52 protein-coding genes (2 of these 52 running past the window's edge) are annotated in these 55536 nt (G+C 68.2%); 19 read left to right on the plus strand and 33 right to left on the minus strand.

What is annotated here, in order from left to right; all coding sequences use genetic code 11:
• Both ACVCL9_RS02060 and ACVCL9_RS02065 read left to right on the plus strand, forming a co-directional pair.
• Nucleotides 1-3148, plus strand: the 3' end of a protein-coding gene (locus ACVCL9_RS02060; RefSeq protein ID WP_447099476.1) for a filamentous hemagglutinin N-terminal domain-containing protein. It extends 7661 nt beyond the left edge of the window; 3148 of the gene's 10809 nt are visible here — the last part of the coding sequence; its start codon lies beyond the left edge, outside the window; the stop codon is at nucleotides 3146-3148.
• On the plus strand, nucleotides 3127-4272 hold the full coding sequence (locus ACVCL9_RS02065) for a hypothetical protein (RefSeq protein WP_447099317.1): 1146 nt from the start codon (nucleotides 3127-3129) through the stop codon (nucleotides 4270-4272). The genes ACVCL9_RS02060 and ACVCL9_RS02065 overlap by 22 nt, the downstream gene beginning before the upstream one ends.
• 39 nt (nucleotides 4273-4311) lie before the next feature.
• Here ACVCL9_RS02065 and tssA read toward each other — a convergent pair whose 3' ends face one another.
• Both tssA and ACVCL9_RS02075 read right to left on the minus strand, forming a co-directional pair.
• Entirely contained in the window at nucleotides 4312-5346 is a 1035-nt protein-coding gene (gene tssA / locus ACVCL9_RS02070; protein WP_395117330.1) for a type VI secretion system protein TssA, read from the minus strand.
• A gap of 89 nt (nucleotides 5347-5435) precedes the next feature.
• The gene (locus ACVCL9_RS02075; RefSeq protein ID WP_395117332.1) at nucleotides 5436-5990 is read right to left on the minus strand and encodes an NADPH-dependent FMN reductase; all 555 of its coding nucleotides are present in this window, start codon (nucleotides 5988-5990) and stop codon (nucleotides 5436-5438) included.
• Nucleotides 5991-6018: 28 nt separating this feature from the next.
• On the opposite strand from ACVCL9_RS02075, the gene dapD reads away from it, so the two are divergent.
• From dapD to dapE, 5 genes are all read left to right on the plus strand, one after another.
• Nucleotides 6019-6975: a 2,3,4,5-tetrahydropyridine-2,6-dicarboxylate N-succinyltransferase gene (gene dapD / locus ACVCL9_RS02080; protein ID WP_395117334.1), complete on the plus strand. Its 957-nt coding sequence runs from the start codon at nucleotides 6019-6021 to the stop codon at nucleotides 6973-6975.
• 101 nt (nucleotides 6976-7076) lie between these two features.
• Nucleotides 7077-7430 carry a Spx/MgsR family RNA polymerase-binding regulatory protein gene (locus tag ACVCL9_RS02085; RefSeq protein WP_447099316.1) on the plus strand — a complete coding sequence of 118 codons (354 nt, stop codon included), beginning with the start codon at nucleotides 7077-7079 and terminating at the stop codon, nucleotides 7428-7430.
• A gap of 7 nt (nucleotides 7431-7437) precedes the next feature.
• Nucleotides 7438-7929 carry a DUF2165 family protein gene (locus ACVCL9_RS02090; protein ID WP_447099475.1) on the plus strand — a complete coding sequence of 164 codons (492 nt, stop codon included), beginning with the start codon at nucleotides 7438-7440 and terminating at the stop codon, nucleotides 7927-7929.
• A gap of 2 nt (nucleotides 7930-7931) precedes the next feature.
• Complete coding sequence (locus tag ACVCL9_RS02095) at nucleotides 7932-8993, plus strand: VIT1/CCC1 transporter family protein (protein WP_395117339.1); 1062 nt, start codon at nucleotides 7932-7934, stop codon at nucleotides 8991-8993.
• A 42-nt stretch (nucleotides 8994-9035) separates the two neighbouring features.
• The gene (gene dapE, locus ACVCL9_RS02100) at nucleotides 9036-10175 is read left to right on the plus strand and encodes a succinyl-diaminopimelate desuccinylase (protein ID WP_447099315.1); all 1140 of its coding nucleotides are present in this window, start codon (nucleotides 9036-9038) and stop codon (nucleotides 10173-10175) included.
• An 84-nt stretch (nucleotides 10176-10259) separates the two neighbouring features.
• On the opposite strand, the gene ACVCL9_RS02105 is transcribed toward dapE, so the two are convergent.
• From ACVCL9_RS02105 to ACVCL9_RS02180, 16 genes are all read right to left on the minus strand, one after another.
• Nucleotides 10260-10463: a Sec-independent protein translocase subunit TatA gene (locus ACVCL9_RS02105; protein WP_447099314.1), complete on the minus strand. Its 204-nt coding sequence runs from the start codon at nucleotides 10461-10463 to the stop codon at nucleotides 10260-10262.
• A gap of 14 nt (nucleotides 10464-10477) precedes the next feature.
• A complete protein-coding gene (locus ACVCL9_RS02110; protein WP_447099313.1) occupies nucleotides 10478-11119 on the minus strand; it encodes a nitrous oxide reductase accessory protein NosL in 642 nt (213 codons plus the stop codon).
• 12 nt (nucleotides 11120-11131) lie between these two features.
• On the minus strand, nucleotides 11132-11965 hold the full coding sequence (locus ACVCL9_RS02115) for an ABC transporter permease (RefSeq protein WP_447099312.1): 834 nt from the start codon (nucleotides 11963-11965) through the stop codon (nucleotides 11132-11134).
• Nucleotides 11962-12891: an ABC transporter ATP-binding protein gene (locus ACVCL9_RS02120; protein ID WP_447099311.1), complete on the minus strand. Its 930-nt coding sequence runs from the start codon at nucleotides 12889-12891 to the stop codon at nucleotides 11962-11964. Before ACVCL9_RS02120 ends, ACVCL9_RS02115 begins: the two co-directional genes overlap by 4 nt.
• Nucleotides 12888-14153: a nitrous oxide reductase family maturation protein NosD gene (locus ACVCL9_RS02125; protein WP_447099310.1), complete on the minus strand. Its 1266-nt coding sequence runs from the start codon at nucleotides 14151-14153 to the stop codon at nucleotides 12888-12890. Before ACVCL9_RS02125 ends, ACVCL9_RS02120 begins: the two co-directional genes overlap by 4 nt.
• Before the next feature lie 53 nt (nucleotides 14154-14206).
• A complete protein-coding gene (nosZ, locus tag ACVCL9_RS02130) occupies nucleotides 14207-16153 on the minus strand; it encodes a TAT-dependent nitrous-oxide reductase (protein WP_447099309.1) in 1947 nt (648 codons plus the stop codon).
• Nucleotides 16154-16186: 33 nt separating this feature from the next.
• Entirely contained in the window at nucleotides 16187-18376 is a 2190-nt protein-coding gene (locus tag ACVCL9_RS02135; protein ID WP_447099308.1) for a 4Fe-4S binding protein, read from the minus strand.
• Nucleotides 18376-19443: an FAD:protein FMN transferase gene (locus ACVCL9_RS02140; RefSeq protein ID WP_447099307.1), complete on the minus strand. Its 1068-nt coding sequence runs from the start codon at nucleotides 19441-19443 to the stop codon at nucleotides 18376-18378. Before ACVCL9_RS02140 ends, ACVCL9_RS02135 begins: the two co-directional genes overlap by 1 nt.
• A gap of 47 nt (nucleotides 19444-19490) precedes the next feature.
• Nucleotides 19491-20567, minus strand: coding sequence for an NAD(P)/FAD-dependent oxidoreductase (locus ACVCL9_RS02145; protein ID WP_447099306.1), 1077 nt, complete (start codon nucleotides 20565-20567; stop codon nucleotides 19491-19493).
• A 194-nt stretch (nucleotides 20568-20761) separates the two neighbouring features.
• Entirely contained in the window at nucleotides 20762-21670 is a 909-nt protein-coding gene (locus ACVCL9_RS02150; RefSeq protein WP_447099305.1) for a cyclase family protein, read from the minus strand.
• A 20-nt stretch (nucleotides 21671-21690) separates the two neighbouring features.
• Nucleotides 21691-23424 (minus strand): hypothetical protein, encoded by a 1734-nt coding sequence (locus ACVCL9_RS02155; RefSeq protein ID WP_447099304.1) that lies wholly within the window; start codon nucleotides 23422-23424, stop codon nucleotides 21691-21693.
• A 19-nt stretch (nucleotides 23425-23443) separates the two neighbouring features.
• Nucleotides 23444-23599 (minus strand): hypothetical protein, encoded by a 156-nt coding sequence (locus tag ACVCL9_RS02160; protein WP_168709697.1) that lies wholly within the window; start codon nucleotides 23597-23599, stop codon nucleotides 23444-23446.
• A 104-nt stretch (nucleotides 23600-23703) separates the two neighbouring features.
• Entirely contained in the window at nucleotides 23704-24093 is a 390-nt protein-coding gene (locus ACVCL9_RS02165; RefSeq protein WP_136259908.1) for a hypothetical protein, read from the minus strand.
• A gap of 57 nt (nucleotides 24094-24150) precedes the next feature.
• Nucleotides 24151-26409, minus strand: a complete 2259-nt coding sequence (locus tag ACVCL9_RS02170; RefSeq protein ID WP_447099303.1) for a toll/interleukin-1 receptor domain-containing protein — start codon at nucleotides 26407-26409, stop codon at nucleotides 24151-24153.
• 251 nt (nucleotides 26410-26660) lie between these two features.
• Nucleotides 26661-29078: a penicillin acylase family protein gene (locus ACVCL9_RS02175; protein WP_447099302.1), complete on the minus strand. Its 2418-nt coding sequence runs from the start codon at nucleotides 29076-29078 to the stop codon at nucleotides 26661-26663.
• 26 nt (nucleotides 29079-29104) lie between these two features.
• Nucleotides 29105-29872: a phosphodiester glycosidase family protein gene (locus tag ACVCL9_RS02180; RefSeq protein ID WP_447099474.1), complete on the minus strand. Its 768-nt coding sequence runs from the start codon at nucleotides 29870-29872 to the stop codon at nucleotides 29105-29107.
• A gap of 169 nt (nucleotides 29873-30041) precedes the next feature.
• On the opposite strand from ACVCL9_RS02180, the gene ACVCL9_RS02185 reads away from it, so the two are divergent.
• Nucleotides 30042-30530 carry an NUDIX hydrolase gene (locus tag ACVCL9_RS02185; protein ID WP_447099301.1) on the plus strand — a complete coding sequence of 163 codons (489 nt, stop codon included), beginning with the start codon at nucleotides 30042-30044 and terminating at the stop codon, nucleotides 30528-30530.
• 51 nt (nucleotides 30531-30581) lie between these two features.
• Here the strand turns inward: ACVCL9_RS02185 and ACVCL9_RS02190 are convergent, their stop codons facing one another.
• The 5 genes from ACVCL9_RS02190 to ACVCL9_RS02210 form a co-directional block, all read right to left on the minus strand.
• Complete coding sequence (locus ACVCL9_RS02190; RefSeq protein WP_447099300.1) at nucleotides 30582-31358, minus strand: lipoate--protein ligase family protein; 777 nt, start codon at nucleotides 31356-31358, stop codon at nucleotides 30582-30584.
• Nucleotides 31355-31642, minus strand: a complete 288-nt coding sequence (locus tag ACVCL9_RS02195) for a biotin--protein ligase (RefSeq protein ID WP_395117375.1) — start codon at nucleotides 31640-31642, stop codon at nucleotides 31355-31357. Before ACVCL9_RS02195 ends, ACVCL9_RS02190 begins: the two co-directional genes overlap by 4 nt.
• A gap of 98 nt (nucleotides 31643-31740) precedes the next feature.
• Nucleotides 31741-31905, minus strand: coding sequence for a hypothetical protein (locus ACVCL9_RS02200; protein ID WP_447099299.1), 165 nt, complete (start codon nucleotides 31903-31905; stop codon nucleotides 31741-31743).
• An 83-nt stretch (nucleotides 31906-31988) separates the two neighbouring features.
• Nucleotides 31989-32876 (minus strand): NAD(P)/FAD-dependent oxidoreductase, encoded by an 888-nt coding sequence (locus ACVCL9_RS02205; RefSeq protein WP_447099298.1) that lies wholly within the window; start codon nucleotides 32874-32876, stop codon nucleotides 31989-31991.
• Entirely contained in the window at nucleotides 32866-33318 is a 453-nt protein-coding gene (locus tag ACVCL9_RS02210) for an Rrf2 family transcriptional regulator (RefSeq protein ID WP_447099297.1), read from the minus strand. Before ACVCL9_RS02210 ends, ACVCL9_RS02205 begins: the two co-directional genes overlap by 11 nt.
• 51 nt (nucleotides 33319-33369) lie before the next feature.
• On the opposite strand from ACVCL9_RS02210, the gene ACVCL9_RS02215 reads away from it, so the two are divergent.
• The gene (locus ACVCL9_RS02215; RefSeq protein WP_447099473.1) at nucleotides 33370-34047 is read left to right on the plus strand and encodes a class I SAM-dependent methyltransferase; all 678 of its coding nucleotides are present in this window, start codon (nucleotides 33370-33372) and stop codon (nucleotides 34045-34047) included.
• A 144-nt stretch (nucleotides 34048-34191) separates the two neighbouring features.
• Here the strand turns inward: ACVCL9_RS02215 and ACVCL9_RS02220 are convergent, their stop codons facing one another.
• The 3 genes from ACVCL9_RS02220 to ACVCL9_RS02230 all read right to left on the minus strand — a co-directional run bounded on the left by ACVCL9_RS02220 (nucleotide 34192) and on the right by ACVCL9_RS02230 (nucleotide 36569).
• The gene (locus tag ACVCL9_RS02220; protein ID WP_447099296.1) at nucleotides 34192-34947 is read right to left on the minus strand and encodes an oxidoreductase; all 756 of its coding nucleotides are present in this window, start codon (nucleotides 34945-34947) and stop codon (nucleotides 34192-34194) included.
• A gap of 198 nt (nucleotides 34948-35145) precedes the next feature.
• Nucleotides 35146-35880, minus strand: coding sequence for an SDR family NAD(P)-dependent oxidoreductase (locus ACVCL9_RS02225; RefSeq protein ID WP_447099295.1), 735 nt, complete (start codon nucleotides 35878-35880; stop codon nucleotides 35146-35148).
• An 89-nt stretch (nucleotides 35881-35969) separates the two neighbouring features.
• The gene (locus ACVCL9_RS02230; protein WP_447099294.1) at nucleotides 35970-36569 is read right to left on the minus strand and encodes an NADPH-dependent F420 reductase; all 600 of its coding nucleotides are present in this window, start codon (nucleotides 36567-36569) and stop codon (nucleotides 35970-35972) included.
• Between the two features lie 128 nt (nucleotides 36570-36697).
• Between ACVCL9_RS02230 and ACVCL9_RS02235 the strand changes: the two genes are divergently transcribed.
• Nucleotides 36698-37603 carry a LysR family transcriptional regulator gene (locus tag ACVCL9_RS02235; protein ID WP_447099293.1) on the plus strand — a complete coding sequence of 302 codons (906 nt, stop codon included), beginning with the start codon at nucleotides 36698-36700 and terminating at the stop codon, nucleotides 37601-37603.
• A 474-nt stretch (nucleotides 37604-38077) separates the two neighbouring features.
• Here the strand turns inward: ACVCL9_RS02235 and ACVCL9_RS02240 are convergent, their stop codons facing one another.
• Nucleotides 38078-38983, minus strand: coding sequence for an AraC family transcriptional regulator (locus ACVCL9_RS02240; RefSeq protein ID WP_447099292.1), 906 nt, complete (start codon nucleotides 38981-38983; stop codon nucleotides 38078-38080).
• A 135-nt stretch (nucleotides 38984-39118) separates the two neighbouring features.
• Here ACVCL9_RS02240 and ACVCL9_RS02245 point away from each other — a divergent pair, with 135 nt between their 5' ends.
• Both ACVCL9_RS02245 and ACVCL9_RS02250 read left to right on the plus strand, forming a co-directional pair.
• Nucleotides 39119-39907 (plus strand): hypothetical protein, encoded by a 789-nt coding sequence (locus ACVCL9_RS02245; protein WP_447099291.1) that lies wholly within the window; start codon nucleotides 39119-39121, stop codon nucleotides 39905-39907.
• Nucleotides 39908-40134: 227 nt separating this feature from the next.
• Nucleotides 40135-40641, plus strand: a complete 507-nt coding sequence (locus ACVCL9_RS02250; RefSeq protein WP_447099290.1) for a methylated-DNA--[protein]-cysteine S-methyltransferase — start codon at nucleotides 40135-40137, stop codon at nucleotides 40639-40641.
• Nucleotides 40642-40799: 158 nt separating this feature from the next.
• On the opposite strand, the gene ACVCL9_RS02255 is transcribed toward ACVCL9_RS02250, so the two are convergent.
• Entirely contained in the window at nucleotides 40800-41294 is a 495-nt protein-coding gene (locus ACVCL9_RS02255) for a hypothetical protein (protein WP_447099289.1), read from the minus strand.
• Nucleotides 41295-41621: 327 nt separating this feature from the next.
• Nucleotides 41622-42053, minus strand: a complete 432-nt coding sequence (locus tag ACVCL9_RS02260; protein ID WP_395117402.1) for a hypothetical protein — start codon at nucleotides 42051-42053, stop codon at nucleotides 41622-41624.
• 23 nt (nucleotides 42054-42076) lie between these two features.
• Here ACVCL9_RS02260 and ACVCL9_RS02265 point away from each other — a divergent pair, with 23 nt between their 5' ends.
• From ACVCL9_RS02265 to ACVCL9_RS02280, 4 genes are all read left to right on the plus strand, one after another.
• A complete protein-coding gene (locus ACVCL9_RS02265; RefSeq protein WP_447099288.1) occupies nucleotides 42077-42280 on the plus strand; it encodes a hypothetical protein in 204 nt (67 codons plus the stop codon).
• 129 nt (nucleotides 42281-42409) lie between these two features.
• Entirely contained in the window at nucleotides 42410-42961 is a 552-nt protein-coding gene (locus ACVCL9_RS02270) for a LemA family protein (RefSeq protein ID WP_395117404.1), read from the plus strand.
• 80 nt (nucleotides 42962-43041) lie between these two features.
• Nucleotides 43042-44706: a hypothetical protein gene (locus ACVCL9_RS02275; RefSeq protein ID WP_447099287.1), complete on the plus strand. Its 1665-nt coding sequence runs from the start codon at nucleotides 43042-43044 to the stop codon at nucleotides 44704-44706.
• A gap of 268 nt (nucleotides 44707-44974) precedes the next feature.
• Nucleotides 44975-45544 (plus strand): peroxiredoxin family protein, encoded by a 570-nt coding sequence (locus tag ACVCL9_RS02280; protein WP_447099286.1) that lies wholly within the window; start codon nucleotides 44975-44977, stop codon nucleotides 45542-45544.
• Between the two features lie 40 nt (nucleotides 45545-45584).
• On the opposite strand, the gene ACVCL9_RS02285 is transcribed toward ACVCL9_RS02280, so the two are convergent.
• Both ACVCL9_RS02285 and ACVCL9_RS02290 read right to left on the minus strand, forming a co-directional pair.
• The gene (locus ACVCL9_RS02285) at nucleotides 45585-46814 is read right to left on the minus strand and encodes an MFS transporter (protein ID WP_447099285.1); all 1230 of its coding nucleotides are present in this window, start codon (nucleotides 46812-46814) and stop codon (nucleotides 45585-45587) included.
• 315 nt (nucleotides 46815-47129) lie between these two features.
• A complete protein-coding gene (locus tag ACVCL9_RS02290; RefSeq protein ID WP_447099284.1) occupies nucleotides 47130-48800 on the minus strand; it encodes a tetratricopeptide repeat protein in 1671 nt (556 codons plus the stop codon).
• Between the two features lie 453 nt (nucleotides 48801-49253).
• Between ACVCL9_RS02290 and ACVCL9_RS02295 the strand changes: the two genes are divergently transcribed.
• Both ACVCL9_RS02295 and ACVCL9_RS02300 read left to right on the plus strand, forming a co-directional pair.
• The gene (locus ACVCL9_RS02295) at nucleotides 49254-50057 is read left to right on the plus strand and encodes a hypothetical protein (RefSeq protein ID WP_447099283.1); all 804 of its coding nucleotides are present in this window, start codon (nucleotides 49254-49256) and stop codon (nucleotides 50055-50057) included.
• 112 nt (nucleotides 50058-50169) lie between these two features.
• On the plus strand, nucleotides 50170-50811 hold the full coding sequence (locus tag ACVCL9_RS02300) for an NAD-dependent dehydratase (RefSeq protein WP_447099282.1): 642 nt from the start codon (nucleotides 50170-50172) through the stop codon (nucleotides 50809-50811).
• A 16-nt stretch (nucleotides 50812-50827) separates the two neighbouring features.
• Here the strand turns inward: ACVCL9_RS02300 and ACVCL9_RS02305 are convergent, their stop codons facing one another.
• Nucleotides 50828-51583: a M90 family metallopeptidase gene (locus tag ACVCL9_RS02305; protein ID WP_395117418.1), complete on the minus strand. Its 756-nt coding sequence runs from the start codon at nucleotides 51581-51583 to the stop codon at nucleotides 50828-50830.
• A 94-nt stretch (nucleotides 51584-51677) separates the two neighbouring features.
• The gene (locus ACVCL9_RS02310; RefSeq protein ID WP_447099281.1) at nucleotides 51678-54905 is read right to left on the minus strand and encodes an EAL domain-containing protein; all 3228 of its coding nucleotides are present in this window, start codon (nucleotides 54903-54905) and stop codon (nucleotides 51678-51680) included.
• Nucleotides 54906-55428: 523 nt separating this feature from the next.
• Between ACVCL9_RS02310 and ACVCL9_RS02315 the strand changes: the two genes are divergently transcribed.
• Nucleotides 55429-55536 carry the beginning of a cupin domain-containing protein gene (locus ACVCL9_RS02315; protein WP_447099280.1) on the plus strand. It continues 387 nt past the right edge of the window, so the window shows 108 of its 495 coding nt (coding positions 1-108); the start codon lies at nucleotides 55429-55431; its stop codon lies beyond the right edge, outside the window.

Here is a 55536-nt window from a genome sequence, read left to right on the forward strand (position 1 = left end):
GGCAGGCGCCTTCTCCGGCATCGGCAATCTGATCGACACCGGCACCGGCCACTTCCTCATGCACTCGGGCGCTGACGGGGACATCTCCGGCGGCCTCGACGCCGGCATCGACGGAAGCCTGGACTATTCGGGCTACACCACCGCGGTCAACGTGAACCTTGCCGGTGCGGGCTCGACAGGCGTAGGCGGTACAAACTCCGGAATTTCAGCGGTAACGGCGAGTTCGAACCTCGGCATCAGCGGCAATGCGAGCAACGGGCTGACGATCACCACGACGGGCGCCGGAACCACCACAACCCTGGGCGCGACCACGGTCGGAGGCGATCTGAACATCACCGCCAGTGGGGCGGTCTTGCAGACAGGCGGTGCGCTGAGCGTTATCGGCACGAGCACCATCCATGGCGGTTCGAACGCGATCACCCTGACAGGTGGCAGCAACGACTTCGGCGGCACGGTGAATCTCACCGGCGGTGCCACCCAGATCAATGACCTCAACGCACTGACCCTTGGCACGGTGAACACCGGGGCGCTGACGGTGAGTGCGGGCGATCTCACCCTGGCTGGTGCGGTCAATGGCACGGCGGTCAGCCTGACCTCTTCCGGCGCGATCAGCGAAGGCGCAGGCGGCAGCCTCACGGCCACTTCGCTGACCGGTCATTCGGCCGGTACGACGACCCTTGCCGGGACCAATCACATCGGCTCGCTGGGCAGCTTCAGTGCGGCGGGCTTCGCGTTGATCAACGCCCAAGCCTTGACGGTGAATGGCCCGGTAAGTGGCGGTGCGGGTACCGCGCTGACCACGACCGCCGGCAACCTGACGATCAATGGTGCAGTGAGCGGCACCACGACAACGCTGAATTCCGCCGGTGGGATCAGCGAAGGCGGCAGTGGCAGCATCACGGCAGGCACCTTGAGGGGTCAATCCATCGGTGCGACTGCGCTCAACGGCGCAAACCACATCGGCACCTTGGGCAGCTTCAGTGCGGCGGGCTTCGCGTTGACCAACGCGCAGACCCTGGTCGTGGGCGGCACCGTCGACGGGGGGGCCAGCACGGCGTTGACCACGACGAGCGGCGACCTGGCGATCAACGGTCTGGTGAAGGGCGCCACCACCACGCTGGTCTCGGCGGGCGCGATCACCGAAGGCGCCGGCGGCAGCATCACGGCGAACCTGTTGACCGGTCATTCGATCGGAAACACCACACTCGATGGCAACAACCACATCAACATACTGGGCGGCTTCAGCGCAGACTTCAGCCTGACCAACGGTCAGACGCTGACCGTCGAAGGCCCGCTCGATGGTGGCCCGGTCGTGGCGCTGACCACGACGGCCGGCGACCTGATCATCAATGGCACGGTGACCGGCGCCACCACCACGCTGACCTCGGCCGGTGCGATCATCGAAGGCACCCATGGCGTCATCACCGCCGATAACTTGACCGGCAGCTCCGCTGGCAGCACCAGCCTGCTCGGCGCCAACCAGGTGGCAGCCCTGGGCGCATTCGTCAGCGGTGGCGACTTCGCCTTCAACACCATCCGGACCTTGACGGTGAATGATGCACCGTCGGCCAATGGTGGTGCCGGCGACCTTACGCTGACGGCCAGCGGGGCGAACTCGGACCTGATCCTGGCCAGCACCCTGACCGGCAACACGGTTACCTTGGGTGCAGGCCGCAATATCAACCAGACGGCTGGTGCGATCCATGCGAACACGTTGACTGGCAGTTCGGTCGGCAGTACCGCGCTCGGTGGCGCCAACCACATCGGCACGCTGGGCAACTTCACGGCGGCGAACTTCGCGCTGACCAACGCGCAGGCGCTGGCGGTGACGGGCTCCGTGGACGGCGGCGCGAGTACTACGCTTAAGACCACCAGCGGCAATCTGGCGATCAACGGCACGGTGAAGGGCACGACCACGACGCTGGCCTCTGCTGGCGCAATCACCGAAGGCGCCGGCGGCAGCATTGTCGCCGGCATGTTGACCGGCAGCTCCGCCGGTGCCACCACGCTCAACGGCGCCAACCGCATCGGCACCCTGGGAGGCTTCACGGCCGCCAGCTTCGCCTTGACCAACGCACAGACATTGGCCGTCAGCGGCACGCTGGATGGCGGCGCCAGCACCTCGCTGAAGACCACCAGCGGCGATCTGGCGATCAATGGTCCGGTGAAGGGAACGGCCACCTCGCTCACCTCGGCCGGCGCGATCAGCGAAGGCGCGGCGGGCGTCATCACGGCCGGCACCCTGACCGGCAGTTCGGTCGGCGCGACCACGCTCAACGGCGCCAACCAGATCGGCACGCTGGGCAGCTTCACGGCAGCCAATTTCGCCCTGACCAGTGCGCAGGCGCTCACTGTCGACGGTCCGCTGGATGGCGGCGCCAGCACTTCGCTGAAGACCACCAGCGGCGATCTGGCGATCAACGGTTCGGTGAAGGGAACGGCCACCTCGCTCACCTCGGCCGGCGCGATCAGCGAAGGCGCCAGCGGCATCATCACGGCCGGCACGCTGAGCGGCAGCGCGGTGGGTCCGACCGTGCTGGGCAGCGCGAGTTCGCCCAACAAGAACATGGTCGACACGCTGGGCAACTTCACTTCGCTGGCCGGCTTCAGCATGACCAACGACAAGACTCTGACACTGGCGTCGGTGGCCGGCAGCGCCTTCACGGTGAACGCGGGCACCTCGCCGTTCTACCTGTCGGTGACCCATGGCGACCTGTTCCAGCTCGGCACGACACCGCTGTATGACGGCATAGGCGTATGGGGTTCCACCGGGCGCCTGGGTTCCAGCTCCCAGCCGATCTACGTGGTGGGCACGGGCCTGCAGAACATCGCCAACGTCGGCCTGCCGCCCGCTTACTTCTATGCGGTGGACAGCTCCGGCAACCTGCTGCCGCTGGGCGGTGGTTTCGCCATCAACGTGCCGACCGCCTCCGGTGCGGGCAGCGCGCAGAACGGCAACCACGGCGACTCCTACATCGACCCGAGCGTGATCACCGCCAACTACCGCTCGTACGGCATCGTGCCTTCCGGCGTGCGCCTGCCGCCCGACCAGCAGAGCGGTTGCGATCCGGATCAGCCGGACCAGGCCGCCTGCCAGGACCCGGACGCACTGGGCATGGTCATGCCATGGCCGAAAGCGCCGCAGTGACCGGCATCGGCAAACTCGGCGCAGGCATCGCGGTGGCGATGCTTGCGCTGGGCCTGACCGGCCCCGCCGCGGTCCAGGCAGCGCCGCAGATCGCGCCGCGGCTGACCGGGGAACTGATCATCACGCAGCTGGACACGGCGCAACACGACCTCGCCGCACGTGCGACCGGGTCGCCTGGCTCCAGTCTCGCGGCAACCAGCCAGAAGCTGGCCGACCTGGGCCGGGACTTGCGCAAGGCGCTGGGCAAGGATCTGGCCAAGCCGATCGACATGCTGGGCAACGAAGAGAAGGCGCAGGCCTACCGCGCCGAAGCCGCCGTGCAGCGCACGCAGGCGTTCCTGGAGGCCAGCAAGGGCTGCCTGGGCCAGGATGTCGCCGCGATGGCGGCTGCACTGGCCCGCACCGTGGCGTTGAAGGCGGCTGCCTCCGGCGGGTCGAAATTGCCGCCGGTGATCAATGGCGTGGAGACGCTGGATCGACGCCCGCTGTTCGTCCTGCATGGCGACGGCGCCGGGGCAGCGTTCGCACTGACCGGGGAAAACCTGCTTGACGCACAGTGCGCCAGCCCGGTGGTCAGCGCGACCGACGCACAGGGCAAGCCGCAGGCGGTGCAGCCGGTGGTGACCGGCGTGTTGCCCAATCGCATCGAATTGAAATTGCCTGCCGGTGCGCTGCCATCGGGCAGCTACGTGCTCAACGTGGTGGCGCAGCGCAAGGTGTTCCTGATGGGCTGCACGGCGCAGCCGCCCACCTCGGCCGTGCTGGAGGTGGCGCCCGCGCCGAAGGTCTCGGTGAGCTACGCGCTGACCCAGACCTGCCCGGCGCCCGGCGGCGGACAGGGCCGCGCCATGCCGGCGGTCACCGGCAGCATGCCCGAGGGTGTAGGGCGGGGCACGGTGGCCAAGTACGTCACGGTCGACGGTTGCGCCGATCCGCTCAGCTACGCGATCAGTGCGACGGTGACGTTCGGCGACGGACACGGCAGCACGGTGGGGCCGATCAGCCAGATCGCCTCGGCCGGCATCACGGCCGGGCTTCCGGGCGGCCTGTCGCTGAGCTGGGACCCTTCGGTGCACCAGCTCGTGGTTCGCCCCGCAGCCAGCAGTTGCAAGGGCGTTTACTGACGAGGTGCCGCGCCCGCCGGACTTGTTCCCGGCGGCGGGCTATTCGTCTTCCGGCGTACCCGACACCACGCGCAGCTCGGAAATGCCGCCCGGCGCGAGATCCCTGAGCAGGTCCATGAAATCCATGCCGACCAGCCGCTGTGCGCGCCGCAACAGCAGCGGTACCGGGCTGGAGGGTTCGCAGCGCGTGTAGTAGTCGCAGATCTCGTCGAGCCGGCGCATCACGTCCTGCGGCCCGGCGATCGGACCCGAGGCCCGCGCCGCGTTCGGTGCACCACCCTCCGCGCCACCTTCGCCAGCCCCTTCGCCTTGCACTTCGGCCGGCAGTCGACGCGCCAGCTGCGGGTCGAGGAATTTCTTCAGCTCGTAGATGTCGCTGAGCAGGTTCTTGAAGTCCGGACCCATCGTGCCGACGTGGTCGTTGAACAGGGCGTCGATGGCCTTGGCATGCTCCAGTGACTCGCTGATCGCGGCGGTGGTCTGGACCAGCTCCTCCTCCGCGCAATCCATGCAGCACGCTTCCATCTCGGTGATGCTCGGCTCGGGGCCGTCGCCGGGCGTGGTGACCTTCAGCGTGCCGTTGGCGATGCGCAGGTCGCGCAGGCTGAAACGGCCCATGCGCGGCGACTGCACGAACGGCGTGGTGCGGAAATAACCGAGCACACCCTGCAGGTCGTTCAGCGGCACCACCGCGTTGACGCGCATGGTCGGGTCGTTGTCGTCCTCCGCGTCCAGCTGCGGATGCACGGTGTCCCAGAATTGTTCCAGCAGGCCACGGATCAGCCCCAGCCCGGCGCTCCAGCCGGGCATGCCGGAGCTGCGCATCCAGGCCGTGGTCAGGTGCACCGCCGGGCGCAAATCCTTGGAGCGTTGCAGGATCGCCTCGGACAGCTCGACGACTTTCTCCCAGTCCGGCTCCTCGGCAGCCTTGACCGCATCGCCCACGGCGCGCTCGGCCTTGGGCGCGGCGGCGCGCTCCAGGGCGAGAAACTCCGGGTCGTACTCGAGATCCGGTCCGGCCGGCGATTCGTCGGATACCGGGGCCAGCAACGGCTCCAGATTGTATCGCGCCATGGATCTCCCCCCGTGGTCGAATGGTCCCCCATTATCGCCCATCGGCGGCGCAAAACCAGTCGCAGGCGTGGTGGCCGGCGACGCCGGGATCAACGTGCAAAGCGGCGAATCCAGGCCACGTAATCATCGACGAAACCTTGCAGGAACTTGCGCGTGGAGTCGTTGGCGACGCTGCCGTCATCGGCGATCAAGTCCTCCTTGAAGTGGATGAATACCTCCGGCTGGGCCAGCGTGGGCACGTCCAGGTAGGCCAGCACGTTGCGCAGGTGCTGCTGCGCCATCGCGGTGCCGGTCGAGCCGATCGAGGTGCCGATCACCGCCGCCGGTTTGCCGGCGAACGAGTTGGTGCCCCAGGGGCGCGAGGCGATGTCGATCGCGTTCTTCAGCACGCCCGGGATCGACCGGTTGTACTCGGGCGTGACGAACAGCAGCCCGTCCGCCCCTTCGATATCCTTCTTCAGCCGCGTGGCGGTGGCCGGGTAGGCGGCGTCGAAATCCTGCGAGTACAGCGGCAGGTCGTTGATCTGGATGTGGCGGAACGCAAGGTCGCCCGGTGCCAGTTTCTCCACTGCGCGGGCCAGTCGGCGGTTGAACGAATCTGCGCGCAGGCTGCCTACCAGCACGGCAATCTTGATCTGGCTCATGTTCGGCTCCTCGTGGGGATGTGGAAGAATGGACGTCCAGCCAATGTACTGCGCCGTCGGGTTAAAAGCGCATGAACCCGGCCGCACCCGCGCTGGCAGCCTGTACTCTTTGCCGTTCGCCGCAGCGGCCGCCTTTCATCGACCGAATCGAATCGCCATGCAATCCATCGAAACCCTGATCGACGACGCCTTCGAGCGTCGCCACGCACTCACCCCATCCGAGATCGAAAGCCATCTGCGGCCGGCCGTGGGGCAGGTGCTCGACCTGCTCGAATCCGGCGAGCGCCGCGTCGCCGAGCCGGACGGCCACGGCGGCTGGACGGTGAACCAGTGGCTCAAGAAGGCCGTGCTGCTGTACTTCCGCATCAACGACAACCGCGTGGTCGACGGCGGCCCGGCGCAGGCGTTCGACAAGGTGCCGCTGCGCTTCGCCCACGGCAATGACGCCGAACTGCAGCAGCTCGGTGCGCGCGTGGTGCCCGGCGCACTGGTGCGTCGCGGCGCGCACATCGCGAAGGATGCGGTGCTGATGCCCAGCTACGTCAACATCGGCGCCTGCGTCGGCGCCGGCACCATGGTCGACACCTGGGCCACGGTGGGTTCCTGCGCGCAGATCGGCGCGGGCGTGCACCTGTCCGGCGGCGTCGGCATCGGCGGCGTGCTGGAGCCGTTGCAGGCCAACCCCACCATCATCGAGGACGGCTGCTTCATCGGCGCGCGCTCCGAGGTGGTCGAGGGCGTGGTGGTGGAGAAGGGCAGCGTGATCGGCATGGGGGTTTTCCTGGGCCAGTCCACCCGCATCTACAACCGCGCGACCGGCGAGGTGAGCTACGGCCGCGTACCGGCCGGCAGCGTGGTGGTGGCCGGCAGCCTGCCGGCGAAAGACGGCTCGCACAGCCTGTACGCCGCCATCATCGTCAAGCAGGTGGATGAAAAAACCCGCAGCAAGACCAGCATCAACGACCTCCTGCGAGCTGCCACATAGGAGCCCGCTCGCGGTCGATGCCCTGGCGGGCATCGGGATTCGGGATTCGCAGAAGCAAGAGCATCGCCCGCGAGCGGGCTCCTACAGGAAGGAAGATCGGGATGACGACTGTTTATGGATTGCCCACTTGCGACACCTGCCGCAAGGCGCGCAACTGGCTGGTCCGCTTCGAGGTGCCGCATGATTTCGTCGACTACCGCGCCAACCCGCTGCCGGCGTCGACGCTGAAGGACTGGGCGGCGCAGCTCGGCGGCTGGGAGAAGCTGGTCAACAAGTCTTCCACCACCTGGCGCAACCTGCTGCCGCAGCGCAAGAACCCCGGCAGCGACCCGGAGTGGACACTGCTGCTGAAGGAATATCCCGCGCTGATCCGCCGTCCGGTGGTGGTGGGGGACGACGGCACGGTGAGCGTGGGCTTCACCGACAACGGCTTCAAGAAGCTGTTCGGGCGCTGACGTGTCGATGCGGCTTTCGAAGATCGGGTTGGTGGCGACGATCGCACTGTGGCTGGCGCTGGTCGCGTTCGGCAACCTCACCGACTACGGCAGCAACCTGGTCTTCGTGCAGCATGTGCTGGCGATGGATTCGATCTTCCCCGACGCCGCCATCCACTACCGCGCGATCCATGCACCGCTGCTGCAGCATGCCGCCTACGTTCTGATCATCGCCGCCGAAGCACTGGCCGCCGTCCTGTGCGGCGCCGGCGCCTGGCGCATGTGGCGCGCGCGCCGTGCGCCTGCGACGGCGTTCCGGTGCGCCGGTCAGCTCGCCGTGGCCGGCCTGGGCGTCGGCGTGCTGTTGTGGCTGGGCGGCTTCATGGCGATCGGCGGCGAATGGTTCGGCATGTGGATGTCCACGCAGTGGAACGGGCTGGGCAGCGCATTCCGCTTCGTCGTCGTGTTGCTGCTGGCGCTGGTCTGGCTCGGCCAGCGCGACGACGAGCTCGGTGATTGACGATGACCCACGGCCGCACCCGCCGCTTCCGCAACAACCTGCGCATCGAGCGCGACAACGCCGCGCTGTACGCGCGGCTGGCCGAGCTGGCCGACGACCCGCAACTTCAGCACGCCTACCGGCGCATCGCCGCGGGCGAGCGCGGCAATGCGCAATTCTGGGAGGCGCGCCTGCGCGAACTGGGCGAGGCCGTGCCGCGGCAGCGGATCGGCCTGCGCGTGCGCGCGCTCAGCTGGTTTGCGCGACGCTTTGGCACCGAGTTCGTGATGCCGACCGTGGTGCGGTTGGCGCACGCGGATCATGAGGCCACGCCGGTCGACCGCAGCGGCCACCGCGACCACTTTCCGTTGCCGCGTCCGGCCGGTCCGCACGGGTTGCGCCATCGCGCGCAGAGCGGCAACACCTTGCGCGCCGCCGTGCTCGGCGCCAACGACGGGCTGGTGTCCAACGTCAGCCTGGTGATGGGCATGGCCGGCGCCGCCACCGGCGATCGCGCCGTGCTGCTGGCCGGCCTGGCCGGCCTGGTCGCAGGCGCGTGCTCGATGGCCCTGGGCGAGTGGCTGTCGGTCAACAGCTCGCGCGAGTTCTACCAGGCGCAGATCACCGAGCGCGCCGAACGCCTGGCGGTGGCCCCGGAAGATGGCCGCGAACACATCGCCGGCATCTATCGCGACAAGGGGCTGGAACCGGCGGCGGCCGAGCACCTCGCCGAACACGTGACCGAAACGCCGCGCGCGGCGCTGGACATGCTGGTGCGCGAGGATCTCGGCGTCGACCCGGCCGAGCTGGGCGGCTCGGCCTACGGCGCGGCGATCTCCTCGTTCTGCCTGTTCGCCTGCGGCGCGCTGTTTCCGGTGGCGCCGTATTTCTTTCTGGGCGGACAAGCGGCATTGCTGGCCAGCGTGGCTTCCACTGCTGGCGGATTGGCGCTGATCGGCATCGGCACCTCGCTGTTCACCGGGCGCAGCATGCTGTTCTCGATCGCCCGGCAATTCGTCATCACCAGTGTCGCGGCCGCGATCACTTTTGGCGTGGGGCATTTGCTGGGCGTGGTGCTGAGCTAGCTTGGTATGCTGCGGCATCCCCCGGCACTGCGCAGGAACCCCATGTCCGACGTGCTCGAACTTGCCCGCGACCTCATCCGCCGTCGTTCGGTGACGCCGGAAGACGCCGGTTGCCTGCCCTTGATCGGCGAGCGCCTGGAACGCGTCGGCTTCCGCGTCGAGCACCTGCGCTACGGCGAGGTCGACAACCTGTGGGTCACCCATGGCGCCGCCGGTCCGACACTGGTCTTTCTCGGCCACACCGACGTGGTGCCCAGCGGTCCGGAAGCCGCCTGGCAAAGCCCGCCGTTCGAACCGACCATCCGCGATGGCCGTCTATACGGCCGTGGCGCCGCCGACATGAAAGGCTCGGTGGCAGCGATGGTGGTCGCACTGGAGCAGTTCGTGGCGGCGCATGCGGAACACCGCGGCCGCGTCGGCCTGCTGCTGACCAGCGACGAGGAAGGCCCGACCAATCTCGACGGCGTGCGCCGCGTGGTCGAACATTTCCGCGAGCGCGGCGAGCGCATCGACTGGTGCGTGGTGGGCGAGCCCTCCTCCAAGGAACGGCTCGGCGACCTGATCCGCGTCGGCCGCCGCGGTTCGCTCTCCGGCACGCTCCAGGTGCGCGGCGTGCAAGGCCATGTGGCGTATCCCGAGAAGGCGCTCAACCCGATCCACGCCTTCGCTCCCGCCCTGGCCGAACTCGCCGCCGAGCGCTGGGACGAGGGCAACGCGGATTTCCCGCCCACCTCGTTCCAGGTCTCCAACCTCAACGCCGGCACCGGCGCGAACAACGTGATCCCCGGTGAACTCGTCGCGCTGATCAATTTCCGCTACTGCACCGCCAGTCGCGCCGACGACCTGCGCGCGCGCACCGAGGCGATCCTGCATCGCCATGGACTCGACTTCGCACTCGACTGGAATCTCTCCGGCGAACCCTTCCTCACCCCGCCCGGCGGCGTGTTGCGCGAAACCGTGGTGGCAGTCTGCCGCGAGCTGTGCGGCATCGATCCCGAACAGAGCACCGGCGGCGGCACCTCGGACGGCCGCTTCATTGCCCCGATGGGTGCCGAAGTTGTCGAGCTCGGCCCGGTCAACGCCACCATCCACAAGGTGGACGAGTGCGTGGACGTGGCGGAGCTGGAGAAACTGCCGGCGGTGTATCGGGCGTTGTGCGAGCGGTTGCTGGCCGGGGCCTGACCTGACGATGACGCTTCAACAGGCGAGTCTCGACCGCTGTGGCGGTGCCTGCATCAGGCAAGTCAACGCATCCGGATCAGCGCCTCAGGGTCGTGGTTCGCCATCCGCATCCCGCCGCACCGTCGGCGGCGTGGCCTCGTGCGGCTGGCCGCCCTTGAGCCCCTGGCGGAAATCGGCGATGGCGCTGCCGAGGTCGCGGCCGACGTTGCGCAGCTTGCCGGTGCCGAAGATCAGCACTGCCAGTACGAGCAGCACGATCCAGTGCGAGAAACTCTCCAGTCCGGGCATGTTGCGGGTTCCTGTCATGGGTGGGGGCGTGGATGCGCCGGCGAAAGCGCGGCTTGCGGATGGCTCGACAGGCCGAGCGACGGCGTGGGCGCAGCGAGGCATTGCAGCGTGCCGTGAGCGCCGCTGGCCCGGGCGGGGCAGCGGTAGTCCAGCGTGGCCACCAGTGCGGGCGTGATCTCGGCGAAGTCGACCACGGCGCCGCCATGCTCGCGTGCGAATGTTTCCGCGACAGCGCGGCTGGTGAACGGCGCCAGGGTCGGTCCCATCGAGCCGGCCAGCGGCTGCCAGGCCACGTAGACTGCGGTGCGCGCGTCGATGAAGCTGGCGGCGGCGTGGTCGGGTTGCTGCCAGTCGATGCGCGCGCTGTCCTGCACGAACAGTTCCTGCAGCGCGGACTGGTTTTCCGGTTGCAGCACGTAGGCGAAAAAGTCGCGGGTGGAATCGAACACCAGCGGCTTGGCGCGGCCGCTGATCCAGGCCTCGGCGCGCGGGCCGGGCGAGCCGTCCAGGTACATGCCGCACACCGCGCAGGCATCGTCCGGGTGGGTGTCGACGGCGTGGCGTGCGGGTGCGGGATTGCCGCCGCAACCGGTCAGCAGGGCCAGCGCCAGCACGAAGACAGCGCGGCGCAGGTTGGTCATCGGCAAGCAGGGCATGTGCGAACTCCTTCAGATTTCCTTGCGCCGGAACGCGAGCATCGCCCAGGCGAACGGCGCCACCGCCCAGCCCAGCAGCAGCGCGTAGAGCAGGGCTGGCGGATAGACGTGGTGGGCGGTCATGCCGGTCAGCAGGTCGTTGCCGGCGCCGTCGCCCAGCGCGGTGAGGTTGACCAGGCGGAACACGTCGACCGGGTTGAACAGCAGCAGGTACGGATACACCGCGCGCTCGACCGGGTTGCCGCCGCTGACCACCAGCAGCGCCAGCAGCGCAAGGTCGAACAGCACCACGCTCACCAGCCAGCCGACCAGTGCCAGTCCGGCGGCGCGCGACTTGTCGGTGGTCTGTACGCTGATCAGGCAGGCCAGCCCGACGAAGCAGGCGCCGAGCAGGGATGCGCTGAGGATGAAACGGCCGATCTGCAGCCACGCCTGCATCGTCTGCTCCGGCGGCTGCATCCACTGCATGATCGCGACCGCGAACCCGAAGCCGGCCAGCGTGGCGGCGGCCAGCGCACTGCAGTGGCCGAGGAACTTGCCGGCCACCAGTTGCCCGCGCGAGAGCGGATAGCTGAGCATCAGCAGCAGGGTGCCGTCGTCGCGCTCGCCGACGATGCTGCCATAGGCAATCAGCAGGCCGATCAGCGGGATCACGAACGCGCCCAGCGTGGTCAGGCTGGCCAGCGTGGCGTCGAACGAGGTGAAGCCCACGCGTCCGGCTGCCGCACTGCCGAACCAGGCGATGCCCAGCGCCAGCAGCGCGAACAGGATGGTCAGCGCGATGGTCCAGCGGTTGCGGAAGTCGTCGCGGAATTCCTTGGCGGCGACGGTGAGGATCGGGTTCATGCGGCCACCTCCGCGGTGGATGGCGGGCCGGCGCCGAGCCAGTCGTAGAGTTGTGCCAGCGTCGGCTCGCGCACGTCGAGATCGACGATCGCCGGGTCGGCCAGCAGCTCGCGCAGCATGCGCAACTTGCTGGCGCGCGGCACCTGCAGTTCCAGCCGGCCATCGGGGCGCGGCTGCGCCGACAGGCCGCCGGTTTCAAGGCGCGCGAGCAATTCGGGCATCGCCTGCTCACGCGTGCGCAACAGCACCTGCGCCGGCAGCGCGGCCTGCTCGCCCAGCGCGTGCAGGCTGCCGGCGGCAAGCAACTTGCCCTGGCGCAGGATCAGTGCGCCGTCGATGTGCGGTTCCAGTTCGGCCAGCAGGTGCGAGGAGACCAGCACGGAGCGGCCATCCGCGCGCAGCTCGCCGACGATGCGGTACAGCTCGCGGGTGGCCTGCGGGTCGAGGCCGGTGGTCGGCTCGTCCAGCAGCACCAGATCGGGCGAACCCAGCAGCGCCTGCGCGAGGCCAAGGCGCTGGCGCATGCCCTTCGAATATGTGCCGATGCGCCGGTCGGCGGCGTGGGCCAGGCCGACGCGGTCGAGCAGCGTGGCAATTTGTGCGCGTGGTGCCTGCTTCAGTCGCGCCAGGTAGTCGAGCAGTTCGCGACCGGTGAGGTTGCCGTAGAAGGTGGCGCTCTCGGGCAGGTAGCCGATGCGCCGGCGCAGCGCGTGTGCGCGCCACGGCGACTGGCCAAGCACCTCCAGCCGGCCGCCGCTGGGTGCTATCAGGCCAAGAATGAGTTTGATCAGCGTGGACTTGCCCGCGCCGTTGTGGCCGAGCAGGCCGATCACCTGGCCGCGCGGCACGACGGCGCTGATGCCGTCGAGTGCGGCGAGGTCGCCGTAACGCTTGGCCAGTGCGTGGCATTCGATCGGGTGGTTCATGGCGTGGCCGGGGAAGTTTTCATCAGCGGGTGGCTGTCCTGCACCGAGGGCGGCGTGAACACGGGGAACGCGCGCTGCACGTAGCGCATCAGCAGCACCGCGGGGCTGGACATCAGGTTGCGCGCGGAGGGGTATTTCCACAGCAGCACGTCGACGCCGTCGTTGGGGCGGAACGGCACGTCGCCGACGCCGTCGGCATCCAGGTCCCAGCCGAGGTAGTCGCTCCAGAAATTGCCGCGGCCGTGCGCCGACCACTCCTGGGCGAGGTTCTGCACGTACTTCACCTGGATGCGGTTGTCCTGGAAATGGTTGCCCCACAACCGGTTGTTCTCCGAGCCGGCGGTGACGTGGATGCCGATCTGCGAGTCGGCGACGAGGTTGTCGTGGAGGGTGTTGAACTGCGACAGGTAGACGAACAACCCCTTGCCTTCGGTGCCGTCGATCAGCCCGCCCTGGGTGTCGCGCTGGCCGTTGATCCGTCGTATCAGGTTGCCGGCGATCTCGCTGTGCGAGATGTAGTTGAGCAGGAAGCCGTAGGATTCGTCGTCCTCGGCGGTGTTGCCGATCACCTTGAGGTGATCGGACGACATCAGCGCATACCCGGCCAGGTTGCTGCGGCTGACGTTGTCCCGCAGCAGGTTGTGCTGGGAGTACATGTAGTGGATGCCGTAGCGCACCTCGTGCACCACGTTGCGCGCGATGGTGTTGTGAGGGCTGACGTAGACGTAGATGCCGTCGCGCGAGTCGGCCACGTCGTTGTCCTCGATGGTGCAGCCGGTGTCGTTCCACAGGTGGATGCCGTCGCCGCGGTCGGCCACGCGCAGCGAGCGCATGCCGCGGATCACGTTGTGCGCGACGCGCACGTTGGCCGCGCCGTCGAGGTAGACGCCGAACAGGCTCTCCTCGATGCGGTTGCCCTCGAGCGTGACGTCGCGCGCCTGGCGCTCGACGAAGATGCCGGCGTTCATCGCGGTGAGATCGGTGCCGCTATGGCGGATGGTCAATCCACGCACGGCGACCTGCGCGGCGCCGATGCGCACCACGTCGCCTTCGCCGCCGCCGTCGAGAACGGCGCCGGGTTCGCCGACGAGGGTGACCGGCTTGTCCAGCCGCAGGTGCACCACGTGCACGCCGGTCGGCACGCTGATGGTGGTACCCGGCGGCGCCGCGGCCACGATCTGCTCCAGCGACTCGCGCGCATGCACCGGCGCCGCCGGCGGCCATGCCAGCATCAGGAACGCGAGGAAACGAAGTGCATGCATGGGAACGGCGATCCGCTCGTGCCGCCGCGCACTGCGCGGCGGCACGACGCGGCTCAGGCCTCGACCAGCATCCGCCCGCTCATCTCCATGTGCATCGCATGGCAGAAGAACGTGCAGTAGTACCAGAACACCCCCGCCTTGTCGGCGGTGAAGGTGGCCGAGGCGGTGGCGCCGGGGCTGATCTCCATGTTGATGCCGTAGTTGACGATGCAGAAGCCGTGGCTGACGTCCTCCACCGCGTCGATGTTGGTCACCACCACGGTCACCTCGTCGCCCTTCTTCACCTTGAAGCTGCCCATGCTGAAGATCGGCGCGGCCGAGGTCATGTACACGAACACCTTGCGGCCTTCGCGGATGACCTTGCTGTCGGACAGCACGTTGACGCCGTGCTTCTTCGCCATCGCCACCGTCTCGGCGAAGAACGGGTCGTCGCGGTCCCAGCTCTTCTTCACCTTGTCGATCAGCTGCCGGCGGTGCAGCAGGATCACGTCGTGCGGTTCGGCGTAGACCGGGCCGTCGGCGACCAGCTTCATGGTCTCGCCGGAGATGTCGATCAGCTGGTCATTGTCCGGATGCAGCGGGCCGGTGGGCAGGAAGCGGTCCTTGGAGAACTTGTTCAGCGACACCAGCCACTTGCCGTCGGCGTCGCGCGTCTCGCCCATCGAGGTATGGCAGTGCCCGGGCTGGTAGGCCACGTCGATCTTCTGGCGCAGGTAGGCGACCTTCTTGCCGTCGTGGGCGGCGATCGCGTCGGCGATGTTCCACTTGGCGATCTGGCTGTCGATGAACAGCGTGGTGTAGGCGTTGCCGCGACCATCATAGGCGGTGTGCAACGGACCCAGGCCCAGTTCGGGCTCGGCCACCACCGTATCGCGCGGGTCCTTGAGCTTGCCGGCGAAGCAGTCGTCGATGCGGCTCCACTCCATCACGGTGACGGTGGGCGAGAGCTTGCCGTTGGCCACCACGTACTTGCCGTCGGGGCTGGCGTTGATGCCGTGCGGGTTCTTCGGGATCGGGATGTACAGGGTGAACGAGGAGCCGTGGCGGCCGTCGAGCACCGGCACCTTGGAGCTGCCGATGGTCTTGAACTCGCCCTTCTTCACCGCTGCCTCGATGCGCGCGATGTTGAACACCACCGCCCAGTCGCGCTCGGCCTGCATCGTGCCGGGCAGGTCCATGCCGCCCTCGCTGTTGTAGCAGGTGGAGATGGCGTACTTGCCGGCGTAGTCGGCCTCGGTGTTGTCCAGGTTGCCGTCCACCAGCACCTGCCAGGCGACCTCCATGGTGTCGCCGTCGAGCGCGCTGAACATGGTCTGGTACTTTTTCGGATCGTCCAGGTCGCGCCCGTCGTTCGGCGCCGGGACCAGGAACTCGCCGTTGGCGAACACGTAGCCGGTGCGCGGCGCGCGCTGCACGCGCAGGCCGTGGATCGCCTGCACGTTGGGCACATTGGTGATGCGGTCGCAACGCATCACGTCGCAGCGGATGCGCGCGACGCGGGTGTGCGCCTTGTCGTTGATGAAGATGTAGCGGCCGTCGTAGTGGCCGTCGGTCTGGCTCATGTGCGGGTGGTGGCAGTCGCCGCCGGGCGGGAAGTTCGGGCCGAGCACGCGCTTGCTCTCGTTGGTGACGCCCCAGCCGATGGTGAAGTCGGGGTTGAACACCGGGATGCGCATCAGCTCGCGCATCGAGGGCACGCCGACCAGACGCACCTCGCCGGACTGGCCGCCGCTCCAGAAGCCGTAGTACTCGTCGAGCTGGCCGGGCGGCACGTGGTCGGAAGCGGCTTCGTGCTCGCCGTGCTCGCGCTGGCGTTCGCCATCGTGTCCGGCGGCGGCACCTTCCGCGCCACCGTGGTCCCCCTTGCGACCGCAGCCCGCCAGTGCCAGTCCCGCCGCGCCGGCCAGGCCGGCCAGCGCGCTGGTCCTGATGAAGTTGCGACGCGCGGGGTCGGCGCCTTCCTCGATTGCTTCGGGTTTGATTTTCGATTCGTCGTGCATGGCTTCCATCCGCAGAGGCAGGTGAGGTGGGGATCAGTCGGCGACGGGCGCCGGCTCTCGGGTTTCCGGCGCGTTCGCCGGGGTAATCAGCGTGATCGGCGTGGGCAACGGTCGTGCGGCGCGTTCGCGCTTCTTGCGTTGCTGTACCACCGGTGGGCACTTGTGGTCGTTGACGCGGGTGACCTGGCAATCCAGGCAGTAGTGGCATTCGTTGAAGTCGATGCGGCCATCCGCATGGATCGCCTTGACCTCGCACTCGTTGGCGCAGACCTGGCAGGGGCTGCCGCACTCGGGGCGTCGGCGCAGCCATTCGAACAATCGCCAGCGTCCGGACACGGCCAGTCCGGCACCCAGCGGGCAGACATAGCGGCAATAGAACTTGTGGTTGAACGCGGATACGCCGATCAGCAGCACCGCGTAGAGCACGTAGCTCCACGAGCGCGCGAAGTGCAGGGTGAACGTGGTCTTGAACGGCTCGATCTCGGCGTAGTGCTCGGCCGTGTTGAGCGACTGAAGCGACATGCCGAACAGCACCAGCAGGATGACGTACTTCAGCGCCCACAGCCGCTCGTGCACCGCCCGCGGGAACTCGAACTGCGGCACGTGCAATCGCTTGGCCGCGTTGTTCACCAGCACCTGCAGCGCACCGAACGGGCACAGCCATCCGCAGTAAACGCCGCGCCCGAGCAGCAGCAGGGTGGCGGCGACGAATACCCACAGGATGAAGATCAGCGGGTCCATCAGGAAGGTTTCCCAATGGAAGCCGTGCAGCACCGACTGGATGAAGGTGAAGATGTTCACCACCGACAGCTGCGCCAGCCCGTGCCAGCCGATGAACACCAGCGTGTAGATCAGGAAACCGGTGCGCACGCGTTCGAGCAGCACGGGCCGCGTCACCAGCCAGTCCTGGAACAGCAGGACCAGCGTCAGCACGGTCAGCCCCGCCAGCAGCACGGCGATGTCGATGCGGCGGCCGTACCAGATCTTCTGCCACAGTGCGGCGTCGGCCGGCAGTGCATCGGACTGCGAGTCGGTGCTGCTCTCCGGCCGCGTGGTGTAGACCGCCGGCATGCGGTAGTCGCGGGTGAAGGTGTGGTAGATGCTCTGCAGCGGGCCGACCTGGCGGTTCACCATCAGTTGCAGCGTCCACGGCCGGGTCGCGTCGAAGCCGCTGCCGCTGTTGCGCACGATGAAGATCGCCTGCTCGACGAAGTCGGGCTTGCCACGCAACGGGGTGTCGTTCAACTGAACCAGGTCGGTGTCCTTGAACAGCACCAGCTTGCCGTCCTGCAGCACGTGCACGCGGTCGAAGATGCCGCCGCGCACATAACCCACGCCCTTGAACGAATAGATGCCGTTGGCCATCACCGCGATCGCCGAGTCGCCGGGCTTGAGCTGCCTCATCAGGTCGGCGTGGGCGGTCGGGCCGAGCAGGTTGCGGCCCACCGTGGGCGGGGTGACGTCGGCGAAGTACAGGTCGATGAAGACATCGCCCTCGTGGCCGGGCGCCGGCGCGGTGGGATCATCGACCAGGCCGCTCTCCGGCTGGCCCTTGAAGGCGTCGGTGATCGCCTGGCGCTTGAGCTGCAGGTGGCTGATCGCGCCGTTGCCGGTCAGCGTGTCCCAGTCGGCCGGCTGGTAGTAGTCGGCGCGCACGGCGGCGACTTTGGCGTCGGTGTCGGCCGCGCCGGCGATCAGCTTGCGCGAGGCGGCCACCTTAAGCGCCGAGTTCATGATCGTCTCGTTGACCACCATCGAGGTCACCGTGGCGCTGCTGATCGCGTCGATGCGCACGCTGCCGCTGGCGCCGCCGCCGACCACGATCTGGTCGTCCACGCGATGGCCGATGTAGCGCGCCACGAAGTCGTACAGCTTCTGCACCGGAATGCCGACCAGCAGGATCGGCTCGTGCTGCTCCAGCACGCGGGCGTCGCGGATGCTGCCGTCGGTGCCGATCGACACCAGCAGGTTGATCGGCGCGCCCGAGTACGCCGGCACCGGCGCCACCATCACCGTCTCGAACACGTAGCCGATGATCTTGTCGCCCTGGTACACCGCGGCCGCCGGCGGCGTGCCCTCGATGTCGCCGTAGCGGGTGGCCTGCGGAAACACCTCGTGCAGCTGCGGGTGCTTCGCGTCGATGCCGGCCAGCGCGGCGGGTGCCGGCAACAACAGGCACAGCGCCAGCAGCAGGCGGGTGACGAGCGGGCGTGACAAGCGCATCACACGCGCTCCGCCGTACCGGCGATCAGCGGCAGGTCGCGCGAGCGCCAACGCTGCCCGCCCGTGCGCGAGAACGCCAGCCACTGCTGGTCCTGCGCGTCCATCAGTGCAGACAGGCGCGGCAGCTCCAGCGAGAACGCCGCCGTGCTCATGCCGTCGGCCAGCACCGAACGCTGCGCGATCACGGTGACGCTGGAATAGCTTTGCGGCGACCAGCCGGTGCGCGGGTTGACGATGTGGAACAACCGCCGGTCGGCGGAGAAGAACACGCGGTAATTGCCCGACGTGGACAGCGCCGCGTTGCGCAGCTGCAGTACCGCCGCCACGCGGCTGACGTCGCGCGGATCGACGATGCCGACGTTCCAGTGCCGCTCGGGGTCGTTGCCGCAGATCGCGTGGATGTCGCCACCGGCGTCGATCAGGCCGTACTCGATGCCGGCGCCGCGCAGCGCGGCGATGCCCTGGTCGACCACGTGGCCCTTGGCGATGCCGTCCAGGGTGATCGCCATGCCCGGGCGCAGCAGCCGCGCGCCGCGCGCATCGAGTGCGAGGTCGCGGTAGCCGACCAGCGCGTCGCGGCTTTCGGCCACGCGTTGCTCGTGCGCGTCGGCGGCCGCCGTGCCGCGCAGCGTTTCGAAGTAGCGCAGCACCGGCAGCACGGTCGGGTCGAACGCGCCGTCGGTCAGTCGCGACAGCGACAGCGCCTGGCGCAGCACCGCATCCAGTTGCGCCGGCACCTGCGCCAGCTGGCCATCGCGGTTGAGCCGCGCCAGCGGGCTGGCGGGATCGAAGCGAGTCAGCTGCGCGGCGGTCGCGGCCATGCGTGCGAACGCCGCCTCGATCGCCACGCCGGCGGCTTGCACGTCATCGGCCAGGCAGGTCACCGCCACCGAGGTCTGCATCAGCGTGCGCTCGCGGCGCACCTGCCACAGGTTCTGCTTGCGCTTGAGCACCGCCCAGCCGCCGCCGGCCAGCAGGCCGCCGGCGATGGCGAGCTGGCCGGCCTGCTTCAGCCAGCGCCGGCGTTCGGGCGAACGCAGGTCGTCGAAAGCGGAGGGACGGTGCATGGGATGTCTCCCGGGATGAGTGATTGAACGCGTGCGGGCGGGCGAGGTCAGGCCGTGGCCGCCACGCGTGGCGGCGGCTCGGCGACGACCTCATCGCGCTCGGCATCGCGCACGCCCAGGCGCCGCTGCAAGGCCGGGCTGGTGGTCGTGTACTGCAGGTTCACCTTGTCTCCGGGGTGCAGGTGCGCGTGCACGGCGAACGCGCACAGCGCGCTTTCATGGAAGCCCGACAGGATCAGCTTCTTCTTGCCCGGGTAGGTGTTGATGTCGCCCACCGCGAAGATGCCGGGCACCGAGGTCCGGAAGGTCGCCGGGTCCACCACCAGTTGCTGGCGTTCCAGCGCCAGTCCCCATTCGGCGATCGGCCCCAGCGCCGGATGCAGGCCCCAGAACACCAGCAGGTGCGAGGCCTCTATGCGCTGGACCATGCCGCTGCGCGTGCGTACGCGCACCTGCGCCAGTGCGTCGTTCGCCGTTTCCAGGCCGACGATGTCGCCTTCGCAGAACTGCATGCGCCCCTCGTCGCACAAGGCCTGCATGCGTGCCACGCTGGCCGGCGCCGCGCGGAAGGTCGACGAGCGATGCACCAGCACCACGCTGCGCGCGCGCTCGACCAGCTCCAGCGCCCAGTCCAGTGCCGCGTCGCCGCCGCCGGCGATCACGATGTCCTGGTCGTCGAACAGCGCCGGCCGGGTCACCTTGTAGTGCAGCGTGCGGCCCACCAGCGGCGCGGCTTCCGGCAGGTTCAGCGTGCGCGGTGCGAACGCGCCCAGGCCACCGGCGATGATCACCGCGCTTGCGTCGAACGCCAGCCCGCCGCTGGTCTGCAGGCGGAAGCGACCGTCCTGCATGCGTTCCAGCGAGGTGACGGTGTGGCCCAGGTGGAACTGCGGCGCGAACGGCCGGATCTGCTGCTGCAGCCGCGCGATCAGCTCGCGCCCGCTGCACACCGGCACCGCCGGGATGTCGTAGATCGGCTTGTCCGGATACAGCTCGATGCATTGCCCGCCGGCATGCGGCACGGCATCGACCACGTGCGCATCCAGCCCGAGCAGGCCCAGCTCGAAAACCTGGAACAGGCCGACCGGGCCTGCGCCGATGATGACGGTGTCGCAGCTGATCATGGATCGCGCCCGCTTGTGGACAGGGCGGATCATGCGCGTGCGCCACGCGCTCACGCTTGACTGTGGTCAACTTGGCCCGGGTGGCCCATGCGGTCGAATGTCGCGCCGGCATTGACGCACGCCGCGCGACGGGGTGCCTCCGCGATCAGTCGAGTTCCGGCGGCGCACAGCGCTGCCGCATGCCGCCGGTTACCTCAACCCAGGCGTGCCCACGCCCGCACCGGGAACGTGCCCATGCCTGCCATGCGCATCGGCACGGCGGAGAAGTGCAGCTTCTCGGCGGGCAGCATGGCGAGTGAGGCGAGGTTCTCGACGATCGGGATGCCGGCGGCCAGCAGGATCGAGTGGGCGGGGCGTTGCGGGTCGTCGGTGTCGTCGATGTTGAGCGCGTCGATGCCGACCAGCACCGCGCCGTGATCGCGCAGGTACTCGGCGCCGTCGCGGCTGAGGAAAGGTTGCGCCTGCAGGTAGGCACTGGTGCCCCAACGGGCGGCCCAGCCGGTATCGAGCAGTACGGCGCGCCCGCGCACGTCCAGTGCCGCGAGCGCGGCGCGGTCGATGCTTCGACCGCGCATGCCCTGCAGGTGGATGACCACGGCATCCACGTCGGCGATGTCGCCGAGCGGCAGCTGGGCGACGTCGGCGGCGCCGGGGTAGCGGTGGGAGGGTGCGTCGATCGCGGTACCGCAGTTGGCCACCATGTCGATGCGCGCAATCTGGAACGTCACGCCCTCGGCGTAGCGGCCGATGCTGGCCTGGTGGCTGAGATGGTCCGACACGCGGGGCGCGGGCAGACCGGGGTAGACCTCCTCGCCGCTGTGCACGACGTGGGCGAGGTCGATCAGGTCCGGCCGGACGGCGTTGCCCGGCGCGGCTTGCGGCTGGCGCTTGTGACGTTCGCGGATGATCGACTTGTTGAGGATGCGCACGGCGCCGACCATCAGCAACCGCATGTCGCGCACGATGTAGTCGGCCAGCGCCGCGTCGTCGATGTCGTCGCCGTCGATGTCGAGCCGGAATCCCTGGCCCTGGATGCCGCCGCCGTTGGAGAAGTCGACTTCGAAGTCGAAACAGGCGCGGCATTCTTCGGTGGATCGACTCATGTGGTTTGCTCCGGTCTCGCCTACATTCTCCCGTGTTCCAGCGGTCGCTGGCGATGCATCAGGGCCCATTCGGCGTGTTCGGCCAGGGCGGCCTCGCCCAGCGCGTGGAGGATGGCGCGTTGCTCGGTGGCGTTGCTGGTCAGTGCCAGCGCCTTGCGCGCCTCGTCGAAGATGCGTTGCATGAAGCGGTATTGCTTGATGAGTTCCTTGTCGGCCTTCTTGAACGCATAAGCCTCGCGCACGGCGGCGAGGATCGACAGTACGCCCATGATGACCACCAGCGTGTTCTTGGTATCGGCGGCCAGGCGGTGTGCGAGCGCCGCCAGCACGATGCTGATGCCGATGCCGGCAAGCAGGCTGGAGAAGCCCAGCATTTCGGTAAAGCGATGCTGGCGCGTGCGCTGCGCGGCCTTGCTGCGGAAGTAGTCCACCTGGCCACCATGCGCGTCGTCGCCGACCCATTCGCTGATGACCTCGCGCAACTCGCTCTCCGGGTTGCCGCTGTCTGGCACGCGGTAGAGTGCGGCGCTGCGCATCACGTTGCGCGTCCAGCCAAGCTCGATGTCCTGTTTCTGCATGAAGCTGTCCTGCGCAAACTCGGGATCGCCGGTGAGCGAGATCCCGGCGCGGCGCCAGTAGCCTTGCACGCGCAGACCTTCCGCCAATGCCCGGTAATCCAGGTATTTGCGATGCCAGCCGCGGCGCCTGGCGAGCGTGGCCACCCATACGCCGCCGGCGAACAGCAGCAGGAATACGTAGATGAAGTCGTCCTGGTCGGGCAGGTTGTCGTAGATCGTGAAGGCGATGGCCATGATTGCTGCCAGCGTGTAGAGGGTCCGCATCGCCAGCAGCACGCGCTGGCGGAAGTGCACCGCCAGCCAGTCCGCTGCGCGAAACAGGGCCGCCTCCGGTCGCGCCAGCGTCGCGGTGTCGCTCGATGCCTTATCGGTAGCGGCGCTGCAGTGGATCTCGCTGCGGTATTTCAGGCAATCTGCGTCGAACTCGGCCATGCGCGCGAAAGTCTGGTGGAACATCGCAGGCATCGGCACGTCGGGCAATGAAACTTCGGTCTGCGTGCGCCACAGCAGCTGCCCTGGCTGCAGTGGCGGGAGCGGCGCGCCGTCGTCGGTATCGCGCGAGCAGACGATCTGGCAGACCAGCCGCTCGTCGCCGCTGCCCAGCAGGTGATGACGGCTGCCGCGGCGGCGCTCGGTCAGGCCCGGCATCACGCCGCTGAGAAAGAACTCCGCCACCTGGGCGGTACCGCCGAGCCGGGTCGACGCTTTGCCGTCCCAGATCGCCAGCAACAGATGGCAGTGCCGCGCAATGAACACGCCGGCCCGTCCGTACTGCCGATCGCGCTGGGGGCCAGGATTGCCGATGCCGCGGGGGGTGCTGTCCGGCAGCAGCGGCAGCTCGATCACCCGGGCACGCGCGGCGAGCGCATCGAAACGGTCGCGGGTGGCCGCGTGGTGGAAGTCCTCGACATAGAGTTCGCGCGGCAACGGCAGCGGCGCGATCAATCGCGCGCCGAGCGCCAACGCCTCTTCCGCCACCAACTGGTCGCCGCCCTCGGCCAGCGCGGACAGCACCACCAGCGGCAGCGCGGGAAAATCGCGCTGCAGTTGCGCCAGGAATTCCCGCACGCGGCGCCGCACCAGGTCGACTTCGCGGGCGGGAATGTTGCGGTGGCTGGTGACGCCGATCACCAGCGGTACGCTGGCAGGTGCGAGGGGGCAAGATCGATGTTCCATGCGAGGCACTGGGTTAGTGTCAGAGGTTCTTGATCTGTGGGTTGGTCGTTGTGTTCGGCGAGAGCGTGCCCAACTGTTCCACGTTCTGGTCGGAGTCGCGGTTGCTATCCTGGGTCTGGTCGTCTGGCTGCGGTTCGGCCGGGATGTTCTGATTGTCTTTGCTGGTCTTTGGCATGATGGTCTCCAGGCTTGACTGGTATGCGATGTTGCCGTTCGGATCGAGGTACCCTTGGCATTGCTTCCTCGCTGTCCCTGCGCCAAAGCGCCTGCATGGTGGCGCTACAGGTTCTTGATCACCGGATTCGTCGTGGTGGCCGTAGGCAGCGTGCTGATGGTCGAGTATGGGGCGCCATTGATCGTCGCGCAGAGCTGGTAGATCCACTCGCCGCTCGAGCTGGTGCTGTCGTTGGCATCGGTGATGGTGATCTTGTCGCCGTTGTTCGCGAGTTGCGCCTGACCGAACACGCCGGATGGAGGCGATTGGATCCAGGCGAACCCGGGATGGGTCGGATCGCTGATCGCATTGAATGATCCCGGGCTCACGCCGGGGCCGCTCAGGTGCCAGGTGATCGTCACCGACTGGCCGTGGGCGATCTGGTTTCCGTTACCCGACTGGTCGACGTCGAGGCTGCCGTTTTTCAGTGTCACCTCAAGTGTTACGTTGGGCATGTCGTACTCCTGCAGGGATCGATGGGCGGCGTGGAAGGCGGGCCGCAGCGCCTTGATTCAGGGCTTCGGGTGCGGCGTGCGCACCGCTGCCGTGACGGGCGCCGGAGTGCTGGCGTCGACCTGCATGATCTGCGCGATGCGCGTCGCGAAGGCGGGGTTTTCCGGGTAATCCACGCGGGCACGCCGCAGGATCGCCAGCAGCGCCGGGTCGCGGTAACCGGCATTCCAGAGGCGCTCGATCAGCAGCCTTGCTTCGGCATTTTTCTGCAGGCCAAGCAACGCCTCGACCTGCAGCGCGAGCAGGCGCGGATCGTCCTTGCCGTCCTTCACCGATTGGCTCGCCTCCCATGCCTCCTCGCGCAGCCGTCGTGTCGCTGCTGCGTCGCTGGCGGTGTCGGCGAGCAGCAGCTTCGCGGACAGCGTATCCAGCACCAGGCCGCGGTCATCCGGTTCCTTGGCGAGTAACGGTTGCAGGATGTTCATGGCGACCTGCACCTGCGCCTGCGCCGCCGCGGACTGTCCGCCGGCAAATGATTGCGCGGCCTGCTCGCTGCGTGCCGCGGCGTCAATCTGCTGCCATGTAACGTTTGCTGGATCCTGTCGAGTGAGCCTGGACAGGATGGCCAGCGCTTGTGCGGCCAGCGTCCGTGCCGCCGGCAGGTCCCCGTGCAGGCGTTTCAGGCGGCTCAATTGCACGAGATAGAGCGCCGATTTTGCCTGAAAGCCGGTTTGCGTCGGCGCGATCGCGATCAGCTGGGCGGCGATGTCGACCGCCTGCTGGAGGTCGCGGATGCCCGCGTCGACGTCGCCGGTCAGGGCCAGCGTGCGGCCTAGGATCGCGCGCACCCGCAGCATGTTTTCGCGCTGGTCATTGTTCTTGGGGTCGGCGGCGGCAAGCCGGGTTTCGATCGCGTCGTCGGCGTGGTACTCGGCGATCGCCTCTGCCAGATCGCCACGCTGCAAGGCCAGCTTGCCGAGATTGTTGTGTGCAATCCCCAATGCAGCCGACCAATCAGTGTTGACGGGATTGGCCGCGACCAACCCGCGACCCAGTGCCAACGCGTTCCGGTAGGCGCTGGCGGCGGCGGCCGGCTGCCCGCGTGCTTCCAGCACGTGACCGATATTGCTGTTGACGTTCAGCAGTTCGAACTTCAGCGACAGGTCATTGCCGGCACGCGCCTGTGCCTGCTGCAGCACGTTCTGCGCGGATTCGAAATCCCGCCAGGCGGCGTCCAGCTTGCCCTGATACCAGTCGGTCATGCCGACGAAGGACCACGACCGGGCATGGGCGACCTGCCGCGCCGCGTCGCCGGGTGCTTCCTCGGCGAGGCGCCCGGACAGCTGCAGGGCTGCCCGATACGACTCCATCGCGCCGGACAGGTTGCCTTGATCCAGGCGCACGCTGCCGATCTTCTCCAGTGCCTTGGCGCGCTGCTCCAGGGTCTCGTCGGTGACATCCGTGGCCGGCAGCGACTGGAAGTAGGCCATCGCTTTGTCGTCGACGCTCTGCATGATGTCCAGCCGGGCTGCTTGCGCCAGCTTGTCGTTCAGATCGCCGAGCATGAACCCGACCAGCGCCTCGGCCTGCTTCTGCCGGCGCTGGGCGGCCTGGCTGGCCTCCACCGCGGCGTGGCGCGAAACGATGGCGAGGACCGCCAGCGTGGTGGTCACCGTCATCACGGTCACTGCCAGTGCCGCCACCATCGTCATCCGCCGCGCGCGCCGCCGCAGCTCGCGCTGCTTGAGCATGTCGAAGCCCACGCCGAGCATCCCGGCGATCAGTTTCAGCTTGGCGTTCGCCTTGCCGTCCTTGTCCGGGCGGGCGTCGGCGGCGATGGGCTCGGCGCGTTGCGTGGCGAGCAGGCCGGTGGCGTCGAGCTCGAAGCGCAGCGCGGGGGCGAAACATTCCTCCGCCTCGCGGCCGGGCAGGTCGCTGGCGTTCGGTTCGCCGTCCACGATCAGGCAAAGGATCCGCTCGTCACGACCGAGGCGCTTGTACGCCAGCACTTCCTCGCTCACCCAGTGCGACGCCGCCGAATGCGGCGAGCAGATCACGATCAGGTTGGCGGATTGCTCCAGCGCCTCGATGATCTTGCGGCCGAGGTCGTGCGCGCTCGCCAGTTCGTCGCGGTCGCGGAAGATCGGCGTGAGGCGTCTGGGGATGGGGCCGGTCGTGGTGATCTGCCCGACCAGGCGTTTCGGCACCGCATAGGTTTCCAGCGCCTTGTGGAGCCAGTCGGCCCAGGTCTTGTCCTGGTGGCTGTAGCTGATGAAGGCGTAATACCGGAACCCTGGTGATCCCGTGCCCTGCGTCATGACATCCGGCACTCCCGTGCCTGGTCATGCAGTCCCTTGCGGGTTGTCCCCGCGTCGAGACGGCCGGCAGCAGCTCAATCACTACCGTGTCGGTGGTCTGTGCGTCGGCGCAACATAGCACCAATCATGAGAACTGCGTCACACTTTTCGGCACGCCGCGCCGGGTGGCGGGGTGGCGGGAGCCATGCCGCCCCGCGGGGGCGACGCGCCGGACCTGCGAGGCCCGGGCGCCCGGGCATGCGAGGTCGTGGTCAGCCGGCTTCCGGTTGCAGCGTCAGCGTGTGCGTGGCCTGGCCCGGCAGCAGCGGAGTGGGACGCCCCTGAACCCAGTCCTGGTGCCCTGCGCCGAAGAACGGCGAGAGCGGGTTGTCGCTCTGGCCGCCGGGCATTTCCAGAATGCCGCGGTCTTCGTGGCCGGGGGAGACGTCGAGCCGTTCGGAGGCGCCGAAGCCCGGTACCGCCACGCGCGGCATGTTGTGGTCGCCGGGCAGCGGCTGGTCGGGCATGTCGATGAAGCGGGCCAGCCATGCGGGCAGGGCGGCGGCCAGCGGATGCCTGATGTCGCTGCGATTGATCTCGCCCCAGTGGCGCGCGGCGAGGCCGCCGGGTTGCCGGTCGAGCTGCCGCGCCACCTGGAGCGCGGAGTCGGTGAGCAGGGCAGGCCAGTCGGGATACTTCGGATCGAGCAGCCAGTCGGGTCGCGCGTGGATCAGCATCCACACCGCCGCTTCCGGGCTGTGCTCGCCGGGCCAGCGGAAATCCGCATGGCGTTGTTTCACCCGCGCGACGAACGGCGCCAGCACCGCCTGGCTGACCTGTGTGCGGAAAGCGCGCACCAGCCGGTAGTCGACGCTGTCGACGGCGGCGCGGCCGCGCCAGTGGCGGGTGAGCCGGCTCATTTGCTGCAGCAGCGGGTCGTGGCTGTCGGCCAGTGTGCGTTGCAGCAGCGCCTGCCAGCGGGTGAGGAACAGCGCGTGGTCGTCGAGCTGGATGTCGAGCAGGTCGCCGGGGGTGAAGCTGGCGCGCGCGTGCAGGTCGTCGCGGATCTGCTGCGCGCGCGCGCCGAGATCGTGCCCGCCGTTGCCGAGCAGGCTCAGCGCGGCGCCGTCGACGGTGCGGTTGTTGGCGGTCCACAGTCTGCCGTCGGCGGGATTCTCGATGCGCGGGTACTGCGCGGGCGCGGCCCAGCCCTGCCAGCCGATGCCGGACGCGGACCAGTCCGACGGCAGCAGCGGGTCGATGCCCACGCGCAGCGGGATGCTGTTGCCGGCGATGGTCCAGCCGATGCTGCCGCTGCTGTCGGCCACCAGCAGGTTCTGCGGCGGCATGCCCAGGGTGGGTGCGAGCTGCAGCGCGTCGGCCACGTTTGCCACTTGCTCCATCCGCAGCAGGCCGAGGTTGTAGCTGCGTGGCTGTTGCGCGATCCAGGCCAGCGCCAGCGGCGTGCCGTCGGTGTCGGTGGCCATGATCGGGCCCCAGCGGGTGTCCTCCACTTTCAGGATGGTGTCGGGCTGGCCCTTGACCTGGATGTGCTCGTCGTGGGTTTCCAGCGTGGCCCAGCCGTCAGGCACCTTGTAGCGCGTGGAATCGGCCGGATCACGCCGCACGCGCACCCAGTCGGCCCAGTCGCCGTAGCTGTTGGTGAAGCCCCAGGCGACCTGGCCGTTGGAGCCGGCGATGATCGCCGGCGTGCCGGGCAGGCTGACGCCGTTGACGTCGCGCCGGCCGTGCGGTGCGCCGGCGTCGGGATAGCGCAAGCGGGCGCGGAACCAGATGTTGGGTACGCGCAAGGCCAGGTGCATGTCGTTGGCCAGCATTGCCGCGCCGTTGCCGGTGAGCCACCCGGCCACGGCGAAGTTGTTGCTGCCGGGGCGTGGCGCATCCAGCGCGGGTGCCACCGCGGCGGCCAGGCCCGCGGTGGCCGCATTGGCCGGCAACTGGCGCAGGTCCAGCACGTCCGCGCCGGGCACCACTGGCGAACGCGACAAGCGCCCGCGCAGCGGCGCCTCCCAGTCGGGGTCGGGCGCGAGCAGGAAATCCACCAGCGATGCCGGCAGCACGTCGCGCATCTGGGCAATGCGCAACTCGCGCTCGTTGCGCCCGCCGCTGTTGAGGTCCAGGTACATCGCCGCGATGACCAGGGCGCTGTCCTGCGGCTGCCACGGCTGCGGCTGGCTGCCCAGCAGCAGGTATTCCCACGGCCGCACGCGCAGGTCGGCCAGCCCCGCGTTGACGCCGGCGGCGTAGCGGCGCAGCACGTCCTTCTGCGCCGGCGGCATCGCGGCCCATGCCGCGTCGACCACCGCGCGCAGGCGATGGCGGCGATGGTCGAGATCCACCGGCAGCGCCGCCGGCCCCACCAGCGCGGCCAGCTCGCCCGCGCTCGCGCGGCGCATCAGGTCCATCTGGAAAAAGCGCTCCTGTGCGTGCACGTAACCCATCGCCCAGGTGACATCGGCGCGGTTGCCGCCTTCGATGGTGACCGTGCCCAGCGCGTCGCGGCTGATCGTCACCGGCGCCTGCAGCGCCGCCACCGCGCGCGTGCCGTCGAGCCGCGCGCGACCGCCGGCGAGCAGCCACCACGCCGCGGCGAAGGCAACCAGCAGCAAGGCCAGCAGGCTCGCCAGGACGGCGCGTGCGATGCGCCAGGAGCGTGAGGTCAAGGGCATGTCGTCATGGGGTGGGTGGTCACGGATCAAGGCTTGGCGAACACGGCAAAGATGCCGGCGTACGGCTTGACCATGAAGGCCGGCGCGCCGGCGTAGCCCGCGCCGTCCACGTAGATCTGCGAGATGCTGCCGTCCAGGTACAACGCATCGCGGCAATGCAGCTTGTCGCGGAACAGCCGTCCAAACGTGTGGAAGTTCACCGGCGCCTCGCTCACCGCGAATACCACCTCGTGCGGCGACGGCGCGCACACGCCGCTGCGCCACTTGAGGCTGGCCGAGTCGTCGATGAACTGCTCGTTGAGCTTGCCGTCGATCAGCAGCATCGGGCCGGACTGGGTCGCCGTCCGCACCGCCTTGTCGTCGGCCTTGAACGCCGCGCTGGTGCGCACCGCGGCATGGCCGTCCGGGTAGATCGCGAACACGCCATTGGGCAGCAGCGAGAAATTGCCCGATGCGGGATTGCCGTGGACCAAGTTCAGTGGCACCAGCGTCCTGCCGTCCTCCACGTACAGGCCCAGCGGCGCAAACTTGTGGTCGTAGATGCCGGCATTGGCCGCGAACAGCAACCGTTGGCCATGTGCCTCGCCCCACTGGCGCAGGCTCTCGACGCTGCCGAACGGCTGGCCATCCTGCGGATTGCGCCAGTGCAGGCCCAACTGTTCGCGCTTGAGGTTGATGTGCACGACCCGGTACTGCTGCCCGGCAAACGCCACCTCGTCGCTGTCCAGCGCCCGCGCCTTCGACGTGCAGCCGGGCAGGGTGAGCAGCAGGCCGAGCAACACCGCGGCCGGCATCCAGCGGCGGCGGTTTCGGGCGGTCGAGTGGCATGGGATGCGGAAAGTCATCCCCTGATGGTCGCGGCGCAGCGGCGATCGTGCAACCCCGCGCGCGCAACGTTCTCCCGCCGTGGGTCCGGCGCGTCGCCATTCGCCGTTAAACTCGGGTTTTTGCCGCGAGAGCGCGATGCCCTACACGCCGATCGTCGCCACCCTGGGTTACGTGTTGTCGCCGGATCGCAGGCAGGTGCTGATGATCCACCGCAACACGCGGCCGGACGACCAGCACCTGGGCAAGTACAACGGGCTGGGCGGCAAGATGGAGCCGGGGGAGGACATCGCCACCTGCATGCGGCGCGAGATCCGCGAGGAGGCCGCGATCGAGTGCGAGTCGATGCGCCTGCGCGGCACTCTGAACTGGCCCGGCTTCGGCAAGCACGGCGAGGACTGGCTGGGCTTCATCTTCCTGATCGACGCGTGGCGCGGCACGCCGCTGCAGGGCAATCACGAAGGCGCGCTGGAATGGGTCGCGCGCGCGCGGCTGCTGGAGCTGCCGATGTGGGAGGGCGACCGCCATTTCCTGCCGCTGGTGTTCGACGACGACCCGCGGCCGTTCCACGGCGTGATGCCGTACAAGGACGGCCGCATGCAATCCTGGTCGTTCAGCCGGTTCTGAAGCGCGCGTAGGGCGGGCACTGCCCGCCGACTCTCGCCGGTGGCGCGACGTCTACGCCACGTCGGCCAGCCACGCCTGGCTGGAGAACCGCTCGCGCGCCAGCGCTTCGGCGCGGGCCAGCTCGCCGGCGCGCAGGACGTCGTCGGCGAGTCCGTGGCGCTGGCGGAAGGTGGCGATCATCTGCTCGATCACCGCCTCGCGCGGCAGGCCGGTCTGGCTGCGCAACGGGTCGACCCGCTTGGCTGCGCTGGTGGTGCCCTTGTCGGACAGTTTCTCGCGGCCGATGCGCAGCACGTCGAGCATCTTCACCGCGTCGATGTCGTAAGCCATGGTGACGTGGTGCAGCACCGCGCCGCCGCGATGCGCCTGCGCGGCGCCGGCGATCTTGCCGCCTGCGGAAGTGATGTCGTTGAGCGGCTGGTACCACGCCTTGATGCCCAGCGTGGCCAGCGCCTCGATCACCCACTCGTCCATGCACGCATACGCCTGCTGGAACGACAGGCCCTTGATCAGCGACAGCGGCGCGCAGATCGAATAGGTGATGGTGTTGCCCGGCTCGATGAACATCGCGCCGCCGCCGGAGATCCGCCGCACCACCTCGATGCCGTGGCGCCGCGCGGCTTCCATGTCGACCTCGTTGCGCAGCGACTGGAAGCGGCCGATCACCACCGCCGGGGAGGCCCACTCCCAGACGCGCAAGGTCGGCGGACGATGCCCGGCGCCCACCTCGTGCACCAGCACGTCGTCCAGTGCCATGTGCAGGCTGGGCGATTGCGGCGTGGTGTGGATCAACTGCCAGTCGTGGTCACGCCATTCGCTGCGCATCATGCGGCATCTCCATCCACGGCACGGCGCACGGCAATCGCGATCGCCTGCGCGGAAAGGCCATACATCATCACATCGTCCGCCAGCCCGTGCTGGATGGCGGTGGCGAGGGCAGCCTCGTCGGCATCCTGCGGCCGGCCTTCCAGCGCCCGGTTGATCGCGTGCAGCGCGCTGTCCGGCTCCAGGAAGAAATCCCCGCTCACCTGCACGCCGGCAAGCCGGCCGTCGCGAACCTCCAGGTCGACCACCACCAGCTTGCCGCCGGGCATCTTGTATTCGCCGTGCATGGGCGCGTTCCGCGTATCGTCTGGACAGACGTGCAGTTTGCCTCGTTGTCGGCACCGATGCCAAAGACGGCGACTTCAGACCGCCGTCTTTGTGGGTTTCAGCGTATTTCCAGCTTCAGCACCCGGGCGATCGATTCCCGGGGAACGTATTTGCGGTTCCGGTTCTGCGTGGGCCGCACGTTGCGGCCGTCCTGGGCGATCATCGCGCCGTGCTCGAAGCCGGGGCCCGGCATGGCGGCAATGTCCGTGTCTCCGACGAGCATGTGCAGGCCGTGCCTCGGGATCGGCTCAATCGGGCGCTGGAAGAACCCGCTTCGTGAGTTGCCGTCCAGGGTTTGGACGTTGGCTACGACCCCGGCCACACCAGCGAGCGGTGAATCTGCGCGCCGGCCCAGGCGCCGTCGCCCACCGCAAGCGAAACCGAGTGCGGGATCTTCGCGGCGTCACCGCAGGCGAACACGCCCGGCACGGTGGTCTCCCTGGTTTCGCCGGTGGATATCTGCAGGCCCATCGGCGTCTCGACCAGTTCGCAACCGAGCTGTGCCGCGATCGGCGTCGAGGGTTCGTTCCGCGGCGCGGTGAACAGGCCGGCGAAGCTCACGCGTCGTCCGTTGGTGAGCACGACGTCGGCGTCTGCGTCGATCCGCACGATTCGCGTCGCTTCGACCGTCACGCCGCGGCGCGCCAGTTCCCGCGCGGCAGCCTCGTCGAGTTCGAACGTACCGTTGGGGAAGAACGTGGTGTTTCCCCACTCCGGCAGCAGTTGCGCCTGATGGATCGACATCGGCCCTGTCGCGATGACGCCGATGCGGCCCTGATCCAGTTCATAGCCGTGGCAATACGGGCAGTGGAAGATGCTCCTGCCCCAGCGCTCGGCCAGGCCGGGGATTTCGGGCAGCCGATCCGACACGCCGATCGCCAGCAGCAAACGCCTGGCTGAATACGTGGTGCCGCCACAGGCCACCTGGAAGTCGTCCCTCGTGCCGGTTGCTTGCTCGACCTCGCCATCCAGCCAGGTCAGCGTGGGATACGCGTGCAGTTGCTCGCGGGCAACGCGGGCCAGTGCGGCGGGATCGATGCCGTCCTGGCCCAGGAATCCGTGGGAATGACTGGCGCTGCGATTGCGTCGCTTGCCGCCGTCGATGATGAGCACGCTGCGGCGCGCCCGCAGCAGCTGCAGGGCCGCGGCCATGCCCGAGTAGCTGCCGCCGATGATGATCACGTCATGCTTCATGCCGGTGCCTCGACCGACGGGCGCCATGGCGGCGCGCGAAATCCGCGGCCAGCGCGGCCAGGGTGACCGACTCGAACCGCTGCAGCAGCAGTGCCTCGGCGTCGGCGAAGGCGGTGTCCAGCGCCGCATTGATCGCCTGCTCGACGAGGCATTCGGGATGTTCATTCCGGTTGCCCACGGCGAACAGTGCAGGCTCGCCCAGCGCTTCGTGCAACTGGCGCAGCGTGACCTTGGAGAGATCCGCCGAAATGCGCCAGCCGCCGGCGTGTCCGCGATCCGCCGTGACCAGGCCGGCCTCGCGCAGCAGGCCCATGGTGCGGCGGACCACCACCGGATGCGTGCCAAGGCACTGCGCCAGCGCATCGGACGTCATCGGCGCATCGCACTCGGCCATGTGCAGCAAGGCATGGAGTACGGCGGAAAGTCGGCTGTCTCGTTTCATGTAACAAACGATGTTACGTTAGTGCCTCCATGTCAAGCGGGCGAGGGCAGCATGTCTTCTTTCAACGATCCCCAGGCGGTGGCGCGATACACGGACGGGCCGCTGCGCCAGGTGCCCGGATTGCATGCGCTCCACCAGATGACCGGCCTGCTCCTGCACGAGCACGTGCCCTCCGATGGGCGCGTGCTGGTGCTCGGCGCCGGTGGAGGTCTTGAGCTCAAGGCCTTTGCCGAGACCTACCCGCACTGGCGTCTGCTCGGCGTCGACCCGTCGGCGCCGATGCTGGAATTGGCCGTCCAGACGCTGGGGCCGCTGGCGCCGCGGGTGGAGTTGCTGGAGGGCACCATCGATGCGGCTCCGGCCATCGAATTCGACGGCGCGGTTTGCCTGCTGACCATGCACTTCCTGTCCGTCGACGAACGCTTGCATGCGCTGCGCGAGCTGAGGCGCCGATTGAAACCCGGCGCCCCGCTCGTCATGGCACACCACAGCGTTCCCGATGCACGGGACGAAAAGCTGCGCTGGCTTGGCAGGCACGTGGCTTTCATGACTTCAAACGGCATGCCGGTGGCAACCCCGGCCGCCACGATCGAAGCGATGGCCAGCCGTCTCCCGCTGCTTCCCCCCGAAGCCGAGGTCGACTTGCTGGAGCAGGCCGGCTTCGAGCGACATGAGCTGTTCTATGCGGCTTTCACGTTCAAGGGATGGGTGGCGTATGCGGCTTCGTGAAAATCCTCCAACCTCATGCCTCGATCGGCAAAGGCTTGCGCGACAGACAGGCCGCGTGGATGCCGGGCCTCATCGTCTTGCCGGCCGGCAGCCATTCGATCGGGTCGCCGCGGGCGCACCGAATCCGGCGGGAAGCCAGATGCGTCAGCGCGCGGTCATGCCGCCATCCACGCGGTAATTCGCGCCGGTCAGGAACTTGCCGCGATCCGACACGAGCAGCGCCACGACTTCGGCGATGTCCTCGGTGGCGCCGATGCGGCCAAGCGGCAGAAGCTGCAGCCACGCGTCCGTGGAAAATCCCGGCGTCGTCCTGGCGAACTCGTCGGAGCCCGGCGTGGCGATGACGCCGGGCGACACGACGTTCACGCGGATTGCCGGCGCCACTTCCAGGGCGAGCGTGCGCGAGTAGTACTCGAGCGCCGCCTTTGCAGCGCCGTAGTGAGCAAAGGCGCCGAACGGCATTGCCGCCGCCGCCGAGGATATGTTCACGACGGCTGCAACCTTCGAGTCCCGAAGCGCGGGGAGGACGGCGTTGGTGAGGCGGATCGCGGCGAAGAGGTTGAGCTCGAGGCTGTCGTGCCATGCCTCGTCGGGAATCGTCGAGGACCCTTCCAGAAAAGCGCGCGCACCGCCCGCGTTGTTCACGAGGATGTCGAGGCCGCCGAGCGCCGCGATCGCCTGTGTCGCGATCGCCTCCACGCCTTCGCTAGTGGCGACGTCGCCGGATACGAACGTTGCCCCGGCGGGCATGTCGTCGTCGCGCTTGCGTGCGGCGACCACGACCTTGGCGCCGGCATCGAGAAGGCGCTGCGCGATCGCCGCGCCGATGCCGCGTGTGCCTCCGGTGACCAGGGCACGGCGGCCGGCAAGTTCTTTCGGGAAATCGGATGGGTTGGACATGGGATGTTCCTTGGTAGAGGTCGATGTTCATCGCGCCGTGATCCGGCCCGCGGGGTGGTCACGATCGTGTCGTGATCGCCCGGCATCGCTCACGGCTCCTTCTTGAATTTCGAATAGGTCGTGGAAAATCAGTGGGGCGGATGACTCGCGTCAGCGCTTCTGAAAAGCTCGTGGTGAATGCCGGCCGGGCCTGGCGCGTCAGATCTGCGCCAGCCCGCCATCGACGGCGAGCTCGCTGGCGGTCATGAAGCCGCTGTCCGACGACGCGAGAAAGGCCGCCGCCGCCCCGATCTCCGCCGGTTCGGCCATGCGCTGCAGCGGGTTCATCGAGGCGAACACCTTCATGCCTTCCTCGCCCACCGCGGCCTTGGCCAGTTCGGTCGCCGTCGGCCCGGGCGACAGCACGTTGACCCGGATGCCGGTGCCCTTCAGGTCCTGCGCGAAGGTCTTGGCGAGGTTGCGCACGGCGGCCTTGCTCGCGCTGTAGACGCCGAACGCCGGGGCGCCGGTGGTGCCGGCGCTCGATCCGGTCAGGATGATCGAGCCGCCCGGGCCCATCAGCGGCAGTGCCTTCTGCACCGTGAAAATCGTGCCCTTCACATTGGTGTCGAAGGTTTCGTCGATGTGTTCGGCGGTGATCTCGCCCAGCGGAAGCAGGCTGCCCGTCCCGGCGTTGGCGAACACGATGTCGAGCGTTCCGCGCTCGGCCTTCACCGTTGCGTAAAGCCGGTCGAGATCGGTCGGGTCCGAGACCGAACCCTGCACTGCGCGGGCGTTGGGGCCGAGTTCGGCCACCGCGGCGTCGAGCGCTTCCTGCCGACGGCCGTAGATGAAGACGAAGGCGCCGTCCTCGATGAAGCGCTTTGCCGCCGCGCGGCCGATGCCGGTGGCGCCGCCGGTGATCACCGCGGTCTTTCCATGCAACTTGCTCATGTCATGAATCCTGGATGGGGTTGCAACTGCCGAAGCAGTGATGGGGATGGCGCGCCGATCGCGATCCTTGTCGCGATGGCCGTACGCGCTCAGGGCTGCTGCTTGAACAGGTCCTGGAAAATCAGCGGGCCCCAGACGCGGCCGCGTGCCTGCACCAGGGTGCCGCCTTCGTCGAACCTGCCGAGGTTGACGGGGGCGAAGCCGAGTCGCTTGGCAAGGTCCGCCACTTGCGCGGTGGCCGCTTCGTCGTCGCCCGACAGGAACACCACCCGGTGGCCGCCCTGGACGTTCGGGTCGGTGGTCAGCGTGCGCGCCAGCAGGTGATTGAAGCCCTTGACGAACCTGGCGCCGGGGAACGACCTGGCGGCGAAGGCAGAGGAGGGGAGGCCGTCGAGCGTTTCGACGGGGGCATTCGTGTTCATCGCGTCGATGATCGTCTTGCCCTTCCAGTCCGGAAGCGCCTTGCCGACGTCCTGGTGCGCCTCGAACAGCACCGCCAGGATGATCACGTCCGCCTTGACCGCTTCCTGCAATGTCCGGGGGATAACCTTGGGGCCGATCGCCTGCGCTTGGGGCAACAGGGCTTCGGGCGGCCGCCGACTGGCGACCGTGACCTCGATGTCGTTGCGAGCGAACGCGCGGGCTAGGGCCTGGCCTATGGAACCGAAACCGATGATGGCGTAGCTCATGGGGATGATCCTTCTTGAGTGGAGTGATCCGGCCTGTTCGAGCCGGTTGCCCCACCTATCTGGGTCGCTTGACGCATCAATCCAATTGACGAAATATCGCTTGATACGATCTATTTTCTGGATAACCGATGCTCGACAACGTCACCATCAACCAGCTGCGTGCGTTCGTTGCGGTGTGCGACCAGGGCAGCTTCTCGGGTGCCGCGCGCAAGCTCGCGCGGGCGCAGTCGGCCATCAGCCACGCGATCAAGGCGCTGGAGAGTGCGTTCGACGTCGAGCTGTTCGAGCGCAACACGCGCAAGGCCCAGCTCACCGCGGCGGGGCGCAGCCTTCTGCCGGACGCCCGGGCGGTGATCTCGCGTACGGAGGAAATGAAGAACCGCGCCGGCGCGATCGCCAAGGCCGGCGTGCCGCAGGTATCGGTGGCGGTCGACGCCTACTTCCCGCGCGCCCACCTGGTCGACGGCTTGCGCACGCTGCAGGAAGAGTTTCCGACCGCCGCGATCAACCTGCGCATCACCACCATGCAGGGCGGCGAAAAGCTGGTGCTCGAAAAAGTGTGCGCGCTGGCCGTCACCATCAACGACGTGCCGGAAGTGAACCCGCAAGCCATCGAACGCCACTGGCTGCGCGAGGAGGAGATGGTGACGGTATGCGCGCCGTCCTATCCGCTCGCTTCGACACCCAAACCCATCCCGGTGGACGAGTTTGGCCGATACATACAGGTCATCGTCACGGACAACCAGCCCGGCGCCGAAGAGAGCCAGCAGGGTGTAGCCGGCAAGCGCCAGTGGCTGGTCAACGACCTGGGCGCCAAACGCGACCTGCTCAAGGCCGGCCTCGGCTGGGGACACTTGCCACGGCACCTGGTCAGCGAGGATCTGGCAAGCGGAGCGCTCGTCGAGCTTGAGCGTCGCGCCTGGCACATGGGCCCGCTGACGTTCGTGATCTCGCAGCGCCGGGGGCACGATTTCTCGCCGTGCGAGTTGCGGCTGATCGAGTTGCTCGGGAAACCTCGGCGTTCGCTCGTTTGAAGAAGTGGGAGAAAAGTGTCGGGGGCAATGCGCGACGGATGATGAGGGGCGGAATGGCAGGTTGAGGCCAATCAAAGGAGACCTGGTGAGCTGGCCCGGGTTTGACTGACCCTCTCGGACCGCACGCAGGGTGCCGAGCGAGAATTGCACGTCGAAGTCATGCATTTTCCTGAAGCCCGCGGAGCTCCCGCTTTCCGCGGCCGATCCCGGTGCCGAGTCGGTGCTGCCCATTGATGCCGAGGAGGTTTCCATCTGCCTGGAACAGGCACTGCCTGCCTTGACCTGGTCATCCGCTACGGATGCATCCGGGGAAGTGGGCGAGGGCCGGGTGGAATTTTCCCGACCCGGTGAGCATGCGACCCGGTCACTGGCGCCGCACTGCTCGCGTCGCTCGGACTGCACCCCGCTGGTACGGCGGCTGTGCGATCAGTTCGGTTGGGTTGCCTTTGACGAGTCGCCCCTGCTGTTCAAGCCTCACCGTCCACCCCCGGCACCGGGTTGAGGGAGACGTGGCTCATTGCCTTTTTCAGCTCCCCCATTCCGCAACCACGCGCGCGGCGACATGCCCACAGACTGGGTGAAAACCCGCGACAGTGACGACGCGTTGCGATAGCCGAGCTGCAGGCTCGCCGTTTTCAGCGAAGCGCCTTGGCGAAGCAGGGCCTGCGCGACGGCAACGCGCCATTGCGTGAGGTATTCGACCGGCGTGTGGCCGACGTGCTGCTTGAAGGCGGCGGCAAATGCACTGCGCGACATGCCGGCGGTCTCGGCCATGGCGGCCAGCGACCAGTCTGCGCCGGGCTGCTCGTGGATCGCGGTCAGTGTGCGCGCCAGCTTCGGGTCCGACAGGCCGGTCAGCATGCCCGGCGGCAGTTTCGCCTCTGCGGGATGGTCGAGCAGCCAGCGCAGCAGTTGCAGCACCAACACGTCGAACAGGCGGTCGGCCAGCAGGCGCTGGCCGCAGCGTACCCGCTCGGCTTCCGCGAACAGCAGCGCCAGCGTCTGCTCCAGGCCGTCCACCGCCCGCAGCGGCAGCACCAGCAGCGGCGGCAGGGCGCGCGCCAGCGGATGCCGCGCGCCGCCATCGAAATCAAGCGTGGCGCAGACGAAATCCGAACCCTCGGCCGGCGGGTTGTGGAAGCTGTGCGCCAGCGGGCGCGGGTAGAACAACAGGCTCGGTTCGGCCACCTCGATGCGGCGCGGCACACCGCTGCGCGGGCGATGCGTCACCACCAGTTCGCCCCGTCGCAACACGTGCAGGAAACCCCGTCCCGGCCGGGCGTCGAATTGCGCCAACCCGCACAGCGCCCCGGCATGAAACAGGTGCGCCCGCACGTGGAAGCGCTCCATCAGTGACGACAAGCGGTCGAGGGTAGCCATGGTTTGCTTCCGCATCCTGGACGATCAGTGGTATTTCATGGACAAAATAACACCTGTGGAGAGCGCTCCGGGGCGACGCTGGCCCCACGTCGCCAAGCATCCGCCAAGGCGGCACATCCCCGATGAGGAGTCGCCATGTCCACACACTCGCCGTTGCATCCACGTCAGCCGCTCGGCACCCGCGCGCGTCTTGCCATCGCCGTGGCACTGCTGCTGGGCGGTTCGGCCAGCTTCGCCCATGACGGCACCACGCACGCTGGTGGCATCGCCAGCGCACCGGCCAAAGCCGTGCAGGCACCGTTCGACATCGTGCATACCAGGGTCAGCACCGAGGGAAACATCGCCACGTTTCACATCGCCGTATCCGGCAAGGCCGGCGACAGCAAGCCGGTGAAGACCGGCAAGCTCGCCGGCAGCAGCGTGTTCTCCTACGTGTGGCCGACCACGCTCGATCCCTACCTGGTCGGCTTCGAGCATGGCAGCGGCATTCTCGCGTTCGCGGTCACTGCGCATCCCGACTTCGACGACACCCCGCTGTTCGACGAGAACGGCGATGGCGACCCCGGCAATGATGGCAACCTGTGGCACTCGCACTGGGTGGTGCTGCAGCCCGACGACGCCTGCGGCAAGGGCGCGCTGAAGGTGGTCGACATCGCCGAGGGCAGCAAGCCGCGACTGCCCAGGACCTGGCCAGGCCTGCCGATCCTGATCGACAGCCCCGGCTGGAGCCCCGTCTTCGACGACCACTCGCTGGAGGTGCGGGTGCCGTTCGACGACATCGGCGCCGTCGACGCCGCCGGTTTCGACGGTGTCACCGCCGCCTTGCGCGTCAACGCCAGCGTGCACGATCCGCTGCTGTGCGTTGTCGACGTGTTCAAGGTGGCCTCGGGCGACTTGTCACGACCGGGCAGGGTCAATCGCTGATCGGGGAGGGGCGGCGGCTGGCTGTTCTGTCGTACGCGGTGCGCCTCGTCTCGCGCATCGGCCAGCCGCCCTGACCCTCCGCCGACGTATTCCGCCAAGCAGGTGATTCGCGCGACTGCGTGGTGTGGCGGTGAGGGGGTGAGACGGACGCGCTTCGCCTCGACGGCCGCGGGGAGTACCGTGCATCGCATCGGCTGCGTCGCCAGCCATCTGCTTTCCCCTGCTTCATGCCCGACGACCTGGCCTACCTTTCCGTCGATACGCCGCTGGGCGTTTTCCTCGTCGCCGAGCGCGACGGAGCCCTGAAAGGCGGCTGGTTCGAGGGGCAGAAGTACTTTCCGGCCATCTCGCCGGAAGCCGGGTGGCGGAAGGCCGCGACGCCCTTGTTGCACGAGGCCGGGCGGCAGCTGGACGCCTATTTCGCCGGCGAGCTGACGCACCTGGAGATGCCGCTGGCGCCGGAAGGCACCGCGTTCCAGCAGCAGGTGTGGCGCGCGCTGTGCGCGGTGCCGTACGGGGAGACGACGACGTACGCGGCGTTGGCGCGGGCGATTGGCCGGCCCGAGGCGTTCCACCCGGTGGGCGCGGCGGTGGGGCGCAACCCGATTTCGCTGTTCGTGCCTTGCCACCGCGCGCTGGGCAGCAACGGCTCGCTGACCGGCTACGCGGGCGGGCTGGCCCGCAAGCGCTGGCTGCTCGATCACGAAGGACGCGAGCGCCGCTTGTTCGATTGAGCCGGGAATGACGGCCCCGACCAGGATGCCTTGTCGGGCGGCTTTGGCATCCAGGTGCAGATCACGGCGGCGCGCGGCCGCCGCTTGAACCCGGCGCCCTCCGCCCCTTTGCTGCCGTTGATTGGCCGGGTCGCGAGGCTCGCGAGCGGTCTCGGGCCTTAGCCCTGCACTGGCTGCGGCTCGCCCATCCCGCCCTGCAGCGCCTGTCGATCGATCTCCGCCCGCAGCAACGCCGTCGCGATATGGATCTCCCTGCTGCCGGCCTGGTTCAGCGTCTGGATGAATCGTTCCAGGCTGCCTGGTGCGACACCTTCACGCAACGCAGGCAGCATGACGAGCCAGTCGCCCTTGATGCGACCTTGCTCCAGGTAGATGTCCATCAATTTCTCCGCCTCGAACCAGAACGGGGATGTTCCGACCTTGACGGGTATGTCGATGGTATTCACGCTCCAGGCACCCCACTCCGCGACGTGCGTGTCGGCTTTGGGCGCTCCGGCCCTCGCGAGCCCTCCGCACAGCAGCGACAGGGCTGCCTCCCGCGCCTGCGCGCTGATCCCTGCCTGCAGCAGCGCGGTTACCGCGGCGGCTCGTTGAAGGGCCACCGCCATCCACAGGGCGTGCTCGCGCTCCTCGTGCGAGGTGCACCGCGCCACGACTCCGGCGGCGGCCTAGGGCGTGTCGTCGTTCCACAGCAATTCGATGATCGCCTGCTTGAACTCGAACTGCCTGCTCTGTGCTTCCGTTGTCATGGGCGTTCCTGGGGTGCTCGTGATTTCGTGGTACGACGGCGGCAACCGGCAGCGTCCGCGTGGACAGTCGGCGCGAACGCCTGACGGTCGTGGGCAGGTTCAACCGCGTCTTCCACGCTGGTGATGATTGCCGATACCGGCAGGTGCCGCAGTGGAGAAGGACTTTCGCTGGCGCCGCGTGCCGCTGCCAGCTTGCGGGGGCGGCCCGCGTCTGGCCTATTGCTTGGTGCGTCAGCGAGAGGAAGCGATGAAGCTGTTGGGTGCGTAAAGCACCCAGTCGGCTTCCTCGCCGTTCACCGCCACGTGAGCATTGAACGCGACGCAGCTGTGATCCGGGCAGGGACTGGCGTACGCCATGTTGCCCGGGGCGGGAGCGAGCAGCGCATAGTCATGCCTGGCATTGATCTCGCGGCAGAACTCGGGTGCGCCGCCGATGATCTTGATCACCACCGGGTTTGCATAATATCTGTGGTCCAGCACCTGCAGCTTGAATTCTTCGGAGGTACAAGCCCAGGCGCCAGACTTGAAGCTGACCGAAGTGGCCTGGGCGGGCGGCGCAAGCAGCGCTTCCTGCGCGAGGGTCGGCATCAGGCCGTTCCTCCCGAAATGCCAGAGAAGAATGCCGCCAAACACCACCAGCCCCACCAATGCCCGCTTCAACATCTTTGTCTCCCCCTCGATCCTCCATGGATCGTCGTGACGCAGAATTGCACCGCATTTCAGGGGCGTCAAACCAGGCAAGCGAAACCGGGGCGGAGAAAGTCAGTGCCCTCTGCTCGATGTCCGCGTGCTTCGGCGGCCTCGGACGGCGCAAGCTCACCAGGTGGCCGATGGTCTTTTCCTCCATGGCCTCGATTGACTTCCTTCATTCCGCTTTCGGCGGCAGTTGAACCCGGCGCGTGCTGTCGCCAGAATGGCCCGGCGGCGCAGGTGGCGGTCGCACAGGGTATGGGGAATGTACCGGTCGGCTGTGCCGTCGGATTGCAGCGCCCGCGAATCGGGCGCGAGGGGACGCTCATTTGATTTTCTACGCAACGGGCCTGCTGCTCGTCGTCGGCGCGGTCTGGCTGTTCAATCGACTGGTGCGGCTGCGCAATCAGGTTCGCAACGCGTGGAGCGATGTCGACGTGCAGTTGCAGCGTCGCCACGATCTGGTGCCCATGCTGGTCGAAGCGGTCAAGGGTTACGCCAGCCATGAGCGGCAGTTGCTGGAACGTGTCGCCGCCGAGCGCAGCGCGGCGATGCGCGGCGGAACCCCGGCGCAGCGGATCGCGCCCGAGATTGCGTTGGGCCAGCAACTGGTGCGCCTGGTCGCGCTGGGCGAGGTTTACCCGGAGCTCAAGGCCAGCGGGAACTTCAGCCAGCTTTCGGACGAGCTGGTGGAGGTGGAGAACACCTTGCAGCACGCCCGGCGCTTCTACAACGGCTCGGTGCGCGAGTACAACACGGCGCGCGAAACGTTTCCCACCTTGCTGATCGCCGCGCCGCTCGCCTTCAGGCCCGCGGAGTTCTTCGCCGCCGACGCCGATGCCAGGGCCAATGTCCAGGTCAGGCTCGGGGAGCCTGCATGAGGCTTGCCGGCGGTCTCGTGCGGCATCGGATCTCGCGCATGTTGTGCCTCGTTGCCGTGACGCTTGCCGCCGGCAGTGCGATGGCGCAGGACGCCGGTCAGTCCGGTGTCGAACCCACCACGATGACGCGCGATACGTCGATCTGGGTCAACCACGACTACTCGATCGAGGTCAGCGAGACTACGGAGGTCAACGCGGCGACCCCGTGGGAGTTCCATCGCGACCTGGTTCTTCCGGGCCGCAAGCTCGCACTTCGCGACGTGTTCCTGATGGGGGCTGCCGAGAACGGCGACGGGGTGACGACCGAGGTTGCGCCGCTGGGCGATGGCGTGCGTATCACCGTGCATCCGACACGTCGCGTGGGGATGCAGTTGTTCGAACTCGATTACCGCGTCCTGTACAAGGCGGTCGACGATGGCAAGCTCGTTTGGCCGCTCACCTCGGCCACCGATCGACTGTCGCTGCAGCGTGCGAAATTGGTGGTGAAGCTGCCGCAGGAAACGCCTTCCAGTCAGATCCATGCGCAGTTCCAGCTCGACGGTGCGCCTGTCACGGCAGGGGATCGCCGAGTCACCGGAACCAAGGTCGACCTGGGTTGGCACGATGCCGTCGCGCCGGGGCAGGTGTTGGGCGCGGTGCTCACGTTTCCCGAGGTGGCCGAGGCATCGACCCCCCTTTTGTCGGCGGGGCCGGCCTGGATGTTCAACGGCACCGTGTGGCTGGCCGTGCTGGCGTTGTACTACCTCCTGGCGAAAATTTTCTTCACCGGCGGCGGCGACGGCAAACCCGTGATCGTGGAGTACGAGCCGCCGACCGGCTGGTCCGCCGGCGCCGTGCGGTTGCTGTGGCACGGTGCCTGGGATGAAAAATGCTTTGCCACCGGCGTGCTCGGCATCGCCGCCAAGGGTGGGCTCACGCTGGCCCGGCAGGACGATGGCACATGGGTGGCAACGCGAACCGGCGGTGACCTTGCCCCGGCCTTGACGATGGACGAACACCGGCTGCGTTCGGCGTTGTTCGCGTTTGGCCCCACGGCGGAGTTCTCCGAGGCCCATGCCGACAGCACCGGCCTTGCCGAGCTTGCTTTCCGGCGTGCGCTGGAGAATCGCTGCGCGGGCGAACGTCCAGGCGATCCCGCCTGGCTGTTGATCCCCGGCTGGCTGACCGCGCTGACCGGCGCCACGCTGTTGTTCTTCGGCATCGACAGTCGTTTCGTGATCCTGGGCGAGATTGCGGCTCCCAGCCTCGTCGGTGCGCTCGTCGTGGCGATGCTGATGGACGTGGTCCCGCTTGCGATCCTGCGCGCCACTCGCGCGCAGGTGTACGTCGTGGCCGCGATCGCCGCGATCGGATTGCTGGGCGGCGGCGACCGGCTGGACTGGCTGACGGGCGCCGCGCTGCTCGCCGGCCAGGTCGCCGCGGGCTGGTGGTTGCTGCGCCAACCGCCGCGGGAGACGCCGTTGCGGCGCAAGCTGCACGGCTTCCGCTGGTACCTCGGCACCGCCGAACAGCAGGACATGGATGCGCGCTACAAGCCGTCGCTCCATCCCGAACTCCAGGCGAGCCTGCTGCCGTACGCGATGGCGCTGGATGTGGCGGTGACGTGGAACGCTCGCTTCGCGCATTCGCTCGAAGAGGCGGGAGGGCAAGAGGATTTCATTGCCAGCCTGAATCCCGACCATGACGACGCCGCGCTGGAACTGCTGGCTTTTGCACAGGCGATGGCGCGTCGCATCCCGAAATGAAGGGCGCATGCGATGGAAACGCGGCGGCCGGTCGCTGGACAGGGCCGGGAGGCTAGGGCGAAAGTTTGCGGCGAGTCACGGGCCAGCCTGCGTCCCGTAGCCATCCCGCCGGAAACACGACAGCGCGCCGATTCGCCGATGGCCGTACCCCGGACGACTGTCGAGTCCGGTGCGCCGCCAGTGAAGCAGGGAAGATGTACGCTGCGTGGTTGAAGTGATGCCCGCGGCAGCTGGCGCCGCGGGTCGTGCAGCAGGGATGGAGATTGCGATGACGTCCGCAGCAGCCCCCGAGTGGCGCACCAGCGCCTGGTTGAACACGCCCGAGCCATTGACCCTCGGCCATTTTCGCGGGCGGGTGGTGCTGCTGCACGCGTTCCAGATGCTCTGTCCGGGTTGCGTGGCGCACGGCATTCCGCAGGCGCAGCGCGTGGCGAAGCTGTTCGAGGGCGCGCCGCTGGCGGTGGTCGGCTTGCACACGGTGTTCGAGCACCACGCGGCGATGGGGCCGGAGTCGTTGCGCGCGTTCCTGTACGAATACCGCATCGCGTTTCCGGTCGGCATCGATGCGCCCGGCCCGGCCGGCGATCCGATTCCGTGCACCATGCGCGCGTATGCCATGCAGGGCACGCCGACCACGATCCTGATCGACGCGCAGGGGCGGTTGCGTCGGCAGGTGTTCGGCCAGCACGATGACCTGCTGCTCGGCGCGGAGATCGGTACGTTGCTGGCAGAGCTGGAGCAGTCGCGCCCGCAGATGGCAGACGCGGCGCCCGCGGCAGAGGCTTGCAGCGAAGATCGCTGCGGGATCACGGCGGGTGCGCGGCCGCCGCCGTCGTAGCGACGCCTCGCACGGCTGAAGAATGATGAGGAAGCGCGGCCTAGGCTGATCGCTCCGGCACATCGGGATGCATGTCCATCGCGCCCGGCGTGGTGTGCACCAGCGGCACGAAGTTGTCGTCCGGCGTCACTTCGCGCTTGCGGCGCATGAAGCGGTACAGCGCGTAGCCGGCCAGCAGGCTGTCGAGCACCGCGAACCAGCCGAACAGGAGCGTCGGCCGCGTCAGGCTCATCAGCGTGCCCGCCAGCAGCGGCCCCACCGCCGAGCCGATGCCGTTGACCAGCAGCACCGTGCTCGATCCGGACAGCAGCTCGTCGCGGCGCAGATAGTCCACCAGGTGCGCCACCGCGATCGGGTACACCGCGAAGCTCATGCCGCCGAAGGCGAATACCAGCAGCATGGCGATGGTGTGGCCGGCGTTCGGCAACACCAGGTTGGCCAGCGCCGCCAATGCCGCGGTGGCGCTGATCAACGCCAGCGCCAGGCGCCGGTCGATGCGGTCGGACAACCGTCCCAGCGGCAGTTGCAGCACCACGCCACCGGCGATCGCCACGCTCATGTAGGTGCCGACTTCGGCCGCGCCGAGACCGCGCGCGGCCGCATACAACGGCAGCAGGCCCCAGAACGCGCCCAGCACCATGCCCGAGATCAGTGCGCTGACCAGCGCGGTCGGCACCAGCCGGAACATGCGCCCGACCTGGACGCGCGGCGCGGCATGGATGGACGGCTGCGGCTGCGGGGTCATCACCACCGGCAGGTTCGCCGCGCAGACCAGGATCGCCACCACGCAGAACAACACGAAGCCCTCGCCGCCGATGTGCAGGAACTGCTGCGCGATCGCGCTGGCACCGAGGTTCAGCATCATGTAGACGGCGAACACCGAACTGCGATGCTTCGGATCGGCGGCGGTGTTCAGCCAGCTCTCGATGATCGCGTACAGGCCCACCAGCAGCAGCCCCTGCAACACGCGCAGCACCAGCCATGCCGCGTAGGCCGAGGTCAGTGCCTGCACCAGCACCACCACCGCCAGCAGCGAGGTGCAGAAGGCGAAGGTGCGGATATGGCCGAAGCGATGCGTCAGCCGGGGCACGGTGTAGGTGCCGACCAGGAAACCGGTGTAATAGGCCGAGGTCAGCACGCCGATCATCGCCACGGAGAAGCCCAGCACCTCGCCCTGCAACGCGATATGCGTGTGCAGCAGGCCGACGCCCATCAACAGGAACACGGTGCTCGACAACAGCGGTGCGGTGGTGCGGATGCTGCTCAACATGCGAAAGACCCGGGAATGGCACGCGCCGCGCGACCGGCGGAGCCGGTGCGGCTTCGGCAGGGTAACCGGACGGGAAAGCGTTTGTCGCCGCCCGGCAGTGTGCGGGCCATGGCGTACGCACGGCGAAGCGTGGCCCGGAACAATCGACACGACGGCGTTGAACGCGTTGCGCCGCCCCGGTCCCGTCGACTTCCCAACCCCAGGAGCGGGCTCCTGCGAGGGCGTGGAATTCCGGGGGCCGTGGCGCCGACGACGACGGCCGCGCACCTTGGCCGGAATGACGGCACGACGAGACGGCGAGGGGTCTCTTCGCTATCAGTATCGTGCCGTCGTCAGCGGCGCATCGGCCCATTGCCATGCGGTCGCCTGCAGCTTCGAGGTTTCGCGCGCGGCGTCGACCTGACCGAGCTTTTGCTGGGCCTGCGCCAGGCCGAACAGCGACCAGCCGTTGAGCGGGTAGGTTTTCAGGTCCTGGTTGAATGCTTCCGCCGCGCCCGCGGCATTGCCGGTTTCGAGCAGCGCGGCGCCGAGGTAGGGGCGGACCGGGAGCGGCCAGTCGGCCGGTTCGTTGTAGGCCAGCGCATCCTCGGCGGCTGCCGCTTCGTGCAGCGCGGCGATGGCCTGCGCGTACTTGCCTTGTGCGCGCAGCAGTTCCCCGCGCAGCAGGGCGTCGGCCACGCGCAGCACGCCATCGGCGTGGTTGATGTCGAAGAAGCTTACTTTCGCCATTGCCGGATCGACGGCGATCGCATGCAGGGCGTCGGCTTCGCGAGCGGCTTCGATCAGGGTGCCCTTGCGCGTGTGTGCCATGCCGCGGGCGAAGTGACGGATCGCCGCGGGGTATGGCAGTTCCGGTGACGCGGCGGTGTCGGCAAGAATCGCGTCCCAGTCGCCGAAGCGGACTTGCGTGAGCAGAGGCGTGACCACGAATTGCTGCATGAACTCCATTGGCGCCGCGCCCATTGCGGCACGGTCGGCGCGCCGTGCAGTCTGCTCGGCCGCCTGCAGCGCCAGGGTGCGCGAGCCGGTCAGGCCTGTCGTCATCGTGGCGAAGTGCCAGTTGTGCGGCACGTAGCCCAGCGGATAGACGCCGTTGCTGCCGCGGCACATCGCCAGGAAATCCTTGTCGGCGGTGGTGGCGGCGAGGTTGGTCAGGGTCGCGTCGTGGTAGCGGCCGACGCGGATGTAGGTGTGTGCGGGCATGTGCACCAGGTGGCCCGAACCGGGCGCCAGCGCGGCCAGCGCGTCGGCGTGGGGTTCGGCGCGCTGTGGCTCGGGCGAGGATTCGGTGGCGTGGATGTAGTAGTGCATCGCGCCGATGTGGCGCGGGTTGCGCGCCAGCACGCGTTCCAGTTCGCCGAGCAGGCGCGGGGTGAACCGGGCCGGGGTGCCGTCCTTTTCCCAGTACGCCCAGGGCGAGAGATCCATCAACGCCTCCGCGTACAGGGTGGCGGCATCGTCGTCCTCGGGGAATTGCGCGACCACGCGCGCCATCGCTTCGGCATAGGCGCGGTCCAGCGGTGCGCGATCTTCCGGCGCCGGGTCGGCATAACGCAGTTGCAGTGCCTGGATCAGCGCGCGATCGACCGGACGTGCGGTGGCGGCCAGGCTGGCCGCGCGCGCGGCGAGGGCGGTGGCGTCCTTCGCGTGGGCCGGGTCCATCGGCAGGTTGATGTTCGGCCCCAGCACCAGCGCCTGGCCCCAGACGCACATCGCGCATTGCGGGTCCAGTCGCGCCGCCTCGGCGAAGTTGCGCCCGGCCGCCTCGTGGTTGAAGCCGTACGCCATGCGCAGGCCCTGGTCGAAATGGCGTTGCGCCAGGGGCACCGGGGTGGCCACGTCGTGGTGCAGGTCGCCGAAGGTATCGAACAGCGGCGGCGCAGCGGTTTCGCGCGCGGATGCGGCGTCGCCGGCCGCCCTCGGCGCGGGATTGCAGCCCGCCAGCAGGACTGCCAGCAGCGGCAGGAACAAGCATCGACGGATCATCGTGATTCTCCCATGGTCGGTTCGGAAACAGGGGGGAAGCAGCGGACAGAGTAGCCGAGGTTTGCGGAAATGGATGCCCGATTTTCTCAGGCCACGCACAGGCCGGTTCACCGCCCCTGCGGCCGATTGGACGTCCATCCATACCTTCCACGTTCGCATTGTCCCTGGCAGCTTTTTGGCTCTCCGGCCGGCTGTTGCGGTCCCATCCGGGAAAGCTCACCATGCGCGACGTGCGCGAGTGCCTTGTCGTACTCGACCGCATGAGTGTGCGATGGGGTAGTGAGGGGAAGTACCAGTTTTGGGGCAGGCACGAACGCCGCCGTTTGCCTGGATGTCCGGCTGGGACACCGGCGCCTGTGCCGTTGGACTCACCTGTGCTCTCGGCGCCGCGACCCACTCGGTGGCCGAGCCCGGTTGAGCCATCCGTTGTGGAAAGAACCAATCGGGGATGCCATGACCACGAATCACGCGCAGGCGCTTGACCTACCCACCAGTCCGAACCTCATGGCGGCCGTCGACCGCTGGATCTGGGTCTTCATGGCGGCATTCTTCATCGCCATCACGCTGACCGGATTCGTGCCGGACTCGCTGCAGAAAGTCGCCATGGTCCGGGCCGGGGCAAGGCCGCCGTTCCCGCCGGTACTGCATGTGCATGCCGTGTTGATGGGCTCGTTTCTGGTCCTGCTGCTCGTCCAGTCCTGGCTGATGGCGACCGGCCGGCGCCAGCGGCACATGCTGCTGGGGCGCTTGGCTTTCGTGCTGGTCCCGGCCATCATCGTCACCGGTTTCCTCCTGGTCCCGACGATTTACCGACAGGTCTGGAACGGGGCGCACGTCGCGCCGTCGCCGGTGCGTGAACAGCTCCAGCAGACGCTCCTTTTCCTCGACAACATCGCCTTGCTGCAGCTGCAGGCCGGCATCCTGTTTGCCGTTTTCATCTGGCTCGCCTTGCGTGCGCGACGCACCGATCCGGACTTCCACAAGCGGATGATGTTCCTGGCCATAGCCTTGCCGCTGCAGGCGGCGATCGATCGCATCGGCTGGTTGCCGTCGATCCATCCCGGTCCGTTCTCGACCGACCTCTACACGCTGCTTGCGGTGTCGCCGCTGTTCCTGTGGGACGTGGTCAGGCAGCGCCCGGTGCAGCGGGTCTATCTGATCTGGCTTGGCCTGTTCCTGCCGGTGGCTGTTGCCGTCAACCTGCTGTGGGACATGCCGGGCTGGCACGCGCTGGTGCCGAAGGTGCTGGCGCCCTGACGGAGGCCGGCGCGGTCGCGACGCATCGCGCGGGTAACATCTGAAGCGCGGGACGCTCGACGCGTGGTCCGCCGAGTCGTCCATTGCGTTTTCCTGTCCTCCGGAGGCATGCATGTCGCGAGTGTTGCTGTGCGGTGCCACCGGCTTGGTCGGACGCGAGGTGCTGCGGATGGCGCTGGATGATGCCGCCGTCACCCGGGTGGTGGCGCCGACGCGGCGGCCGCTGCCGGCGCATCCCAAACTGGTGAACCCCGTGGTCGACTTCGAGCAGCTGCCGGCCGATGCCGCGTGGTGGCAGGCCGATGCGGCGATCTGCACGTTGGGTACCACGCTGCGCGATGCCGGCTCGCCCGCGGCGTTCCGGCGGGTGGATTTCGATTACGTGCTGACGTTTGCGCGACTGGCGCGGGCCGGTGGCGCGCAGGCCTTCGCACTGACCTCGTCATGGGGTGCCGACGTGGCATCGCGCTACTTCTACCTGCGCATCAAGGGCGAGGTGGAGCAGGCGGTGCAGGCACTGGGTTATCCCTCGCTGACCGTGCTGCGGCCCTCGCTGATCGGCGGCGAGCGCGAGCGGCGGCGGCTGCGCGAGCAGCTCGGCATGCGTGTGCTGCAGGCGCTGGCGCCGATCGTGCCGCGACACTGGCGCATCGTCCCGGCGCCGCGAATCGCGCAGGCATTGCTGCAGTCGGCGCTGGCGATGACCCCCGGCTGCGCGGTGATTTCCCCGGAGCAGTTGCTGTCGCCGGCATGAAGCGGCGGGCGCCGGCCTACAGCGGATGCTGGCGATAGAACAGCTCGAGTTGCCGGTAGACCTCCGGCAAGTGCTCGCGCAGGTTGGCCGGAGCCTCGAAAAACTGCTCGCTGCACACGGCGAAGAACTCGGCCGGGTTTTCCAGCGCGTACGCGTCGATCGGCAGCTCGTCGCCGTTGTTGCGTGCCTGCTTGAGGCGATGCCATGCGTCAGAGAACACCTGCGACCACCGCCTGGCATCCATGCGCCGGTGCAGTGGCGGGAAGCCGTTCGCCTCGCCGTTGAGCATGTCGAGCTTGTGCGCCATCTCGTGGATGACCACGTTGTGGCCGGGCTTCTTTCCGCTGTCCAGCACTTCCGCCCACGACAGGATGACCGGACCGCGGCCCCACGCCTCGCCGGCCAGCAGGCTGTGGCCCTGGTGGACCACGCCGGCGGCGTCCACGTGCTGGCGCTGCGGCATGAATGCATCCGGGTAGACGATGATGCTGTGCCAGCCGTCGTACCAGTCCATGCCCAGTTTCAGGATGGGCATGCAGGCATGCGCCGCCAGCAACACGCGGTCGACGTCGCCCAGCGGCAAGCCTTCCACCGGCTCCAGCGATTTGCGTTCGAGGAACAGCGTGGCCAGCACGCGCAGCGCAGCCTGGTCCGACGCGCCCAGCCGGCGCGCGGCGGTGCAGCGTTGCAGCGCCTCGCGCCAGAGCGCTTCGGCGATCGGGCGCCGGGTGACGGTGCGCCGTGCGCGCCAGTTGCGGAAGATGTCGAACATGGCCACATGCTGGAGGGGGAGCTCCGGAACATCTGGGCCGTCGCGCCGTTACTCAAGCGGGCGGGCGATGCATAAGCACGGGCGGTGCGGCGATTCAGACCGGCGCGGGGTGCGCTTCCAGCGTGGCCTCGAACTCCGCCGGCGGCAGCGGGTGGCCGATCAGATAACCCTGGAACACGTCGCAGCCCTGGGTCAGCAGGAACTGCCGTTGCGCGATGGTTTCCACGCCTTCGGCGATCACTTCCAGGCCCAGGCCGCGGCCCATGCCGATGATGGTCTGCGCCACCATCGCGCCGTTGGCGTCCTCCGGCAGGCAGGCAACGAAGGACTGGTCGATCTTCAGCTGGTCCAGCGGCAGGCGCGAGAGATAGGTCAGCGAGGAATAGCCGGTGCCGAAGTCGTCCAGCGAGATGCGGATGCCTTGCGCACGCAGCGCGGTGAGCTTGACCGCCGCCTCGGCGAGGTCGTCCATGATCGTGGTTTCGGTGATTTCCAGTTTCAGCCGCGACGGATCGGCACCGGTGGCCGCCAGCGCCTGGCACACGCCGTCCACGAAGTGCGGCTGGGCGAACTGCCGCGCGCTGACGTTGATCGCCAGGGTCAGCGACTGCGTGGCCGGCCGGCTCGACCAGGCCACCAGCAACTCGCAGGCGCGCTGCAGCACCCAGTCGCCCAGCGGCAGGATCAGCCCGCTCTCCTCTGCCACCGGGATGAACACGGTGGGCGATATCGCCACGCCGCGGCGCGTCCAGCGCAGCAGCGCTTCGGCGCCGAGCACGCGGCCGTAGCGGTCGACCTGCGCCTGGAGGTTCAGTGCCATCGCGCCTTGGGCGATCGCGTCGCGCAGGTCGTGCACGAGGCCGTCGCGCTGCGCCAGTTCGGCCAGCATCTCCGGCTCGAAGCGGCATACCTGGTCGCGGCCGGCCGCCTTGGCGCTGTACATCGCCAGCTCCGCCTCGCGCAGCGCCGATTCGGGCGTGTCGTGGCCGGCCGCCAACTCGGACCAGCCGATGCTGGCGGTGATCGTCACCGGCGCGTCGCTGGCCAGCCGGAACGGCTCGTGCAGCGCCTCGCGCACGCACTCGGCGCACTCGCGGGCGCGCTGCGCGCGTTCGCTGCGGTTGCTCCGCTCGCACGGCAGGGCGAGCGCGAACGTGCCGCCGCCCAATCGCGCCAGTACGCAGCCGTCTTCCAGCAGCCGGCGCAGGCGCTGCGCGATCAGGGTCAGCAGGTGATCGCCGGCGGCGTGGCCGCGCAGATCGTTGACGCGCTTGAAGTGGTCCAGGTCGACCAGCAGCAGCAGCGCGCGAAAACCTTCGGCCTGACCCAGCAGGTGCTTGAGGTGGTTGCGCAGGAAATGCCGGTTCGGCAGATCGGTGAGCGGGTCGAAGAAGGTCATGTGGTCGACGCTGGCGTGGGCCTCGCGCTCGCTGGTCAGGTCGACCATGGTGCAGACGCGGTGGGTGACCTGGCCTTGCGCGTCGGCGACTGCCGAAGTGGCCGCGCGCACCACCCGCGGCTGGCCGTGCTTGACCTGGATCCAGCGCTCCTCCTGCCAGAAGCCGTCGGGGCCGAGCTGCTCGTGGTGCTCGTGCGCCGGCGCGTTGTCGTCGCGGCGCGCCCAGACCTGCGACGAGGGCTGCCCCCGCACCTCGTCCAGGCGATAGCCGGTGAGCCGGGTGAACGCCTGGTTGACGCGCTGGATGGTGCCGTGGGCGTCGGTCACCATCAGCGCCTCCTGGGTCTGGAAGGCCACCGCGGCCAGGCGCAGTTCGCTGTCGGCGCGTTTGCGCTCGGTGATGTCCTGCGCGTAGAGGATCGCGTAGAGCGCCGCGCCGTCCTCGTCGTGGATCACCGAGCAGTCCAGTTTCGCGGGAAAGCGACGCCCGTCGCGGGTGATCTGTTCGGTTTCCCAGACCAGGTGCGCGAGGCGGTCGGCCTGCGCCCATTGTTCGTGCTGGCGGGCAAGGACGTCGGGCGGGAACAGTGCGTCGACAGGCGTGCCGACCATTTCCTCGGGCGCGTAGCCGCGCTCGCTGGCGAACACCGGGTTGACCGCGGTCAGCAAGCGCGTGCGCGAGTCGCAGATGGCCACGCCGAAGGCGGCGTTCTGGAACGCGTGCGCCCACAATCGCAGTTGCGCCTCGCTGTGCAGGCGCCGGGTGACGTCGCGCGCCACGGTGAGCACGCCGTGGATCGCGCCGGTGGGATCGTGCAGCGGCACCTTGCTCAGTTCCAGTTGCCGGCTGTCGCCGTCCGGTGCCTCGTACGGCACGACCGCATTGCTCGGCTGTCCGTTCGACAGCACGCCCTGGCTCATCGAGCGCGATGCGGCGGCGAAGCGCGTGTTGCGCTCGTCGAAGGCGTCGAACGTCGTGCGGCCGAGCAGCGATTCGCTCGTGCGCCCGAACAGGCCGCAGGCGCGGTCGTTGCAATCGGTGAGCACGCCCTTGCCGTCGCTGACCCACATCGCGTCCGGGCTGGCGTCGAACAGGGCGCGCAGGTTGCGCTTCTGCGCGCGCAGCTCGCGGGTGCGCACGGCCACCGTGCGGCGCAGCGACCATACCCACAAGGCCAGCAACACGGCCAGCGCCAGTCCCACGATCAGCGCGATGCGCGCCGTCCGCGCGAAAGGTTGCGACATGGCGGGACGATCCAGCCAGCGCTCACGCAGGGCGGCGCGTTCGGCCGGCGTGATCATCGCCATGCCGCGCTCCACCGTCTGCAGCATCGCGCTGTTGCCCGCGCGCACGGCGCGGCGGGGCTGGCCGGTATAGAGGATGTAGGCGAGGTAGAACTTGTCCAGCGCGGCGTAGCGGTAGAGGTAGTAGTTGGCCGGGTTGGTGTCCATGCAGAACACGCCGATGTTGCCGCCGACCGCAGCCTGGATGATCTCCTTGTAATTGGTGTATTCGTGCAGGTCGGTGATGCCTTGACTTCGCATGTGTTCGGCGCAGGCGTCGCCGCGCTCCACCGCCACGGGAAAGCCGCGCAGGCCGGTGCTGTCGGCGATGCCGCGGATGCTGCGCGCCACGTAGATGCCCACGGCCTGCTTCGCGTACGGTGCGGAGAACTCGTACAGGGGCACGCGCTCCGGCGTGAGGTAGATCATGTCGATCACGTCGGCCTTGCCGGCCAGCAACTCCTTCTGCGCTTCGCTCCAGGCCATCGGCTCCAGCTCCACCTGGATGCCGGTGCGCTGCTGGAACAGCCGCCACATGTCGACTTCGTAGCCCTGCGGCTTGCCATTGCCGTCGAGGAACAGGAAGGGCGGATAGTTGTTGTCGGTGACCACGCGGATGCGCGCGGGGGTGGGCGACATGGCGGCGGACGTCGAGGCGCTCGGCGGCGGCGACGCGGCCACTGCCGCAAATGCCGCTGCCAGGCCACAGAACGCTCCTCCGATGCATGCCGTGCGCCATCGCTTCATGCAGATGCCTCTTGCGGTCGCGGTCCCCGTTGCGAAGTTCAACCATACCCCAATCGGCGCGGTCCGGCGCAGGCCGGCCCGGTTCGCCGCGGGGCATCTCTGCCTTGTAGCGGCGTCGCCGGGAATCTCTTGAACATGGCGCGCATGCCGTGCGCGTGAGTCGGCGGCTGTTCCGGCCTGGCGCCGAGGCCAGCCAGCCGGTGCCGAACCCGGCGGTGCGCCGCCTGGCCGCAGTCATCCGCCGCCGCATCGCCGGCAAGGGCCATCTGCTCGACGTCTCCCCGCAGCTTTGTTTCAATGCGTACCTGCATGCCGAGAGTGCGGCGACGGTGCCACGCCACGAAACGCTGTCGCAATTTGCGGCGCGACGGTGTTCTTCCGTGAGGACAGCTTCTGTCGAACGGAGGATGCACCCATGAACACGACATGCGCGATCGCCTTGCTGGCGCTTTCACTGGAACTGGCCCCGACCCCCGCCGCGGCCGCGCCGCCTGCTGTTGCTGCCGTGCAGCTCGCGCCCGGC

Source organism: Rhodanobacter sp. UC4438_H5 (genome assembly GCF_052978405.1).

Excerpts from the sequence above, each read along its gene's own strand:
- ACVCL9_RS02120 (WP_447099311.1), bottom strand. The coding sequence starts at position 12,891 with ATGAACCACCCGATCGAATGCCACGCACTGGCCAAGCGTTACGGCGAC.
- ACVCL9_RS02195 (WP_395117375.1), bottom strand. The coding sequence starts at position 31,642 with ATGCACGGCGAATACAAGATGCCCGGCGGCAAGCTGGTGGTGGTCGAC.
- ACVCL9_RS02105 (WP_447099314.1), bottom strand. The coding sequence starts at position 10,463 with ATGCCCGGACTGGAGAGTTTCTCGCACTGGATCGTGCTGCTCGTACTG.
- ACVCL9_RS02155 (WP_447099304.1), bottom strand. The coding sequence starts at position 23,424 with ATGGAACATCGATCTTGCCCCCTCGCACCTGCCAGCGTACCGCTGGTG.
- ACVCL9_RS02115 (WP_447099312.1), bottom strand. The coding sequence starts at position 11,965 with ATGAACCCGATCCTCACCGTCGCCGCCAAGGAATTCCGCGACGACTTC.
- ACVCL9_RS02250 (WP_447099290.1), top strand. The coding sequence starts at position 40,135 with ATGCCCGACGACCTGGCCTACCTTTCCGTCGATACGCCGCTGGGCGTT.
- ACVCL9_RS02240 (WP_447099292.1), bottom strand. The coding sequence starts at position 38,983 with ATGGCTACCCTCGACCGCTTGTCGTCACTGATGGAGCGCTTCCACGTG.
- ACVCL9_RS02095 (WP_395117339.1), top strand. The coding sequence starts at position 7,932 with ATGACCCACGGCCGCACCCGCCGCTTCCGCAACAACCTGCGCATCGAG.
- ACVCL9_RS02230 (WP_447099294.1), bottom strand. The coding sequence starts at position 36,569 with ATGAGCTACGCCATCATCGGTTTCGGTTCCATAGGCCAGGCCCTAGCC.
- dapD (WP_395117334.1), top strand. The coding sequence starts at position 6,019 with ATGGACGTCCAGCCAATGTACTGCGCCGTCGGGTTAAAAGCGCATGAA.
- ACVCL9_RS02205 (WP_447099298.1), bottom strand. The coding sequence starts at position 32,876 with ATGAAGCATGACGTGATCATCATCGGCGGCAGCTACTCGGGCATGGCC.
- ACVCL9_RS02305 (WP_395117418.1), bottom strand. The coding sequence starts at position 51,583 with ATGTTCGACATCTTCCGCAACTGGCGCGCACGGCGCACCGTCACCCGG.
- ACVCL9_RS02090 (WP_447099475.1), top strand. The coding sequence starts at position 7,438 with ATGCGGCTTTCGAAGATCGGGTTGGTGGCGACGATCGCACTGTGGCTG.
- ACVCL9_RS02150 (WP_447099305.1), bottom strand. The coding sequence starts at position 21,670 with ATGAGTCGATCCACCGAAGAATGCCGCGCCTGTTTCGACTTCGAAGTC.
- dapE (WP_447099315.1), top strand. The coding sequence starts at position 9,036 with ATGTCCGACGTGCTCGAACTTGCCCGCGACCTCATCCGCCGTCGTTCG.
- ACVCL9_RS02265 (WP_447099288.1), top strand. The coding sequence starts at position 42,077 with ATGGATCGTCGTGACGCAGAATTGCACCGCATTTCAGGGGCGTCAAAC.
- ACVCL9_RS02225 (WP_447099295.1), bottom strand. The coding sequence starts at position 35,880 with ATGAGCAAGTTGCATGGAAAGACCGCGGTGATCACCGGCGGCGCCACC.
- ACVCL9_RS02290 (WP_447099284.1), bottom strand. The coding sequence starts at position 48,800 with ATGATCCGTCGATGCTTGTTCCTGCCGCTGCTGGCAGTCCTGCTGGCG.
- ACVCL9_RS02190 (WP_447099300.1), bottom strand. The coding sequence starts at position 31,358 with ATGATGCGCAGCGAATGGCGTGACCACGACTGGCAGTTGATCCACACC.
- ACVCL9_RS02065 (WP_447099317.1), top strand. The coding sequence starts at position 3,127 with ATGGCCGAAAGCGCCGCAGTGACCGGCATCGGCAAACTCGGCGCAGGC.
- ACVCL9_RS02085 (WP_447099316.1), top strand. The coding sequence starts at position 7,077 with ATGACGACTGTTTATGGATTGCCCACTTGCGACACCTGCCGCAAGGCG.
- ACVCL9_RS02145 (WP_447099306.1), bottom strand. The coding sequence starts at position 20,567 with ATGATCAGCTGCGACACCGTCATCATCGGCGCAGGCCCGGTCGGCCTG.
- ACVCL9_RS02300 (WP_447099282.1), top strand. The coding sequence starts at position 50,170 with ATGTCGCGAGTGTTGCTGTGCGGTGCCACCGGCTTGGTCGGACGCGAG.
- ACVCL9_RS02165 (WP_136259908.1), bottom strand. The coding sequence starts at position 24,093 with ATGCCCAACGTAACACTTGAGGTGACACTGAAAAACGGCAGCCTCGAC.
- ACVCL9_RS02110 (WP_447099313.1), bottom strand. The coding sequence starts at position 11,119 with ATGCCCTGCTTGCCGATGACCAACCTGCGCCGCGCTGTCTTCGTGCTG.
- ACVCL9_RS02245 (WP_447099291.1), top strand. The coding sequence starts at position 39,119 with ATGTCCACACACTCGCCGTTGCATCCACGTCAGCCGCTCGGCACCCGC.
- ACVCL9_RS02215 (WP_447099473.1), top strand. The coding sequence starts at position 33,370 with ATGTCTTCTTTCAACGATCCCCAGGCGGTGGCGCGATACACGGACGGG.
- ACVCL9_RS02180 (WP_447099474.1), bottom strand. The coding sequence starts at position 29,872 with ATGCCGGCCGCGGTGTTGCTCGGCCTGCTGCTCACCCTGCCCGGCTGC.
- ACVCL9_RS02295 (WP_447099283.1), top strand. The coding sequence starts at position 49,254 with ATGACCACGAATCACGCGCAGGCGCTTGACCTACCCACCAGTCCGAAC.
- ACVCL9_RS02210 (WP_447099297.1), bottom strand. The coding sequence starts at position 33,318 with ATGAAACGAGACAGCCGACTTTCCGCCGTACTCCATGCCTTGCTGCAC.
- ACVCL9_RS02285 (WP_447099285.1), bottom strand. The coding sequence starts at position 46,814 with ATGTTGAGCAGCATCCGCACCACCGCACCGCTGTTGTCGAGCACCGTG.
- ACVCL9_RS02160 (WP_168709697.1), bottom strand. The coding sequence starts at position 23,599 with ATGCCAAAGACCAGCAAAGACAATCAGAACATCCCGGCCGAACCGCAG.
- tssA (WP_395117330.1), bottom strand. The coding sequence starts at position 5,346 with ATGGCGCGATACAATCTGGAGCCGTTGCTGGCCCCGGTATCCGACGAA.
- ACVCL9_RS02175 (WP_447099302.1), bottom strand. The coding sequence starts at position 29,078 with ATGCCCTTGACCTCACGCTCCTGGCGCATCGCACGCGCCGTCCTGGCG.
- ACVCL9_RS02235 (WP_447099293.1), top strand. The coding sequence starts at position 36,698 with ATGCTCGACAACGTCACCATCAACCAGCTGCGTGCGTTCGTTGCGGTG.
- ACVCL9_RS02310 (WP_447099281.1), bottom strand. The coding sequence starts at position 54,905 with ATGTCGCCCACCCCCGCGCGCATCCGCGTGGTCACCGACAACAACTAT.
- ACVCL9_RS02140 (WP_447099307.1), bottom strand. The coding sequence starts at position 19,443 with ATGCACCGTCCCTCCGCTTTCGACGACCTGCGTTCGCCCGAACGCCGG.
- ACVCL9_RS02075 (WP_395117332.1), bottom strand. The coding sequence starts at position 5,990 with ATGAGCCAGATCAAGATTGCCGTGCTGGTAGGCAGCCTGCGCGCAGAT.
- nosZ (WP_447099309.1), bottom strand. The coding sequence starts at position 16,153 with ATGCACGACGAATCGAAAATCAAACCCGAAGCAATCGAGGAAGGCGCC.
- ACVCL9_RS02185 (WP_447099301.1), top strand. The coding sequence starts at position 30,042 with ATGCCCTACACGCCGATCGTCGCCACCCTGGGTTACGTGTTGTCGCCG.
- ACVCL9_RS02220 (WP_447099296.1), bottom strand. The coding sequence starts at position 34,947 with ATGTCCAACCCATCCGATTTCCCGAAAGAACTTGCCGGCCGCCGTGCC.
- ACVCL9_RS02200 (WP_447099299.1), bottom strand. The coding sequence starts at position 31,905 with ATGCTCGTCGGAGACACGGACATTGCCGCCATGCCGGGCCCCGGCTTC.
- ACVCL9_RS02125 (WP_447099310.1), bottom strand. The coding sequence starts at position 14,153 with ATGCATGCACTTCGTTTCCTCGCGTTCCTGATGCTGGCATGGCCGCCG.
- ACVCL9_RS02170 (WP_447099303.1), bottom strand. The coding sequence starts at position 26,409 with ATGACGCAGGGCACGGGATCACCAGGGTTCCGGTATTACGCCTTCATC.
- ACVCL9_RS02135 (WP_447099308.1), bottom strand. The coding sequence starts at position 18,376 with ATGCGCTTGTCACGCCCGCTCGTCACCCGCCTGCTGCTGGCGCTGTGC.
- ACVCL9_RS02275 (WP_447099287.1), top strand. The coding sequence starts at position 43,042 with ATGGCGCAGGACGCCGGTCAGTCCGGTGTCGAACCCACCACGATGACG.
- ACVCL9_RS02260 (WP_395117402.1), bottom strand. The coding sequence starts at position 42,053 with ATGTTGAAGCGGGCATTGGTGGGGCTGGTGGTGTTTGGCGGCATTCTT.
- ACVCL9_RS02280 (WP_447099286.1), top strand. The coding sequence starts at position 44,975 with ATGACGTCCGCAGCAGCCCCCGAGTGGCGCACCAGCGCCTGGTTGAAC.